Source organism: Pseudomonas sp. SDO5532_S415, from assembly GCF_054071155.1.
Window position 1 is genome coordinate 53,954 of the sequence record NZ_JBSVWS010000006.1, and the last position, 41,792, is coordinate 95,745.

The following is a 41,792-nucleotide window of genomic DNA, read 5'->3' on the forward strand; positions in this document are numbered from 1 at the left end:
ACCACTGCTCTGTTGCCCGCTGATGGCCTCGGCCAGCAACTTGCCGGCCAGATGCGTGGCATTCACGCCATGCCCGGAATAAGCCTGGGCGTAGTACACGTTCGGCTGGTCCTTGAGGCGGCCGATTTGCGGCAGGCGGTTGGCGCCGATGCCGATCATGCCGCCCCATTGATAATCGATCTTCACGTCGCCCAATTGCGGAAAAACATCCAGCATCTTTGGTCGCATATAGGCCGCGATGTCTTTCGGGTCCCGTCCCGAGTAATGGCAGGCACCGCCGAACAGCAAGCGGCGGTCCGCCGAGAGTCGATAGTAATCCAGCGCCACCCGTTGATCGCAGACCGCCATGTTCTGCGGCAGTAGCGAGTGCGCCAGTTCTTCGCTCAAAGGCTCGGTGGCGATGATGTAGCTGCCGGCGGGCAGTACCTTGCCGCTGAGTTCGGGGTTGAGTTCGTTGAGGTAGGCATTACAGCCCAGTACCAATGTCTTGGCGCGGACCGTGCCTTGGGCGGTATGCACCTTGACCTCGGAACCGTAATCGATGCGGGTGACGGCTGACTGTTCGAACAGCCTGGCGCCCAGTTGCTGTGCCGCGGCGGCTTCGCCCAGCGCCAGGTTCAGTGGATGCAAGTGCCCGGAGCCCATGTCGATCAGGCCGCCCACGTAACGGTCGGACCCCACCACGGTGTGCATTTCATGGGGTTGCAGCAGGCGGGTTTCGTAGCGATAACCCAGATTGCGCAGTTCTTCGGCGTCCTCGGCAAAACCTTCGAGGTCGCGGGGCTTGTTGGCCAGGTCGCAATAACCCCAGGTCAGGTCACAGGGGATCTGAAAATGCTCGACTCGCTGTCGGACGATTTCCACCGCTTCCAGGCCCATGAGTTTCATCTGACGCACGCCGTCGGCGCCGATAACGTTGGTGAACTGATCAAGGCCGTGGCCGACCCCGCGAATCAGCTGTCCGCCGTTGCGCCCGCTGGCGCCCCAACCGATTTTATGGGCTTCGAGCAGCGCCACGCCGAGGCCGCGTTCTGCCAGTTCCAGCGCCGTATTCAGCCCCGAAAACCCGCCGCCAACCACGCACACGTCGGCCAGCACTTCGCCTTGGAGCATCGGATAATCCGGCTGCGGCAGGCTGCTGGCGGCGTAATAGGAGGCAGTGTGCTGGGCACGGGCGTTCATGCGCGTCATCCTGATTCTTGTGTTTAGAAAACTTGACGGAGCATAAGCCGGACCTTTGCGCATGGGCAACATTGGTCGGTTGCCGCTGTCTGGATCGCGGCTTTTGCCTCAGAATTGCGCTCTATCTTGATATTTGGTCGTCGCCTCAATGAGCTGTAACAGTCAGAAAATTCGCACACTGCGCCAGCAGATCCCCTCCTTCGAGTGCGTGCCCGGCTGTCACGACTGCTGCGGCCCGGTGACCACCTCGCCGGAAGAAATGTCGCGGCTGCCGCGAAAGACCCGGGCCGAGCAGGAAGCGGCAATGGACGAACTCAACTGCGTCCATCTCGGGCCGAACGGCTGTACCGTGTATGACGAGCGGCCGTTGATCTGCCGGTTGTTCGGCACTACCCAGACCTTGCCGTGCCCCAATGGGCGGCGGCCGGTGGAGTTGATTCACCCGCGAGTGGAGAAGCAGGTATTCGAGTACATGGCGAGTAACCGGCAAGTTCTCGTTTAACAGTCAGACCGGATCGGCTGCTTTCGCGAGCAGGCTCGCTCCCGCGGTTGATCTTCAGTGGCCACAAAACCCCGGTACGACACGAACCCATTGTGGGAGCGAGCCTGCTCGCGAAGGCGACCGAACAGGCGCTGTAAAACCTCAATCCGGAATCGGCAAGCTCAAGCTCTCCTTGACCTCTTCCATCACGATGTAGCTCTTGGATTCGCGCACATGGGGCAGCTTGAGCAGGATGTCGCCCAGCAGCTTGCGGTACGAGGCCATCTCGGAAATCCGCGCTTTCACCAGATAGTCGAAATCCCCTGATACCAAGTGGCATTCCAGCACATGGGGCAGTTTCAGCACCGCACGTCGGAACTCTTCGAAGGTGTCACCGGATTTGTAGTCCAGGCTGATCTCGACGAACACCAGCAGACTCCCCTTGAGGTGCTGCGGGTTGAGCCGCGCGTTGTAGCCCATGATGATCCCTTCGCGCTCCAGGCGCCGGACCCGCTCGGTGCAGGGCGTGGTCGATAGCCCGACCTTTTCCCCAAGCTCGGTGAAAGAGATGCGCCCGTCCGCTTGCAGGATCCGCAGGATGCTGCGGTCGATCTTGTCCAGCTCACGTTTGGTTTGAGTGTTGGTACGCATAGGGGATGCGCCTCCGTGAAAAGGGTTTTTGCCGAGAATTGTCGCCAAATATAGGCGCTTATATAGTGAAAATCACTGACCAATCTTTTTTACACTGCGCACATCTAAAGCTCTGAACTACACACGTCAGCGGTCAGCCGCGATGAGGGATATGAAAATGCGCGTTATGGTCTTGGGTAGCGGCGTCATCGGTACCACCAGTGCTTATTACCTGGCGCGTGCCGGGTTTGAAGTGGTGGTAGTCGACCGGCAGCCGGCTGCTGCCATGGAGACCAGTTTCGCCAACGCCGGCCAGGTGTCGCCGGGTTATGCCTCGCCCTGGGCCGCGCCGGGTGTGCCGCTCAAAGCCATCAAGTGGCTGCTGCAGCGTCACGCGCCGCTGGCGATCAAGGCTACCGCCGATATCGATCAATACCTGTGGATGGCGCAGATGCTGCGTAATTGCACCGCCAGCCGTTACGCGGTGAACAAGGAGCGCATGGTCCGTCTGTCCGAGTACAGCCGTGACTGCCTCGACGAACTGCGCGCCGAAACCGGTATCGCCTACGAAGGCCGCAGCCTCGGTACGACCCAGCTGTTCCGCACCCAGGCTCAGCTTGATGGCGCCGCGAAAGACATCGCCGTGCTGAAGGAGTCCGGCGTGCCGTTCGAATTGCTCGACCGCGAAGGCATTGCCCGCGTCGAGCCGGCCCTGGCCAGCGTCACCGATATCCTCGCCGGTGCCCTGCGCCTGCCGAACGACCAGACCGGCGACTGCCAGATGTTCACGACCAAGCTCGCTGAAATGGCCGCGAAACTCGGTGTGCAGTTCCGTTTCGGCCAGGACATTCAGCGCCTCGACTTCGCCGGTGATCGCATCAACGGCGTGTGGATCGACGGCAAGCTGGAAACCGCTGACCGCTACGTGCTGGCACTGGGCAGCTATTCGCCACAATTGCTCAAGCCGCTGGGTATCAAGGCGCCGGTGTACCCGCTCAAGGGCTACTCCCTGACCGTGCCGATCACCAACCCGGCGATGGCCCCGACCTCGACCATTCTCGACGAGACCTTCAAGGTCGCGATCACCCGTTTCGACAACCGCATCCGCGTCGGCGGCATGGCGGAGATTGCCGGTTTTGACCTGTCGCTGAACCCGCGTCGACGCGAAACCCTGGAGATGATCGTCAACGACCTTTATCCTCAGGGCGGCGATCTGGCCCAGGCAAGTTTCTGGACCGGCCTGCGTCCGACCACTCCGGATGGCACCCCTATCGTGGGCGCCACCCCGTTCAAGAACCTGTTCCTGAACACCGGTCACGGCACGCTTGGCTGGACCATGGCCTGTGGTTCCGGTCGCTTGCTGGCTGACCTGATGGCGAAGAGAAAACCGCAGATCAGCGCCGAAGGCCTGGATATTTCCCGTTACGGCAACAAGCAACAGGAATCCGCAAAGCACGTTAATCCAGCGCCAGCTCACCAGTGAGTGCATGAGCTGTCGCGGGTAACCGCCTTGCCTTGAGCCAGTCAGAAAGATCCCTCTCCCGGTGCTGTTGGCGGTTAACGCCGCCAGCCAGCGCCGGTTTTTCTTCCAAACGACCGACCAGAAGTCTGCCGCCATGCGTCCTGCCCGTGCCCTGATCGACCTTCAAGCTCTTCGTCACAACTACCGGATTGCCCGTGAGGTCACGGGAGCCCGCGCCCTCGCGGTGATCAAGGCCGATGCTTACGGTCATGGCGCGGTGCGCTGCGCCCAGGCGCTCGAAGCCGAGGCGGATGGCTTTGCCGTGGCCTGTATCGAAGAGGCTCTGGAACTGCGCGCCGCCGGTATTCGAGCGCCGGTTTTGCTGCTGGAAGGTTTTTTCGAAACCGACGAACTGTCGCTGATCGTCGAGCATGACTTCTGGTGCGTGGTGCATTCGCTGTGGCAGCTCGAAGCGATCGAAAAAGCGCCACTGAGCAAACCGATCACGGTCTGGCTCAAGCTCGATTCGGGCATGCACCGGGTGGGGCTGCATCCGAAGGATTATCAATCGGCCTATCAACGGCTGCTGGCCAGCGGCAAAGTGGCGAAGATTGTGCTGATGAGCCACTTCGCCCGTGCCGATGAGTTGAACTGCCAGGCCAGTGCCGAGCAGGTCGCGGTGTTCGAAGCAGCGCGTCAGGGCCTGTCGGCTGAGGTCAGCCTGCGCAATTCGCCGGCGGTGCTGGGTTGGCCGCAGATTCCGAGTGATTGGGTGCGCCCGGGCATCATGCTTTACGGCGCCACGCCTTTCGAAGAAGCCAATGCCGTGGCTTCGCGCCTGCAGCCGGTGATGACCCTCGAATCGAAGGTGATCAGCGTGCGTGAACTGCCGGCCGGCGAGCCGATCGGCTATGGCGCGAAATTCATCACCCAGAAGCCGATGCGCGTTGGGGTGGTGGCGATGGGGTACGCCGATGGCTACCCGCGGCTGGCACCGACCGGTACGCCGGTCCTGGTGGCCGGGCAACGCAGCCAGTTGATCGGCCGGGTATCGATGGACATGCTGTGCGTCGATCTGACCGATATTCCCCAGGCTGGCCTCGGCTCGACGGTGGAGTTGTGGGGCAAAAACATCCTGGCCAGCGACGTGGCCATGGCCGCCGGCACGATTCCTTATCAGATCTTCTGCAACCTGCGTCGGGTGCCAATGCTCTATTCCGGGAGTTGACGGCAAGCGAGCCGGACCGAAAGTCGCCTCACTGAACAGGATTCAGGTCAAAGTGTTGTAAATACTGAACGCTGTCGCCATGATAACGCTCAATATTCCAACAATCTGAATCCCTGGAGGCGCAAGCTTTGGACGTCGGTGAACGACTGCAATCGATCCGTAAGCTCAAAGGTCTTTCCCAGCGTGAACTCGCCAAACGCGCGGGCGTCACCAACAGCACCATTTCGATGATCGAGAAGAACAGTGTCAGCCCCTCGATCAGTTCGCTGAGGAAAGTGTTGGGCGGCATTCCCATGTCCATGGTCGAGTTCTTTTCCGAAGAGATCCTGCAGGAAAAACCGACTCAGATCGTCTACAAGGCTAACGAGCTGATCGATATTTCCGATGGTGCGGTGACCATGAAGCTGGTCGGCCGGGCTCATCCGAGCCGGGCTATCGCGTTCCTCAATGAAATCTACCCGCCAGGCGCCGACACCGGCGACGAGATGCTCACCCACGAAGGTGAGGAAACCGGAATTCTGGTGGAAGGTCGGCTGGAGTTGGTGGTCGGCCTCGAAACATTTGTGCTCGAAGCCGGCGATAGCTACTACTTTGAAAGTACCAAGCCGCACCGTTTCCGTAATCCGTTCGATGCGCCGGCGCGACTAATCAGCGCAGCTACACCCGCGAATTTCTAAGAAAAGAGGCGCCCTGCCAGCATGGCCGAGGCACCCGAGCTGTTTTTCCGTTGCGCAATAAGACCCCTTCGACTTTGGGGTTGTTTCAGTGTCGCGGGCTTACCGCTATACTTGCGCCCGCCTGCGAACCGTGGCCGCAGGCGTGAATAGCCACCATTGAGGGTGAACGCGTGAACCTAATTATGAAAATGCTGGCCGCACCAGCAACCGTACTGGCCCTCTGGGCTGTCAGCGCTCAAGCTGCGACCAACGACGAGATTGCCAAACGCCTTGAGCCAGTCGGCCAGGTCTGTGTTCAGGGTAAAGAGTGCAAAGGCATGGAAGTCGCCGCTGCTGCCGGCGGTGGTGGCGGTGCCAAGGCGCCTAAAGATGTGATTGCCAAGCATTGCAATGCTTGCCACGGCACCGGCCTGTTGGGCGCGCCGAAAATCGGCGACAAGGCAGCCTGGAAAGAGCGCGCCGATCACCAGGGCGGCCTCGACGGCATCCTGGCCAAAGCCATTACCGGTGTCAACGCGATGCCGCCTAAAGGCACCTGCGCCGACTGCTCCGATGACGAGCTCAAAGGTGCCATCAAAGAGATGTCTGGCCTGTAACAAGCCTGCCTCTTTCACAAAAAAGCCGCTTATAAGCGGTTTTTTTGTGCCTGCGATTTCGTTAAACGCCACTGATCCCTGTAGGAGCGAGCTCGCGAAAAACCTTCTTGCACCTCGTTCCATCAGGTTATGCGCGTCATCGTTGACGACCATCGCGAGCGAGCTCGCTCCTACAGGAGGGGGGACTGCGGCGACGGTTTGGCATTAACAGGCTGTTCATTGCAGCAAAGACCCGGCAAGCTCGGTCCAACCCCAGTTCATGGAATGTAAGGGAGGATCGAATGGTGCAGCTGTGTTCTATCGAGCAAGCGGTCGATGAGGTGTTGGCGAGATTGCCGGCGCATATTCACATGGGTCTGCCCCTGGGCCTGGGCAAACCCAACCATTTCGTCAACGCACTGTATCGACGCGTCGCGCTATTGCCCCAACGGCAGCTGACGATCTACACCGCGCTGTGCCTGGGGCGACCTGCATTGGGCGATGGCTTGCAGAAGCGCTTTCTTGAACCGTTCATTGACCAGGTCTTCGGTGATTATCCCGAGCTGGATTTCCTCGCCGACCTGCACCGCGACAGCCTGCCGGGCAATGTTCATATCCAGCAGTTTTTCATGCAGCCCGGTAGCCTGCTCAACAGTCCTGCGGCGCAGCAGGATTATGTCAGCAGCAACTACAGCCATGCGGCCCGGGACATCAACGCTGCGGGCTTGAACCTGGTGGCGCAACTGGTGGCCAGTCATGCCGAGCATCCCGACCGCTTGAGCCTGAGCTGCAACCCGGACATCACCCTCGACCTGTTGCCGATGATCGCCAAGCGCCGAGCCGCCGGGGAGACCATCCTGATGGTCGGCCAGGTGCACAACGACTTGCCCTACATGCCCGGTGACGCCGAAGTCGGTATCGACACTTTCGATGTGCTGATCGACGAGAAAGACCACACCACGCTGTTTTCCACGCCGAACATGCCGGTGGGGTTCCAGGATCATTTCATCGGTTTGCACGCCAGTACGCTGGTGCGCGATGGCGGCACGCTACAGATCGGCATCGGCGCCATGGGTGATGCGCTGACGGCGGCGTTGCTGGCACGCCAGGCGGATAACGATGGTTACCAGGCATTGCTCGCGGACGTGGATCTGAGCCCATGGGCGCAACTGATCGAGCGTGAAGGCGGCCTCGACCCCTTTGCCAAGGGCCTGTATGGCTGCAGCGAAATGTTCGTCAACGGCCTGTTGGTACTGGCCGATGCCGGGATCGTGCGGCGCAAGGTCTATCCGGACGTGCCGACCCAACAACAGGCGAATGCCGGCACCCTCGATGAAGCGGCGCAGACCGATGGCATCTCGGTGCATGGCGGTTTCTTCCTCGGACCGCGCAGTTTCTATGAGCGCTTGCGCGAGTTGCCGCAGAACAAGCGGCTCGAATTCAACATGACCCGCATCAGCTACATCAACGAACTCTATGGCCAGGAAGAGCTCAAGCGGTTGCAGCGCCTCGATGCACGGTTCATCAACACGGCCTTCACCATGACCCTGCTTGGCGCCGGCGTGGCAGATCAGCTCGAAGACGGGCGAGTGCTCAGCGGCGTCGGCGGGCAATACAACTTTGTTGCGCAGGGGCATGCGCTGCAAGGCGCGCGCTCGGTGTTGCTGCTGCGCAGCTGGCGCGAGTCGGGCGGGGATGTCAGTTCAAACATCGTCTGGGAGTACGGCCACTGCACGATCCCACGGCATCTGCGGGACATCGTGGTCACCGAGTACGGCATCGCCGATCTTCGCGGCAAGACCGATGCAGCGGTGATCGAAGCGCTGTTGAACATCAGCGACTCACGCTTTCAGCCGGGTTTGATCGAACAGGCGCAAAAGGTCGGCAAATTGCCCGGGGATTTCCGTCTCGATCCGCGCTTCACCGACAACCGTCCGCAACGCTTGCAGGCGATCCAGGGGCAGCATGCGCAGTTGTTTGCGGAGTATCCGTTGGGTTGTGATTTCACGGAGGTGGAGCGCGATCTGCTGCGGGCGCTGAACTGGCTGAAGAGCAAGTTCAAGCTGAGCGAGATACTGGAATTGGGCAAGGCTGCGCTGGATGCGCCGCCGGCTGAGGCGTTTCCCGAGCATCTGGAGCGGATGCAGCTGAGCAAGCCTGAAGGGCTGAAAGAGGATTTGTTTCAGCGATTGCTGCTGACGGGCCTGAAAGCCACCGCGCAGTAACGGTCGACCCAAAGCCACTGTGGGAGCGAGCCTGCTCGCGAAGAGGCCATAACCTTAAACATCACTGTTGACTGTAAGGCCGCTTTCGCGAGCAGGCTCGCTCCCACAAGAGGGGGCAGGCGGTGTGGCGGATTAATCGATGAAGGTTACAACGCCATCCTTCAGCGATTGCACCCGCGCCAACGACTCTACGCGATAACCCTGCGCATCCAGCTCCGCACGGCCGCCCTGGAACGACTTCTCGATCACGATCCCCAGGCCCGCCACGGTGGCGCCGGCCTGTTTGATGATCGAGATCAGCGCCTGGGACGCCTTACCGTTGGCCAGGAAGTCATCGATGATCAGCACGCGGTCGCTGCTGGTCAGGTGACGCGGGGAGATCGCCACTGTGCTTTCGGTCTGCTTGGTGAACGAGTACACGGTCGCCGACAGCAGGTTTTCGGTCAGGGTCAGGGACTGGTGCTTGCGGGCGAAAATCACCGGCACGCCGAGGTTCAGGCCGGTCATGATCGCCGGGGCGATGCCCGAGGCTTCGATGGTGACGATCTTGGTGATGCCCGAGTCCTTGAACAGCGTGGCGAATTCGTCGCCGATCAGCTTCATCAGGGCCGGGTCGATCTGGTGGTTCAGAAAGGCGTCGACTTTCAGGACCTGATCGGAAAGCACGATGCCTTCTTCGCGGATTTTTTTGTGCAGGGCTTCCATGAAGCTGTCCTCTTTTGGCGCCTTTTGCGCCGAAGGTCTAAATAAAGTGGTCAATTCTAGCGCTTTAACATCGCGCGTATATCCGCCAATGCGTTGTTGCCGCGAACGGCTTTGACTTCGGTCGGGGTGTCGTCGTTGCCTTCCCAGGCCAGGTCGTCCGGTGGCAACTCATCGAGGAAGCGGCTTGGCGCGCAGTCGATGATCTCGCCATATTGTTTGCGCTTGGCGGCGAAGGTGAAGGCCAGGGTCTGACGCGCGCGGGTAATCCCTACGTAGGCCAGCCGGCGTTCTTCTTCGATGGTGTCGGCTTCGATGCTGGAACGGTGCGGGAGGATTTCCTCTTCCATGCCCATGATGAACACGTAGGGGAATTCCAGGCCCTTGGAGGCGTGCAGGGTCATCATTTGCACGCCTTCGGCGCCGTCTTCCTCTTCCTGTTGGCGCTCCAGCATGTCGCGCAGCACCAGTTTGCCGATGGCGTCTTCGACGGTCATTTCGCCTTCTTCGTCTTTCTCGAGCGTGTTTTTCAACGCCTCGATGAGGAACCAGACGTTACCCATGCGGTAGTCGGCGGCCTTGTCGCTGGAGCTGTTGGTGCGCAGCCAGTTCTCATAGTCGATGTCCATGACCATGCTGCGCAGGGCCGAAATCGGGTCTTCGCCAGCGCACTGTTCACGGACCTTGTCCATGAAGCGCTTGAAACGCGACAGGCGATCGGTGAAACGGCTGTCCAGATGTTCGCCCAGGCCGATTTCGTCGGTGGCGGCGTACATCGAGATTTTACGCTCGGTGGCGTAGTTGCCGAGTTTCTCCAGCGTGGTCGAGCCGATTTCCCGGCGTGGGACGTTGATCACTCGCAGGAAGGCGTTGTCGTCGTCCGGGTTCACGATCAGGCGGAAGTAGGCCATCAGGTCTTTCACTTCCTGACGTCCGAAAAAGCTGTTGCCGCCGGACAGGCGGTACGGCACCTGATGGTGCTGCAATTTCAGTTCGATCAGCTTGGCCTGGTAGTTACCGCGGTAGAGGATCGCGAAATCGCTGTACGGTCGGTCGGTGCGCAGGTGCAGGCTGAGGATTTCCATGGCCACGCGTTCGGCTTCGGCGTCTTCGTTGCGGCAACGGATCACGCGGATTTCGTCGCCGTGACCCATTTCACTCCACAACTGCTTTTCGAATTCGTGGGGATTGTTCGAGATCAGCACGTTGGCGCAGCGCAGGATGCGGCTGGTGGACCGGTAGTTCTGCTCCAGCATCACCACTTTCAAAGACGGGTAGTCTTCCTTGAGCAGCATCAGGTTTTCCGGGCGCGCGCCACGCCAGGCGTAGATCGACTGGTCGTCGTCGCCCACCACGGTGAACTGGTTACGCTTGCCGATGAGCATTTTTACCAGCAGATACTGGCTGGCGTTGGTGTCCTGGTATTCATCCACCAGCAGGTAACGCACCTTGTTCTGCCACTTTTCCAGGATGTCGGCATGCTCTTCGAACAGCTTGACCGGCAGCAGGATCAGGTCGTCGAAGTCCACTGCGTTGAACGCCTTGAGCGTGCGCTGATAGTGGGTGTAGACGATGGCGGCGGTCTGTTCCTTGGGGTTGCGCGCGTTTTCCAGGGCCTGGGCGGGCAGGATCAGGTCGTTTTTCCAGGCGCCGATCATGTTCTTGATCTCGTCGACGCCGTCGTCGCCCGAGTATTCCTTCTGCATGATGTCGGTCATCAGGGCCTTGACGTCGGTCTCGTCGAAGATCGAGAAGCCCGGTTTGTAGCCCAGCCGCACGTGTTCCTTGCGGATGATGTTCAGGCCCAGGTTGTGGAAGGTGCAGACCGTCAGGCCCCGGCCTTCACCGGCGCGCAGCAGGGTGCCGACCCGTTCCTTCATCTCGCGCGCGGCCTTGTTGGTGAAGGTCATGGCGACAATGTACTGGGCACGGATACCGCAATTCTGGATCAGGTGGGCAATCTTGCGCGTGATCACGCTGGTCTTGCCGGAGCCTGCACCGGCGAGCACCAAAAGAGGGCCGCCGACGTAGCTCACGGCTTCTTGCTGCCGGGGATTGAGTCGGGACATAGGTAAATTCAGGGGTCAGTCACGAAATGGGCCGGCATTTTAACAGGCTCAGCAATTTGTGCTGCTCTCTCCGACTTGTGACGTACAACGCGATCTCTAATTGCCGCTTTTGTTACTTTCACGCAGGATGCGCAACGGATTTGCGTCTAATGTTCGTAATTCCGGTTACAAAGGCCACGTTTGATAACCGATGTCATTGGTCATTGGTTATCGGCGCGGCATAATGCCCGTCGCCTACATCTTTGCAGAGTCTAGGGAGCTAGCTTGTCTACGCCTGTCGAACCCTTGCGTTTGCTGCTACTGGCTGAAGAGCCAGCGTGGGCAGCGTTGTTGCGCGAGTGTCTGGCTCCGATGGGGAGCTCGGCCGTGCTCATCAGCGCGCCGAGTTGGGAGTCGGTCAGCAGTCTGTTCGATGACAACCGCAGTGCGGTGTTGTTGACGATCCCGGCTCTTCAGCCGGCGCCGGGCCGTTGCTGTCTGCCGACGGTGTTGCTGCTCGAACATGAGCCGCTGACCCCGCCCGACGGTGTAAGCGATTGGTTGGTACGCGATCATCTCGATACCGGCATGTTGCGCCGTTGCCTGCGTCATGTGCGTGAGCGTGGCGTGCTGGAAACCACGCTGCAGCGCTTGGCCGAGCAAGATCCGCTGACCGGCATCGCCAACCGCCAGGGCTTCCAGACACTGCTGACGGCGCGTCTGGCAGAAAACGAAGGCCGTGGCCTGGCGCTGGGGCACCTCGATCTCGATAACTTCCGTCACGCCAACGATGCCCTCGGCCACCAGGCCGGAGATCGCCTGATCCTGCAAGTTGTGGCGCGGCTCAAAAGCCAGCTGGAGGCCGGCGATCAGCTGGCACGGCTGGGCAGTGACGAATTCGCTTTGCTGATCGACACCCGCCGCGCCCCGCAGCGCGCCGAATGGATGGCCGAGCGCATCACCGAAGCCTTGGCCGAACCTTATTGGGTCGATGGCGAAAGCCTGTTGATCGGCTCCAGTCTCGGCATTGCCCACGCCCGTGCCCAGGCCGGTGCCGACCCGTTGATGTGGCACGCACACATCGCCATGCAGCAAGCCAAGAGCACGCAGGGCTGCACCTTTCACATTTTCAACGAACGCATCAACCGCAATGCCCGCAGCATCGCCGACCTGGAAACCGAGCTGCGCCGCGCATTGCGCCGCGATGAGCTGGAACTGCATTACCAGCCACGGCTGAATCTCGAGGACGGGCAAATCGTCGGCCTCGAAGCCCTGGTTCGCTGGCGCCATGCCGAGCGTGGCTTGCTGCCCCCCAGTGAGTTCGTGCCACTGGCCGAGCAGAGCGGTTTGATCGTGCCGCTCGGTTACTGGGTGATTTCCCGGGCCCTGCGCGACATGCAGGCCTTGCGCGAACGCGGTTTGCCGCCGCTGCACATGGCAATCAACCTGTCGTTCCGCCAGTTCCAGGACAGCCAATTGCTGTCGACGCTGAGCCGGCTGATTGCCGAGCGCGGCGTCGAGGCGCAATGGCTGGAGTTCGAACTGACTGAAACTGCAGTCATGCGCCGCAGCGATCTGGTCAAGCAGACCATGGACGCCCTCGGGCGTCTGGGCGTGCGCTTCTCCCTCGATGATTTCGGCACCGGGTTTTCGTCCTTCGTGCACCTCAACAGTCTGCCGATCACCTTGTTGAAGATCGACAAGAGCTTTGTCGGGGGCATGGAGCAACGGGAAGAGAACCGCAAGCTGGTGCACGCGATGATCAACCTGGCGCACAACCTCAACCTGGAAGTCGTCGCCGAAGGCGTGGAAACACCGGAGCAACTGGATTTGTTGCGCGGGTTTGATTGCGATCAGGTGCAGGGGTATCTGATCAGCAAGCCGTTGGCGCTGGCCGAGCTGGTGGAGTATCTGACTTTCGATGGCAGCCAACAGGCGATGATGGAAATCGTGAATTAATCACGAACCCATGTGGGAGCGAGCCTGCTCGCGAAAGCGGTTTGTCAGTCACATCTATGTTGGATGTGCCGCCTCTTTCGCGAGCAGGCTCGCTCCCACAGTGGATTTCAATAAGGCTGGGAGACCGAGAAGCTATCTTCTGACGCCGGCTCGCGCTTGATCATCCGCTTCATCTTCCACTCAAACGCCAGCGTCAAACCCACCGCCGCGAACGCCAGTCCCAGCGCCAGGCCCCACCAGACGCCCGTTGGCCCCCAGTTCAAGTGGAACGCCATCCACCATGCGGCGGGCGCGCCAATCAGCCAATAGCAACCCAGGCCTACCAGGAACGTGGTCTTGGCGTCCTTGAGGCCACGAATGCAGCCCATGGCGATGGTCTGCGTGCCGTCGAACAACTCGAACCACGCCGCGACCGCCAGCAGGCTCACCGCCAGATTGATAACCTCGCGGAAGGCCGGGTCGTTGTGATCGAGAAACAGACCGATCAACTGATTCGGCAGCAGCCAGAACACCATCGCAAAGCACAGCATCGCCGCTGCGCCGAAGGCGAGGCCGACCCGTCCAGCCAGTCGTGCATCCAGCAGTTGCCCGGCGCCGTAATGCTGGCCGATGCGCATGGTGATCGCATAGGAAATCCCCGCCGGCACCATGAACGCCACCGAAACGATTTGCAGGGCGATCTGGTGCGCCGCCAGTTGCGTACTGCCCATGGTGCCCATGCACAGCGCCGCGAATGCAAACAACCCGACTTCCACGGCGTAGGTGCCGCCAATCGGCAGGCCAAGTCGCCACAGCTCCTTCAGGTATTGCCGGTTGAGCCGCAGCAACCCCTGACGCAGCGGATAGGCGTCGTAAGCCGGATGCCGATGGATGTGCCACGCCAGCGCCAGGGCCATGAGGTTGGCCACGATCGCGGTGACCAGACCGATGCCCATCAAGCCCAGTTTCGGCAGGCCGAACATGCCGGTAATCAACGCGTAGTTGAGCAGGAAGTTAGCCACCGTTCCGCCCAGGCTGATGACCATCACCGGCGTCGCGCGGCCGATGGCGCTGGTGAAGCCACGCAAGGCCATGAAACTCAGGTAGCCGGGCAGGGCAAAAGGCAAAAACACCAGGAACTGCCCGGCCGCCTGCACGTTGCTTTCGGTCTGGCCGAAGAGCAGCAAAACCGGTTTGAGGTTCCACAGCAATAGCCCGGCACCCAGCGCCATCAGCCACGCCAGCCACAACCCGGCCTGGACCAGTCGGGCAGCCCCGAGGGTATCGCCCGCGCCCTGACGGATCGACACCAGAGTGCCGACCGCCGCAATCACACCGATGCAGAAGAACGCCACGAACGAATAGCTCGCCGCGCCCAGACTGCCGCCGGCCAGTGCCTCGGGACTCAGGCGCGCCATCATCAAAGTGTCGGTGAGGACCATCAGCATGTGCGCCAACTGCGAGGCGATCAACGGCCCCGCCAGCCGCAGGATGGCCCAGAGTTCAATACGCGCTGGATGCTGCATGATCATCACGCTCGATTGTCAAAGTGAACAGGAAAGCGTCGATTCTCGGCGCTCTGCGGGGTTTGCACAAAGGGATAAAAAGGATGGATGGCATGATTCAAACTCATGCTGGAGAGTTTCTGCTAGGGTGATCGAATCCCGATGTAGGAGCTTTCCCAATGTCACGTCGTCTTCCTCCCTTGTATGCCCTGCGCGCATTCGAAGCGGCGGCGCGACACAGTTCGTTCACCCGAGCCGCTGAAGAGCTGTCGATCACGCAAAGTGCAGTCAGCCGGCATATTCGTACGCTCGAAGAGCATTTTGCCTGCCGCTTGTTTCACCGCAGTGGTCGCCACCTGCAGCTGACCGAATCGGCCCGCTTGTTGTTGCCGGGGATCCGCGAAGGCTTCACTGCTCTGGAACGGGCTTGCAATACCTTGCGCGCCGAAGACGACATCCTGCGCATGAAAGCCCCGTCGACGCTGACCATGCGCTGGTTGCTGGCGCGCCTGAGTCGCTTCCGCCATCTGCAGCCGGGCAACGAGGTGCAATTGACCAGCGCCTGGATGGATGTCGATTCGGTAGACTTCAACGATGAGCCGTTCGATTGCGCGGTGTTGCTGAGCAACGGGCATTTCCCGCCGGACTGGGAGGCGAGTTACCTGTTCCCGGAGGAATTGATCCCGGTGGGCGCGCCCAACCTGCCGAGCGATCAGCCTTGGGACGTCACGCGTCTGGCCAATACTGAGCTGTTGCACCCGACACCGGACCGCCGCGACTGGCGCAATTGGCTGGAGCGCATGGGGCTGGCCGACCAGGTGTCACTCAAGGGCGGGCAGGTGTTCGACACGCTGGAGCTGGGCATGATCGCGGCAGCCCGAGGCTACGGCGTGTCCATGGGTGATTTGCTGATGGTGGCGGAGGATGTGGCGCAAGGGCGATTGAGCCTGCCGTGGCCGACGGCCGTTGCCAGCGGTGAGAAATACTACCTGGTCTGGCCGAAAACCCGTCCGGGCGGTGAGCGCATGCGCCGGCTCAGCGACTTTCTGCAAAGTGAAGTCAGGGCCATGGAATTGCCGGATGTCGAGCACCTGAGCTGAAACGATGGAGCGGCCGGCGTAGCGGCCTTGAGCCATATCCCCACTAATCGCTCAAGTATTTCCGTTCGCCGCCGAAAATCTGCTCGTGGGACCTTCGTGCAGGTTCGACGCTACCCCCTAAATATTAGAAATTTTGCTGAGTGTGCGCCGCGATCACGATGATCCAGGCACTTGGCCAGGAGCTGTCATGTCTCAACCTCGTGCCCGGATAGCCTCACAGCTTGGTCTTGCGCTCGCCGTGATTCTGGCGATCGTCATCACCGGCAGTACCTTGTTCGCCCTGCGTTCGCTGGACACCGCCAACCTCGCCACCCGCGAAGAGCACCTGGCCAGTGAGGCCCGGTTGCTGGCCGATCAGCTGAGCACCTTTCACGGCACGTTGCGTGAAAGTACCCAGCGCCTGGCCGGACTGTTCGAGAAGCGCTTCAGTGGAGGGCTGAGCGTGCACCCGGATGAACCGGTGGCCGTGGCGGGTATCCAGACACCGGGCTTGCACCTGGGCAATGAAGTGCTTAACAACAACTTCAAGGAAGTGGACGAGTTCAAGCAGATGACCGCGGGCGTGGCGACGGTGTTCGTGCGCAGCGGCGAAGACTTCATTCGCGTCAGTACAAATGTCAGCAAACAAGACGGCAACCGTGCCATTGGCACTGTTCTGGATCACGCGAATCCGGCATACGCCCGTTTGATGGCGGGGCAGAGCTACGTGGGTCGATCCTTGCTGTTTGAACGCTTCTACATGTCGCAGTACACCCCCGTGCGCGACAGCAGCGGTAAGGTCATTGCCGTGTTGTATGTAGGATTCGATTACACCGACGCGCAGAAGGCGCAGTTCGAAAACCTCAAACGCTTCCGCATCGGCCAGACCGGCTCCCTGGCGCTTTTGGATGAGCAAAACAAATGGCTTGTGCCGATCGCAGGTGTGCAGGCGCTGGACCAAGCGGTGCCAGCAATTGTCGAACTGGCGAAAACGCCGGGCAAGGGCGATTTCTGGAGCGACAAGTCCGAAGAATTTTATAGCGTGGCCGTACCGTTCGAAGGCGGGCCGTGGTCGGTGGTGGCGAGCATGCCGAAAACCGAAATCAGCGCCGTGACCTGGAGTGTCGGTATCCAGCTGGCCATCGGCAGTTTGCTGGCGATGTTGCTGGCGGTGGGTTCGGCGGTCTGGCTGTTGCGCAGCAAACTCGCGCCGCTGGCGGATCTGGTGCGCCAGGCCGAAGCCTTGGGTGCCGGTGACCTGAGCGTGCGTCTGAGTGTGTCGAGCAACGACGAGATCGGTCAGCTGGCCCGCGCCTTCAACCAGATGAGCCAGGCGTTGTCGACCATGGTCGAGCACATCCGCAATGCTTCGATGGAGGTCAACCGCCGCGCTCAGGCCCTGTCCGGTTTGTCCGGTGGCGCCTACGAAGGGATGGAACAGCAGTCGGGCGAAATCACCAGCATGGCCGGGGCCGTGGAAGAATTCAGCGCGACCTCGTTGAACATTGCCGACAACATGGGCAGCACCCAGCGTCTGGCCCAGGAAAACGCCCAGCAAACGCAGATTGGGCGCACGTCGATGGACGAAGCGTCCTCGTCGCTGGAGCAAATCGCCGGGGCATTGAACAGCACCGCAACGGTGATCAATACGCTGGGTCAGCGTTCCCAGGAAATCGGTGGCATCGTCGGTGTGATTACGTCGATCGCTGATCAGACCAACCTGCTGGCGCTCAACGCCGCGATCGAAGCGGCCCGTGCCGGCGAGCAGGGTCGTGGTTTTGCCGTGGTGGCCGATGAAGTGCGCAACCTTGCCTCTCGCACCCGTGAAGCCACCGATGAAATTTCCGGGATGATCCAGAGCATCCAGCAAGAGACCGGCAACGCCATCAGCACCATGGAACAGGGCAATGTGTTGATGCAGGAAGGCTTGTCACGCAACGCCAACGTCGCCGCGGCACTGGCGCGGATCGATGAGCAAAGCCGCTCGGCCGGACAGCAGTTCGCCGCCATCACCACCGCCACTCAGGAACAGAGCAGCACTGCGACCTTGCTCAGCAGCAACCTGCAGAGCATCGCCCTGGCCAACAGCGAGCAGCGTGAAGTGGTGTCCAACCTGGCCGTCACCGCCAGGGAACTGGAGAAGCTGGCGGCGGATTTGCGGTCCGAAGTTGACCGGTTTCGTTGAGGTGCTTTGAACTAGTTATCGCGGGCAAGCTCGCTCCCATAGGGTACCTGCGTCGTCGAATAACCGTGTAGACGACACAAATTCTGTGCGAGCCTGCTCGCGAATGAGGTCACCTCAATTCAGCATCTTTGCCCCGCTAATCGCACTTGGCATTGCTGGAGACTTCCTTGCTTGCCTGTTTCAACAGGTTACCCAACTCAGCCGCATTGGTGCTGTTGTAAACCCGGCCACCGGTGTTCTCAGCGATGCAGCGTGACGGGCCGCCAGCACCGATTTTCACCACGTTGACCCGCAGGCGTGGTTGTTCCCTGGCGATTCGACGGGATACCGCGCAAACGTCCTGCCCGCAACCGTCTTCTCCGTCGACAAACATCACGATAACCGCATCGTTATTGCGCCCGTCGACGGTACTCGCCGCATGGGCCAGGCTGTCGGCCAGCGGTGTGCCGTCGTCGGGAGCCAGACCTCGAATCCCGTTGATCAGCCGCGGACGGTCGCCGAACTTGAACACACCCCGGTCCGGTGTTCTTTCGCAACCGGCGAAGGTGATCAGGCGTGTGTCGATCTTCGGGTCCAGCCCGTTGATCATGCCGGCCAGCGAATCCTTGGCGACGTCCATGCGGCTGGGTTTGGCGGTGAGCCGCATGGTGCGGTTCGGGTCCAGGAGCTTGTTGATGTCAGGACCGAAGAACCAGTCCTCGTCGGCTTTCACTGACTTGATGTTCAAGTTCATCGAACCCGAGGTGTCGAGCACCACTACGAACTGTGGGATCTCTGCCTTAGGCGCATTTTTACGGCATGCGAAGTTGTCCAGCGTCGGGGCTGGTGGCGGGGCCGCTACTTCCGGTTTTGGTGGTGGAACCGGTTTGGGTGGCGGGGTCGGCTTGGGTTCCGGTACGGGTGCGGGTGCCGGTTTGGGTGGCGGGACCGGCTTGGGTTCCGGTACCGGTACCGGTTCTGGCGTGGGTTCTGGTGCCGGAACAGGTTTCGGTTCCGGTTCCACGACAGGTGCGGGAACAGGCTCAATCGGCTTCTCAACCGGCTTCTCAACTGGCGTAACCACCGGCGCTACAGGCGGAACCACGACAACCGGCTCACGGTGCAGGAACCACCAGAGCCAGAGCGCCAGAAGCAGCAACAACAGCGCGAGCAAGGCCGCCGCGAGCCACCAGCCCCGCCGCGACGGCGATACGACCGGCGCCACCGGAATCACCGGCGGCACGATCGGTTTGGGCGGACGCTGGTTCCAGCGCACCACCAATGGCTCACCATTGAGGCTGTAGAGCTTATCCAGCTCAGGCGTGCCGAGCAGGCTGCGCAGGTCATCCGCTTCCGTCGGTTGACCGCGTTTTTGCAGTTCATCCGCCAGCTGTCCGAGGGACGTCTGACGTACCTCGTAGGTTTCCAGCAAACGTCGTTGCGCGTCCTCGTTGAGATCGGCATAAGGCGTAGGTTGGCCGCCCAGTTCGGTCCACCATTCCAGCACGTCGCCGCTGCCCATCCGCGGGATGGCAAACAGACTGGCGACGGTCGGTGGAAAGTGTTTCTGGATGAGGGCGACTTTGGCTTGCAGCGCACTCATCTCCTCCGATCTGGCTTGCGCATCCCTGATGACCCGCTGCATGACGACGATTCCTGAAAAAGTGCAGGCATCCATCGGGACGCTTGCGGGGTGAAAAGTTACTCTTCGTAGCCGAGGCTGAATTGCAGCTGATTGACCTTCTTCTGCAACGTTTTCAGCTCTTGCTGCTTGGCCGCCAGTGTCGCGGGTGTTGATTTGGCCGTTGGCGCCGCTTGCGAAGCCTTGAGCTGCTTCTCGAGGTCGGCAATCTGCTTCTGCACCTGGGCCTCATTGCCACGCCGAGCCTTGAGCGAGGTCAGCAGTTGCGCCAGCGACTGATTCAGCGCCGCCTGGGATTTCTGCTGGCTGGCCAGATCGGTCTTGGTGCTGAGCTGCTGGGCCTGAATGTTCTCGTACACCTGACGGAACATTGCGTTTTGCTGTCGGGACTCGCTCAGGGCCAGTTCCTTCTGCTTGACCTGATCGCTGTAACCACCGGAGTAGTCGCAGTTCATCTTGGTCAGCAGGCTGCTGTCGCGATTGGTTGCATCGCATTCGCCGGGCTGGGTCGCGCAACCGCTCAGGGCCAGGACGGCAGTGATGACCATCAGTTGTCGTAGCGTCATGTGCTTAACCCAGGGTGATTGCGGAGCGTTGGCTGTACAGGGCGTCGACTTCCTTCTGCAGGCTGACGACTTTCTGGTTCATTCTCTGAATGTTCATGTCCACCTGTCGGATCTCGGCGCTGGTGCCTTGTGAACGCTCGGCGTCTGCCACTTTGCGGTACTCGGTGACCTTGGTACGCATGTTGGCAAGGTCTTTGCGCAGGCGTGCGATGTCCGAGTCAATCCCGGCGATTTGCGCCTGAGCCCTGCTCTTGTCGACTTTCTTGTTGGCGATGTCCTTTTTGATCTGGGCAATTTGCGCATGGTCATCATTGATCACTTGCTGAGCGGTCGCAGTCCGGGCGATCACGTTCTGCGTGTCTTGTTCGACGTCGCTGTTCATCTTCGCCAAGCGGGTGGCGGTGTCGGCGTATTCGGCGCGACGTTGGTCCAGGTAATAGTTCGCGCCCATGGCCACGCCACACGCGGTAATACCGGCGGCGATGACGCACACGGTTTTGTTGCTGCTGTTGGACAGCGCGCAAGCGAGGATGCCGACACCGGCACCGACGGCGCAGGCCTGGTATCCGGACTTGCTGAAGAACTCTGCGTCATTGCCCTGGGTCAGGCGCGGGTCGGCACCGTCGCCTTCGCCCTCGCCGAGCATGGAGCTGCCGGTGTTGGCGCAACCGGTCATTAGCAGGCTGCTGGCGACTACGAATGCGATCTGTAGCTTGAAGCGAGTCCAAAGGCTGCGCGACATGGTGAAACTCCTACGTAACGGTGTTGACGCGTTGTTATTGAGTGACGGTTTTGCAGCTGGTCAGCCAGGCTACAGTGTCGATTTTCTGCTTTTGCAGGAACGCTTTCTGATTGGCCCAGTGAGTGCGCAGGTAAGGTTTGAGGTCTTGCAGCTGTTTGTTGCGGGTGATGATTTCTTCCATCACCGGGACTTGCGTTTCAAGCAGTGGCTGGCCGTACAAGGTAGCCGATTCCACCAGGCTGCTGGCGTAGTAACGGCTGAGTTTGTGCAGGCGATCCTTTTGCTCGTCGAGCTTGCCTTTACGCATGTCGCAACTGGCATCTTTGTCTGCGCTTTCACAGTTGAGCTTGTAGTTTTTTTGCAGGAAGTCCACGTACTGGCCGTCGTCGAGCATCTTGGTGCACAGGAACGCACCCAGGTTGAGGCTGGCGCGGATCGCCTGGTCGCGGGTTTCTTCCTGCTGCTGGTTGCTGGCGCGCAGTTGGTTCTCCAGAGTCTGGAGCTTTTCCTTGAGTACTTTGTCTTCGACGCCCGAGGCGAGGCTGTTCAGCGATTGCACGGTGCCTTTGTCGGCGGATTCGGTTTCCTTGCTGCCGGTACCGAGTTTCTTCCAGCTGCTTTCGATGCTGGCGACTCGTTCGCGAGAGGTGAGGGTCGGGGAGACCAGCACCAGTCGCAGGCCGGTGGTCTTGTTTTTCACCTGGCCTTCGGCATTGTAATACGGTTCCTCCTTACGTAAGGCAGTACGAAGGTCGGCCTGCGCGGTCAGGTAGTTTCCGCCACGAACGACGTAGCCACCGGCCTGACCGTGCTGGCGGTCGAGTTTGTTCAGGCGAAACGGCTCGAACATCATTTCGTCGACGTTACCGAGCATGTCATGCAGGCCCAGCGGGTTGGGCTTTTGCAGACCGGTCAATTGCACTTTGCCGTTGGACGATTGCGCCCCGGCGAACCACTCGTAGGCGTTGATGCCTTCTGGCATCGGGTAGTGCGTGTCGCGGAATTCAGCAGCACCGACTTCCAGCCCGCCGCGCGCGGCGAACTCCCACTCGACCTCGGTCGGCAGGCGCAGGAAACCCAAGGCGCCGTCTTCCCTGGGCAGCTTGCCGGCGGCGTTTTTGCGCAGCCACAGGTTGTACTTGTCGGCGGCCTCGATGGCTTGCACCCAGCTCACCGCCGTTTGCGGCAAGCGCATCTTGGTGGCGGCGGTGGGGCAGGTTGCTTCGGTCAGCGCGGCGTATTGCAGTTGACTCATCTCGTACTTGGCCATCAGGTAGTAACGGGATTTGTCGTTCTTGGCCCCGGTGAAACTGCCGGCGATAAAGGTCGGGCGGGTCTGTTCGACATAGCCGTATTCCGCGCCGTCCTGACCGATGTTGATGGGGTAGTCATCCAGCGGACCGGCGACCGGAATGAATACCTTGCGAAATACCATCGAACCTTCGCAGGGCATCGGCAGCACGACGTCGCCAGCCTCGGGCATCGGGTTGTAATACTTCTCTTCCCAGCCCGCCGCCGAGGCGTCGAGCAAGTAGCCGAGGCTCAGGGGCAACAGCAAGCCAAAACGTTTATAGCTCACGCAGACTCTCCGCAGGTTGGATTTTGATGGCTCTCAGGGCGCCGATCATGGCCACCAGTGCAGCGACCAAGAAGGTCAGGAGCAGGGCGGCCAGGCCATGCCAAACAGTGATGTGGCAAGCGAAGGTGCCGGTGGTTTTGCTGCTGCCGAGCAGGTAGTCGAACAAATGACTGCCCACGGCATAAAATCCCAGCCCGCCAATGTAGCCGGCCAGGCTCAGCACCAGCGCTTGCAGGACCACGAAACCGCCAACGGACCTGCGTTTGAAACCCAGCAGACGCAGGACTGCCAGGCTTTTGCGTTTACGATCGATGTTGGCCAGGAATGCGCCGACCATTGATGCCACGCAGCCGATCAGTGCCGCCGCGGCGATCACACCGAAGATCAACCCCAACACATGGTTGATGGCTTTGACGTTGTCGATATCGGCCAGTCGACTCGACGTTTCGATGTGTTGTTCGTTGAGCCAGTGCTCCAGCGATGCGACCTGATCGATGTCGCGTGCATATACGCGGGCGCGGGCATACAGCGGTTGTAAATTACCCTGAGGTTTACCGGTGGTCACACCGAACTCACTGACCTGATAACCGTCGCGAAAACGCTCCAGATCCAGCAGCAGCGGCGGGGCGACAAACCCGGCAGCGCGACCAAAGCGGGCACCGTCGAGCACGGTCAGTACCGTCAGCGTCATCTCGCCGCGTTCATTGACACCTTCCAGACGGCGCAACGCCCGCAGCTGCACGCTGTCGCCTGCCTTGGCCTGCAAGCGTTGCGCTGCGCTGGCGCTGAGGATCACTTGATTGCCGACGGGGTTGAGTGACGCCAGGTTCAGTTGGGGATCGCCGGGCTCAGTGGCGATGATTTCCGCGCCTTCGACAAACCGTTGCATGCCGATCAGCAGATCAGCCTGGGTATTGAGCGAGCGGGTCTGTCCGAGGGCAAAACCGGTCTCGGGGCGCTGGCGCAAACGCTCGATCCAGGCAGTGTCGTAGTTGCCGTTGCTGAGCATCTTCACTTCAAGATTGCGCGGATCGCGCAGCAGTTCGTCCTGCAACTGGCTGACCACCCCGTGTTTGAGCCCGAACAGCAACAACAACGGCGCGATCACCGCCACCAGGGAGGCGGCGATGCACAGCGAGACCTTGCGATCGTGCCAGAGGTCTTGCAACGCCAGTGAGCCCAGCAGGCGCAAGCGATCAGTCCATCGGTTCAAACAGAGTCTCCCCCTGATGGCTGGTAGCGCCGAGTCGCGGCAAGCCGAAATCCTTCAACAAAGCCCAGTCATGGGATACAACGAGCGCACTCAGGCCCATGCTCGACACCAGGCTCAGGAGCAACTCGAACAAACGCCGGGCACCGTGAGGGTCGAGTGCGGCGGTCGGCTCGTCGGCCAACAGCAGCAGCGGTTCATGGGCAATTGCCCGAACGCAGGCAACACGTTGGCGTTCGCCGATCGACAACGCCTGAGGTTGTTTGTCCAGCAACCCTTGCAGGCGCAACACGTCAACGGCGTGGTCGATGTGATCGCTTTTTGCGGGCATCCCGAGCAAACGGCGCGGCAGGCTGATGTTGTCCCGCACGCTCAGGAACGGCAGCAAGCCGCCACTCTGCAAAATGAATCCCAAATGCCGCGAACGCACCGCTGCAAGAGCAGGCTGGTTGTCAGTGGCCAGCAGTTGGGCGATATCCTGAGCGTGTGTCGGGCCCAGCCGAAAGTACTCGAGCTCCACCGGCGCGAGCAACAGGCCGATGGCTTCGAGCAACGTGCTTTTGCCACTGCCGCTCTCGCCGGTGATGGCGAGGATCTCCCCGGCGCCGACCTGCAAGTGCGGTAGTCGCACGTGATGGGCGTGTGCGCCTTCACCACGGCGCACCAGCAGGTTCTTGATATCGAGCATCGGCGTCTCTTTAAGGCATCATTTCCAGTGGCACGGGGTAGACGTTGTCCCGCGCATCGCTGTCTTTGGCCAAAGCTACCCAGCGATCTACATCGGCGTTGTAACGCTGGTAATGCCGCAGTTTGGTGTTCAGCGTGCGGATGAATTTTTCTTGCGCCAGACCATCCCAGCTCTTCCAGGTCTCTTCATCCAGGTTCAGCACTTCACTCTGATAGGGCAGGTCTTCGAGGTATTCACCGAGGACGCCCATGTCCGCCAGTTTGGCGTTGCTGTTCTGTTTGAGCTGATTGGGATCGGCGCCCATGGTCGCCGCCACCGAGCGCAGGCGGTTGAACATGTCCGTCGGCGAAATCAGGCCTTCGTTGGCGGCATCGAGAATCTGCTTCATCACGTCGCTCAAATCGCTGAGCTGTGACTTGGTCAGCAGCACCCGTACGTCGGTGGTCGGGATGTTTTGCTTGATCAGGTCGCGGTCGGTGATCCATGCCTTGAACACGGGCGGGGCTTTGCTGTTGGTCTTCTCGCCCAGATAGGCGAGTTGCATGGCGTGGCCGATCAGCGCCGCGTCTTCGAGCATCTTTTTCTCGGCCGGGTCCTGCTTGGCGTTCGCCGCACTGCCAATGGCGTCTTCTCCCATGTAGGCAGCTTTGACCTGTGTAGTAATCGCCCCGGCCAGTGCGTCGACCTTGCGCCCGAATTCCTGAACATCGCCAGCGTTCACCGGGTAGTACAGCGAAGTGTTGGTGCCCGGGTAGGTCGACAGGTCCTTGTACTGCGCCTCGGCCTTGGCGTGGTCCTTGGTTCCGGCCGGGGTTTTCAGGTGCAGGGTGTAAATCGCCACGCCCGGGTTGGCGGCTTCGATACGCACCTGCGCGGCGTTCAAACCGGTCTTCGACAGCTTGTCGTCGCCTTCGATGGCGCCCGCATCGGTGATCAGCACCACGTAGCGTGCGCCGAACTGGTTCCAGTCGACTTTGTCGATGCTCTCCATGACGCCGGCAAACGAGTCCTCATCGAAGCTGCTGCTCGACACGGTGGCCTGTTTGAGGTCTTTGATCCTGGCGAAAAAGTCGGCGCTGTCTTTCACCTGCGTCGGGTCGGCGTACATCTTGGTGGTGTATTCCAGCCCCGGTACCGCCTGGGTGTTGGAGCGGAAAGCCACCAGGCCGAACTTGACCTGCTTGCCGAGATTCTGAGCTTCGATCTTCTGGTAAACCTTGCGGATCGCCTCGCGGGTGCGGTCGATGTAGGGGTCCATCGAGATCGTCGAGTCGATGACAAATACCACGGCCGCGCTGAATTCCTTCAGCTGGTTGGCCTTCTTCTCTTCGGCTTCCTTGGCGCTGGCCGCGCTGTTTGCAGCACCACCCTTCACGTTCTTGTCATCCGACTTGCTGACGGAGGCGACATTGAGCAGGCGCGTGCGGAAACCGCTTTCGGTCATGACTTCTTCGCCGCTGAGCACCGGCAGCAGGTAGAACTGCTTTTGCAGGTCGACGAAGTATTCAGGTTCTTCAGCCAGTACGCCCGGTGCTTGCTGGCCCTTTTTCAGCGTGGCCCGCAGCGGCGCGACTTTGCTGACCGGGTCCGGTGCATCAAGAATGCCCTCGACGGTGGCACGGTCCTTGAAAAACAGCAGTCGGTCGCGGTTGGCCGGGTTGGTGAAGGCCAGCGTCAGCTGCATCTTCCAGTCGGTGGTGCAGCTGGCAGGCAGCCAGCCAATGGTTTTGCCGTAGCTGTCGGGGCCGACTTTCAGCCACTCGGCGTTATTCACTTGGGCGCGCTCGTACACATAAAAGCGGCTGAAGACTGGTTGTGCGTCGCCTGCCGCACCGCCCGCCGTCGGGCTGACTTTGCAGCCCGGCGTGGTCAGCACGCGTTGGAACAGGGTCTTTTTACCGGCCTGGATCAGCGGTTTGTCATCGGCCTGGGACAGCGGGCTGATGCACAGCGCGAGTAATGCGGCACCGCTCAGCAGGAATCGACTCAGGGGCGAACGCATCACTTCTGCAACTCCTCGAAGCGCTGCTTGGCTTCGGCGTTGTTCGGGTCCTGGGTGAGGATGGTTTCATACCAGTAGGCGGCGGTGGCGTTGTCCGCGGCCGGGAAGCACTCGCTGGCCTTCAGGTATTTCGGGTCGTATTCGCGGGCATAGGCGTTGGCGATCAGCGCGTCACCGGCCTGGGCACGGTTGGCGTACAGGCGCTGGGCGACGCCGCAGTGCTTGCTGGCTTTGGCCTGGTTGATGATCTCCAGCAATTTGGCACTGTCGGGTGCCGCCTTGATGCAGGTCTGGACGAAGGTCAGTTCGGGCAGGCTGTTCATGCTGTCGAGGGTGCAGGCCTGAGCGTCGGCGCCGGCGGGTGCGACGGGAGTGGCTGCAACTGTAGGGGCCGGGGTGCGTTTGTAGAACCAGAATCCGGCGCCAGCCGCCAGCAGCAACACCACAATCAACAGACCGATCAGGCCTTTTTTGCTTTTTTTCACCGGTGCCGGAGGCGGCGCGTAGGCGGGCTCGGTGAGCACCGACTCCAACTCCACTTCTGGTTCGGCGGTGGACAGGGTCAGTTCAGGCAGATCCGGGATCTCCACGATCTCCGGTGCCGGTGTGCTCGGCGCCGTCAGTTCGGCACCGCCGTAAGTCGAGCGTGTCTGGCCGCCGGCCGTGGACGGTAGCAAACCAACGCCTGGGCGAACCACGCCTTTATCGGCATGACCGTGGCTCTGTTCGCGCAGTTCGATCTGGAATTGCGAATTGGCGACGCCTTCCAGTAGCGGGTCGACCACGTCCGGGCCGACCTGCGTTTCCAAAGCTTCACCGTCGGCCGTGAGGTTGAAACGCGAGACCTTGAACCAGAATGGATGGTTGCTCCAGGCCTTGTGGTCCTGAAGGTAAAAACCGTCCTGGTTGCGCTGAATGGAAAACTCCAACTGTTGCTCGCCACCCTGCCATTTCTTCAAAGTGAGGCGGGCCTGGCCAGGCAGATTGGGCTCTAACGCGAGCAGGTCGACACGAATTGGCATTGCTTATCTCGCTGCGAAGGCTGTGAGCACTTGGCCCAGCCGTTCGTTCTGTTCAGGGGTGATTTCACGTCCGGCACCATGGCCGGCATTGTCCTGCGTGATGTAGGCCAGGCCCGAGAGCCAGTCGCCCAGGTACCGTTGCGCCTGATTCGATGGTTGCGCCGGCAGTACGGGCACTTGGCCCGGGCCAATGTCGGTGTAGAACGAAAACAAAGGCGCCTTGGTTCCGGTGCGGCTGTTCGGACGCTCGTTCACCGGCTTCTGGAGGTAGCCGAACCAGGACACGAAATCGCGCAGCACACGTTGCACTTCCAGTACCTGGCGCTCGACCAGTTGATCGCGCCGCGCGCCACTTTGTGCTCGCTTGAGGACGGCGCGGCTCAGTTGCCCCGGCAAGTCCTGGCGATAGCCGGCGGTGATCAATTCATCGACCACCGCTTCCAGCAAGGCCTTTTCCAGCCCCAGCAGGTTGAGCAGGCTTTGCCGGGTGGTCAGTTCCCGCAGGTGCGCGATCCAGGCCTTGAAGGCCGCTTTGGCGAAGCGATGCTCATTGCTTTGCAGTTCGGGCGCCGGGGTGCCGGTTTTGTTGCTCGCTGGCGTGCTGTCGGGGCTCTGGTCGTCACCGAAATCGAAATCGAAACCGGCGTCGTTGCCGTAAAGGCTCTGGCTCGGTGTCGGGGCGATCGGTTCGTCGTTCACGGCCGGCTCGTCATCGGTCTCGTACACGCCGCTGAGGTACAGGTCGCGCACCTCTTCACTCGGCATGTCGAGTTGATCGATCAGTTCGCCAAGTACCGCCGGCCGACGACCCAGGCCCGTCAGAATCATTTGCGCCTTGGCTTTCTTGGCGGCTGCGGCGCTGTCGTCGTCAGCGTGGTACCAGGTGCTCAGGCCGTGAGTGGTCAGGCCTTCGAGGCACTCGCTCAATTGCTCGCGGATGCGCTGCAATTTGAATTCGATATTGGCCACGCCTTTGAAACTGCCGCTGAAGTGGCTGATGCCACCGTCATCGTGGCGCAGCATTTCTGTCCAGGCGTTGACCGGGTTCTTGATGTGTTTGCACACCAGAGCGTTGCTGGCGAAGCTGGTGCCCAGCGCGTTGACACGTTCCTGATAAATGGCATTGAGGCCGGTTTCCGCACCGGTCGCGTCCTGCCCGATAAATGCCGCGTCCATACGCGGTTTGCGTACCAGGTAGGTGTTCTGGAATGGTGTGCCGGCCCAGTCGTTCATCCAGCTCAGGCTGCCGAAACGCTCCAGCATGGTCAGCTTGACCATGCCGTTCCAGCTCTCGTCGTACTGATCAGGTGTCAGGCTCAGGGAGTTGGTAATGCGCAGGTCAAGCATGGTCAGCGCCCAGATCAGGCCGGTGTCGCGCTTGCTGCGAGCAGCCGAGTCGGCACCCTGGGTTTTTTCGATCCATCGGGTCAGCACCGGCCCCACGTCGTTGACGTCGCTCTGCTTGGTTGAGCTTGTGCAGACCACCAGTGCGTTCATTTCCTGGTTGTCGGTGTAGCGTTCAAACAGGTAGGCGACCTTGCCGCGCAGAATCAGCTGGGAAACGGAGTTGTCCTTGGTGGTGGATTGCGGGTCGTTGGAGTCGGCGATCTCGTGCAGTTTCTGGCGGCCGCGATAACCGGGGAAGTCCAGTAGGTCGACCTGATTGACGATGTCATCCACTGGCGCTTCGACCAGGCGGAACGTCATTTCGGCGGTCAGTGCCGCCAGTTGCGCGACCGCAATCGCCTGACTGTTTTGCAGGCGATCGCCAACCAGCGGTCGAACATCGATCGGCAAGTCCAGCGGGCTGCCGAAGCGTTCGAGGATATCGACGTTCATGATGCTGTCGCGCTGGCTGTAGGTGTCGTTTTCGAAACTCACCAAGGCCTTCAACGGTGCGAACACGGTCTCTGGCAGACCCAGCTTGTGCAACGCGCCGGCCAATTGCTGGTACACGCGCGTCAACTCGCGTTGCTCACCCCAGAGAATCGAAAACAGCTCGGCCCGTTCCTGGAAATTCAGGCGTGGCGCCAGTTGCAACGCTCTGGGCCAGTACAGGTGCTCAAGCTTCTTCACCGAGTTGCGGAAATTGTCGCGCAGGTAATCCCACAGCGACACCAGATCGTCAGCATTGACCCCTGTTTGCAGCGGGCCGGTTTCGCGGCCTTCGAACGGTTTGAGCACGCGCTGGATGCGCTCTTCATCGATCTCGTAGGAAATCCGTTCAAGGTCGAAATCCTTGAACCAGGCGTTGGCGAGAATCTTCGCCAGCTCGATTTCCTTGAACAGCGAGAGTTCTACCGGGAAGTCATTGTCCTGACTTATCGCCGCCCGACGGCTGAAGCGCGTTACCAGGCCGGTGGCCTCCTTGCCGCCACCCACCGGGTTGATGTGCTTGATGAAGTCCAGGCGCTGGTCGCCGAACTCGGTTTCCAGCTTGCCGTTCTGACCGGCGGCGAGGGCCGAAATCAGGTAGGACTTGCCGGCCTGGGACAGGCCGAAAAAGCCAATGGTCATCGGCGTGCAGGCCACACGACCGAGGCTTTGAGCCAGGTTGCGGGCGCGGTGCAGGCGGATGTTCAGGTTGTCGGCTTCGCTGTCCAGGCGCGGTGCATTGCCGCGTGTCTGGCCAATCCAGTCCAGCGCCTGACCGGCGCCTTCATAAACAGCGGCCCAACTGGCAGAGAGCTGAGTTTGATCGGGGGTCAGGTCATTCATTTGCGTTTCACACTTCCACTGTCGAGCCAGTACTTGGTCTCGCTCAGGCCGGCGTCGAGCATGGTGTTGAGCTCCAGCTCGAGGTCGCTGCGCGGGTTGAAGTTGACGTTGTTACTGTTGGATTCGATGTCACGAACCGAGAGGCGGTCGCTGACCAGATCCTGCTTGCGGGTGTATTTGTCCGCCGGTTTGACCTCAAACCGCACCTTGAGCAGCGGGGCGCTGCCGTTTTCACCGATTGCCCGGGAAAACTTCTCCCGACCCGCCTTGGTGAACCGCAAGGTATACAACGGCGAAGCGGCCCAGCGTTCAGCGGCCAACTGGCGGAAACCCAGGCGCAGGTCGCCGCGCATTTCCAGCTGTGGCGTGTCGGCGGCGTCGCCAACGCCAATTTCCGGTAGCTTGATTTTGTAGTCTTCGGACTGGATATCGCGGTACAGCACGTCGGCATCCTTGATCACGTTGTTCAGATCGATGACGCCGATGTGCTTGACCGTCGAGTACGGCTTGAGCGCAGATGCCCGGAAGTAGAAGTTCGGCACGCTGTGGTTGGCGCACAACAGGCAGAGCATGGCGCCGACCGAGGCGGTGCTTTTCGGGTCGTCGATCCGGCCGTTCTTGTGAAACGGATACCAACCGCCGGTGCGGTAATTTTGGAGCGCCAGAATGCGCCCGGGTGGCAGCGGCAACACCTTGCGAATGAACGCCTGGATGCCGGGCAGGCGCGAGGGGCGGCCGGTCAGCAGCAAGACATCACACGGGTAATGCGCGGCCACTTCACACAGCGCTCCGAGGATCTTGGTGATGTTGATCTGGTCGTTGAGGAACGCGGCGTGGAGCTTTTGCAGGTCGAAGCTGATCGGCGCGGCATACAGGTCGAAACCGCTCTGGCCGCCGACATCGCGACGCACGGCAGCATTGACGTAGTCGAGCACGGTCTGGCTGATGGCGTTGTCACCGAGCAAATGGCGGTAGCTTTGCGGGATGACTTCTTGCGGAACCTGCGGATCGTAATGCTCGTACGCCTTGAGCAGCGCCAGGCCCAGCGGGGCGAACACCTGGAGGTTCAATTGCTGACGCAGGATCATGTCCTGGGCACTGACCGATTCATCGCCACACAGCCGCGACATCAGTGAGTTCGGGGCCTTCACGCCGGCGTTCTGCAAGGCTTTTTCGAAACTCGGCAGGATGAAGTCCTGAATCACATCCAGCAGGATGTCGTCGCCAGCCACTTTGAAACCATCGCGAAAACGCTGTTCGGGCACGATGTGTACGTTGCTGCCGCTGCCGGTATTGCCCGCGCGGTCGAGACGATAGTCGGTGATCACCAGGTCGGTGGTGCCACCGCCGATGTCGATGGTCGCGAGGGTGATGCGTTGGCGGTCAGCCTTGTCCGGCCGGGCGATGGTGTCAAAAAACTCTTCCGGGTGACCGGCGAAGTTCTCGTTGACTTCGGTGTACAGGTACACCAGCTGGCCGCAGGACGCTTCGTCCCATTCCACGCGGATACTCGGGATCGGGGTGCGCGGGCTGACGGCCTGATCCTGATGTGGATCTTCCTCGCCGGCGTGCCAGCCGAGGCTTTTCCACACCAGGCCGATGGCTTGCAGCATGCGTTCGTTGAGGATGCTGCGCTCGGCCTGCGGCATGCCCGGCGGCACGGTCAGGGTAATGCTGTTGAGCTGGCGCGGCACGCGGGTGTGACCCTGGCGGGAGCGCTGGGCCGGGCTGTTGATTTGCGACAGCGCCTGGGCCAGTACTTCGGCGAGCATGAAGGTCATTAGCGAGCTGCGGGAATAACGCGGCATGAACACCGGCAGACGATCGTCTTCTTCGAGGCTGTATAGCGCCTCGCCGGTTTCGTTGATCAGATGCGAGAATGGCGAGGCGGTAGCGTACGGTTCGTTGTCGGTCTTGATGTACGAGCAGTTGAAGCGCCAGCCGTGGCCATAGGCGTTTTCGTCCCACAGATAACGTTTCGGGCTGGACAGGCCAGTGGAGCCTTCGGTGCCGCGACGACGACTGGCCAGACGACCGGCCTCATTGCCGACACGGGCAATCGTCGCCCATTGGAACGCATCGTGACGACCGCTCTTGACCGAACAGTGGTCCTTGCCGAAATACGCTTGGGCGAATTCCACGCGGCTTTCGAAAGGCTGGTTATAGGTGTGTTCGGGGGTGATCAGGTCGCGCAGTTCCAGCACGTAGTTCTGCTTCAGTCCGGAGCCGGCCTGACCGTGGTTTTCGATCAGGATGCCACAGGTGCGCGAGTTGCCGACGTCCAGCACCAGGTCCACAGGTATCGGTTTGACCAGGCCATTACTGTCGTTGGCGACCACTTTCAGCTCGGGAATTTCAACTTTCGCCCCGACCTTCGACTGCTGGGCGGCTGACGGTTTGCTCAACAGGCTGAGCAAGTTGAGGTAGTGCGCCAAGTGATGATTGGCGCGGATATCGATGTCCAGCTCTGCGCGCGAACGGTGGGCATTGCCCTCATTGAACACTTCCAGCAACCATTCGTTGACCCACGGCTGCGCCAGAAACCAGCGGGTTTCGCTAGCTTTAGTCGCCAGTTTGAAAGACACGCCGGAGCTGATGTCTTCTTCGTTTGGCGCCAGATAGGCAGTGCCGTCACGCTTTGGCATCACACGGCTGTCGAACGCCATCGTCAGGCGGTGGGTGTTGCCGTCGATGTCGGGAGTCGCCAGTTTTACCAGGCGCATGCGCGACCAGTTGCTCGGACCTTCGTCGAAGCGATGCGGCGGCATGAAGCGGAAAAACGGGATCGGCAGCCAGATGCCGTCGAGCAAATCGAGGCTGCTTTTCATGTCGACGCTGAACGCAGGTTTGGCTTTTTCGACCTTTTCCGGTTCGGGTTCGTAGAAAAAGAAGTCTTTCTCTTCGTTGTACGCCAGGCGGCAGATCAGCCCGCTGATCATCGGTGCGAATTCACCCGCCGGTTCCTTGCGGGGATCCAGGCGCAGGGCGAAATCCATGAACTGGATGCCGGTGTCGCTGACCAGCGTGACGGTGTCTTCGAATTGAGTGACTTCAGGCAACATGTCGGGTTATTCCGTTTTATTCGGCCACTTGCCGCATGGACATGGGGAATTGTTCTTTTCCGTAACCGCCGGTGCAGTCCGCGATCGTGGTCGCCCCTTTGCGGCAGTTGACCTTGGGCATCTCGTAAGTGCTGCCATCGGCGCAAACGGCCTGGCCCTGGCTGTCGATGGCCAGGCTGCCACCCTTCATAGTAGCGCTCACCGGCCCGCTGCATTTCGAGCCGTCGGCCTGGTGCACGGTGACTTGGCCCTTACCGTCCTTGAGCTGGTATTCCAGACGCAGCGGTTTGCCGGTTCGGCGGTCCTGAATCCCGGCGCCTGCGCTGTACTGACCATCGAGAAACCTGGCGGCACCGTCGGCGGCGTCTGGCGGGATGCTCAGGGGAGGGCCGGGTTTTGCGGCGGCGGATTTTTCTGCTTCGGGCGATGTGACATCCGGCGGCGCGGTTTTGTTTTCGGGTGGCTCAGTTTTGGTTTCCGGTGGCGCAGTTTTGTTTTCCGCTGCCGGGTCAATGGCCGGATCTTTGGTCAAGTCGGCGGGTGCCATGTCAGCCTCGTTACCCTCGACGGCCGACGTTTCCACACCATGCGTTCCGGTCACGGCGGTGCCGGTTCCAGTGGTTGAGCCTATAACGGTGCCTGTCACCGGAACGCTGTTGAGTGTCGTGACATTGCCGGTCACTGGCGGCTCTTCCAGTTGTTTTTCCACCGGTACAACGCCCTTAGGCAGCAAATCTACCGCCACCAACGGAATCGGGACGCACCCTCGCAGGCCGAGCAACAGCCACAAAAGCAGCAGCAGGAGCGGCAGCAGTAACAGCCACCACCAACGACGCCACCACGGACGAGCAACCACCGGCATAGGGGGGGCAACAACAGGCGCTTCGGCCACGGGTGGCAGCGTGAACGCGGGCGGGACCTGATAGAGGCAGTGCAGGGGATCGCCATTGCCGGTACCGGCATGTTCGAAACCCCAGAAGGTCAGCACCGGTTTGCCTTGCACCAGGTAGACGAAATTCTCGTCGGGGAAATGAATCACGCGCTTGAGTAGCTTGCCGAACACGGCTTTGTCGCCTTGCTGCGGTTCGGCGGAGTCAGTGCCCAGGAAACGCTGGCTCAATTCTTCGAGCGCGGTTTTCAGGGCTTCCAGCTGGCGGCGGGCAGGGGCGCGTTCTTCTTCGGTCGCGCTGCTCCACGGAATCACATCGCCGTCGAGGGCGCTGTACCAATCGATCTGGTTGCCCAGTTCATCGCTTTGAGGGATGGCCAGATGATCGACCAAATCGGGGTTCTTGCGGCGAATGGCTTCGCGCAATTGCAGGGCTGCCCGGTAGACCGGTTGTCCTGTTTCGCCGAGGGCAGTGAATGACCCGCTCTTACCGCTGCGTAATAGTGCCCCGCGCATTCAAACTCCATACGATCCGTTGCGCAAAAATGACAGACATATATATCTGTGCTTGCTCCTGCAATTAGCGGGCGACCTTAATGTCATTATGACATCGCCGTCAATCTGCAGAAGGTTCAAACCTCATGAGACTAACGTAAGCGTGCGGAGGTTGCATAAGGTCAATTTTAATTAGCTTGGGAAGGTTCGGGCGTAAGCTTTTTCAAGCTTATTGAATCGTTTCATCAGGGCTAAAAAAAGCGCTATAAAAAAGGCACGACGCCAAGAGTGGCTTTCTCCCTATCCCCGCTCAACGGTCGTGGCGGCCTGGGCGGACTAGAAGGCTTGGGTTGGAGCCAGGAACGAGTTTTTCCTATAACCGCCTGTTTTGGTCCCGATTATTGGAGTTAAAGCAGAGGTAGTTACTGATCAAGTACAGCTTGCTGGCGGATTAGGAGGCTGTGGATAAGGCGTTACATCGGGTGAGCGAGATTCAGTGCGCTCGGGAAACCGAGGTGCGATAAACGCCGTTCGTTGATTTCGCCAAGGCGTCATTCTGGTCAGTTTGTGCTCGGTCGATACTGCAGCGCCTCAGCCAGATGATCGCGGGTGATGCCATCAACTTGCTCAAGGTCCGCCAGGGTGCGTGAGACTTTAAGCAGCCGATGGGCCGCTCGCAGTGACAAGGTCAATCGCTCACACGCCGTTTCCAGCCAGGCTTCGTCGGTTGTGGATAACTTGCAGTGTTCGCGCAAGCCCGGCAGATCAAGGAAAGCGTTCGCGCAGCCCTGGCGTTTTTGTTGTCGCTCTCGGGCGTCGGCAACCAGCACTGCGGCGGTAGCGGTGTCGTCACCGGGTTTCAGTGCAGGGTTCAATGCCGTGGCTTCCCGAGCGACGGTCAGGTGCAGGTCGATTCGATCCAGTAGCGGCCCTGACAGCTTGTTGCGGTAACGCTGGACCATGTCCGGTGTACAACTGCATTTGCCGCTGGGTTCGCCAAGATATCCACAGGGGCACGGGTTCATCGCGGCGACCAATTGGAAGCGGGCCGGGAAGCGGACGCGGTCCTTGGCGCGGGAGATTACGATGTGACCGGATTCAAGCGGCTCCCTTAACACCTCCAATACCTTGCGATCGAATTCCGGAAGTTCGTCGAGAAATAGAACGCCATGATGGGCGAGGGTTATTTCGCCGGGCTGTGGTTTCGAGCCTCCGCCCACCAGCGCCGGCCCGGACGCCGAGTGGTGCGGCTGACGAAACGGGCGCTGCGGCCAATGACTCAACGGCAAGCAACTGACGACAGATTGAATGGCTGCCACCTCCAAGGCCTCACTTTCGGCCAGCGGTGGCAACAGCCCCGGCAGGCGACTCGCCAATAGTGTTTTCCCCGTCCCCGGTGGCCCGCTGAACAGCAGGTTGTGAGCGCCTGCGGCAGCAATCAGCAGCGCGCGCTTGGCCGCGAGTTGCCCCTGTACTTCATTCAAGTCGGGATAAGGTTTGCTGGCGTAGAGCAAACCATTGGAAACATAAGGCTCAATCGGTGTATGCCCATTGAAATGCGCCACGGCCTCCAGCAAATGATCCACCGCAATCACTTTCAGCCCCGAGGCCAGGCACGCTTCCTCGGCATTCGCCCGCGGCACCATCAGCCAACGCCCGGCCTTGCGCGCCGCCAGCGCCGCCGGCAACACCCCTCGAACCGCCCGCACTGCCCCTGACAGTGCCAATTCTCCCAAGCACTCCACGTCATCCAGCGTCAACGTCGGCACCTGCACACTGGCTGACAGAATCCCCAAGGCAATGGCCAGATCGAACCGCCCGCCGTCCTTGGGCAAATCCGCCGGCGCCAGATTCAAGGTGATGCGTCGTGCAGGAAATTGCAGCCCCGAATTGATAATCGCACTGCGCACCCGATCCTTGCTCTCCTTCACCGCCGCTTCGGGCAGGCCGACCATGGTCAGCGACGGCAAGCCATTGGCGAGGTGGACTTCAACGGTAACAGCGGGGGCATCCACACCAATCTGGGCGCGGCTGTGGACGATGGAGAGGGACATGGTCGTTCCTTGAGGTGAAGGGGGCCGCTTCCTGCGGTGTTTGAAGGGTAGTCAGGAGACGAGGATTTCGCGTGATGGGAGGGGGAGCGAATTTTCGCAAGATGTTGCGAGTCATCGTCGGGCGGACAGGCAAAAAAACCGCCATTCAGGCGGTTCTTTGGTAGGCAGTTTCAGGCTCTTTTGCCGGCAAGCAGGCCCGGAGGTTCAAGGTCTTTGCCGTGAGTGGCAGCGACATCAAGGAATCGTTGTTGATTGGCTGAAATATGGCCAGCTAGCCGAAACGCTTCAGCATGATATTGAACGATGAGTAGCAGCTTGGCTCTTCGCTTTTTGTGAATCATGGACACCTCCTGTGCATGGGAGTGAGATCGAACACGGCCAAAAGCGTAAGGAAAAGGGAGAGGACTGATAAATCAGGCCCGAGAACTGCTTTTTGTAGGACCATGCCGAGATAGTTGAAGGACACCAGTGAAACCGTGCGGGCGGAGCGAGTCTCGCCAATGCCATCCGTAGGAGCGAGCTTGCTCGCAAAAAATTCGAATACACCGCTTGGCATCTGGGTTTACGCGCTATCGTTCACGACCATTGTTGGCAAGCCAGCTCCCACAGTGAATTATCTCGCTCACCCGATTCGCGAAGCTCGCTTCCACCAAGGCGTATTGATCGCACGTCTTGGTTCCTCTCGATCAGGCAATACGTGCGGTACGTCCTGCAATCGAATCCACGGCTGATTATTCCAGTGCAACAAACTCAACGACATTTGCGGCCAATTGAGCAGGCTCAGTTGTGGGCGTTCGGTTTTGACGGGGTATTGGGTGTCTCGCAGGGCGGGGACGACTTCGTGGGTGAGCCATTCGCGCAGGGCTCGGTATTCGGGGCAGTAGTGGTAGACGAGGAGGGCGTAGACGCCGGATTCGCTGATCAGCAGGGTGTTTTCGATGTGGCCGTGGATGAGGGTTTTGGCGGTTTGGTATTGGTCGGGATCGAGTTTTCGGAGTTGGCGGTCGTTGAGGTGGAGGCGTAGTAGGCGGCCCAGGTCGCGGGCGCTGAACCAGGGCTGGTTTTGGATGAGTAGGGCGTGGAGGTGGAGTTTGTGGCGGGTGAAGACGTGAGGGATTAGATAGTTTTCGTCCATGCTGCAGTTCTCGGGATCATATGAAGAAAACTGCCTCTGATCGTCGCCAAACGAAAAGGGTGGCAGCTGTGCGCGGGTTGGCGAACCGGTGCATCCCGAAACCGGCAGACCCAAAGGTCTCCCACGCACGGCCGCCATAACTCGAGATGGGAATAACTCCCTCGTTCGAATGTGGTCGCGGTGCGTCGGGATTTTCCAGGTCGCCAAACCCAGTGCTGAACATTCAGCTGAGGGTGAGCTTAGGAACCGGAGCATTGCGACGCAATCGGACGGCGGATGAGAACTTTGTAGGACGTTGCCGGGATTTTTGCGGGGCTTGGGATCGAAAGATCGCAGCCTGCGGCAGCGCCTACAGATGAATCTGTAGGTCGTTCCGACCTATTCGCGAGCAGGCTCGCTCCCACAGTGGATTGGTTTCAAAGTGGGCTATGCGGTGTTACTCGGTGGGTGGGTTCAGCTTCGCTTCCATTTCCGCCACCTTCGTCTCCAGTGCCTCCAGGCGGGCGCGGGTGCGGGCGAGAACGACCATCTGACTATCGAATTCTTCCCGGCTCACCAGGTCCAGTTTGCTGAAGGCGCTTTGCAGCAGGGCCTTGAACTGGCTTTCGATTTCGGCTTTCGGCAGTGGGGTGTCGCCGCTGAAGAGGCGGGAGGCGGTGCCGGTCAGGGCGTCGAGGAAGTCTTTGGGCGCGAGCATGGGGAAAGGTCCTGGTAACAATGGCGGGCAGTGTATCACGCAGTGTCTATAGTCAATTTCGCGGGCAAGGGATGCACGCTTTTCGCGCATGCGGATGGACGGCGTCGCACCGTTGTTGTGCGTAACGTGCCGGGTGTTGTGGCGAAGTGGCGGCCATCAACCGGTAAAGGCTTGAAAACAGTGAGTTTTGTGGAGATGGCAAGCTTTCTGCTTAGACGGTAGTGACCCATGCACTGATGCAGTCACCGTGACGAATGCAGTGCGCCGAGCGAAACGCGGGGAGCGTTTGGCAAGGAGCGGTTAGCTGGCGTCGGACGGGCGGGTAAGGCCGACGATGCGTTACAAAGCCAGGCACTGCGCTTAGACTTGAGACGGGTTTGTTTTCCTGGGGCAAGTCCACCAATTCGGGAGAGAGTTTTCATGAAGCTAGTCACTGCCATCATCAAGCCGTTCAAGTTGGACGACGTGCGCGAGTCGTTGTCCGAGATCGGCGTGCAGGGCATTACCGTCACTGAAGTCAAAGGCTTCGGTCGGCAGAAGGGTCACACCGAGCTGTATCGCGGCGCGGAGTACGTGGTCGATTTCCTGCCAAAGGTGAAGATTGATGTCGCCATTGACGACAAGGATCTCGACCGGGTTATCGAGGCGATAACCAAGGCCGCCAACACCGGCAAGATCGGTGACGGCAAGATCTTCGTGGTCAATCTGGAACAGGCGATTCGCATCCGTACCGGCGAAACCGATACCGACGCAATCTAAGCCGCCACAAACCCAACGCCCCAGGAGAAAACAATATGACTCTGCGTAAAATCGCAGGGCTAGGAGCCCTGTTGTCCCTCGTAATGCCCGGCCTGGCCATGGCGGCAGACGAAGTGGCGGCCCCAGTCCTCAACTCCGGCGATACCGCCTGGATGTTGACCTCGACAGCTCTCGTGCTGTTCATGACCATTCCCGGCCTCGCGCTGTTCTACGGCGGCATGGTTCGGTCGAAAAACATTCTTTCCGTGATGATGCAGTGCTTCGCCATTACCGGTCTGATCAGCGTCCTGTGGGTCATTTATGGCTACAGCATCGCGTTCGACACCACCGGCATGGAGCAGGGCGTCGTCAACTTCAACTCCTTCTTCGGTGGCATGGGCAAGGCATTCCTGGCCGGTGTCACGCCATCGAGCCTGACCGGACCGGCGGCGCTGTTCCCTGAAGCGGTGTTCATCACCTTCCAGATGACCTTTGCCATCATCACCCCGGCGCTGATCGTCGGCGCCTTCGCCGAGCGCATGAAGTTCTCCGCGATGCTGGTGTTCATGGGCATCTGGTTCACCCTGGTTTATGCGCCGATTGCGCACATGGTCTGGTCCGGCAACGGCGGCCTGATGTGGGACTGGGGCGTGCTGGACTTCGCCGGTGGCACCGTGGTGCACATCAACGCCGGTGTGGCCGGTCTGATCGCCTGCCTGGTACTGGGCAAGCGTAAAGGTTTCCCGACCACCCCAATGGCTCCACACAATCTTGGTTACACCCTGATGGGCGCCGCCATGCTGTGGATCGGCTGGTTCGGCTTCAACGCCGGCTCCGCCGCGGCCGCCAACGGCACTGCCGGCATGGCGATGCTGGTGACTCAGATCGCGACCGCCGCCGCTGCACTGGGCTGGATGTTCGCCGAGTGGATCACTCACGGTAAGCCAAGCGCACTGGGCATCGCCTCGGGTGTGGTTGCCGGCCTGGTCGCCATCACGCCAGCCGCTGGCACCGTAGGCCCGATGGGCGCTCTGGTGATCGGCCTGGCCGCAGGCGTGGTGTGCTTCTTCTGCGCCACCACCCTGAAACGCAAAATGGGTTATGACGACTCCCTCGACGCCTTCGGCGTGCATGGCATCGGCGGTATCCTCGGCGCGATCCTGACCGGTGTATTCGCTGCACCATCCCTGGGTGGCTTCGGCACCGTGACCGACATCGCCGCACAAGTCTGGATTCAGTGCAAAGGCGTAGGCTTCACGGTGATCTACACCGCGATCATCACCTACATCATCCTCAAGGTCCTGGATGCGGTCATGGGCCTGCGCATCACCGAAGAAGAAGAATCGGTCGGCATCGATCTGGCACTTCACAACGAACGCGGCTACAACTTGTAGGCACGCGCATGAAAAAATTTGCCCGGCTTGCCGGGCATTTTTTTGTCCGCGATTTATCATTGAAAGGACGGCTGAAAGGTTTTTTCTGACAGCTTTGTGAACGTTTACGACGCGTGTTTTTGTGCCGCCGAAGGCTTACACGATTGAAGGATGATCAGGGCCTTTGTTTTTTCCCAGAGCGCGCTAGAATGCGCCCCGAACGTGCGGAGAACTGTATGTGGCAACAGACTCTGATAACCCTGCGGGCGAGGCCCCGGGGCTTTCATCTGGTAACGGACGAGTTACTCGCCGGCCTGCCTGAACTCAAGGCATGCCGGGTTGGTCTGTTGCATTTGTGGCTGCAGCATACCTCGGCGTCGTTGACCATCAACGAGAACGCCGATCCGGCGGTACGTCGCGACTTCGAACGATTTTTCAATCGTCTGATCCCACAAGGAACAGACGGCTATGAGCATAACGACGAAGGCCTGGACGACCTCCCGGCGCACTTCAAGGCCAGCGTGCTTGGCTGTCAGCTCAGTTTGCCGATTTCGGCGGGCAGACTGGCGTTAGGGACCTGGCAAGGCGTTTACCTGGGCGAGCACCGTGATTTTGGCGGTGCCCGTAAAGTCCTCGCCACCGTGCACGGTGAAGAGGCATGAACCGCTGGTCACCAGCGGTTATTGAATTTTTCCGGCAGCCTTCGACAGAGGGCAAAGCTGGGCTATAACTAATCTGCTTTTCGCAAGTCATGAGGTAGAACATGAGCGACGATGATCTGGAAAACGACGACCTCGAAGTAGGCGACGACGACGAAACCGAAGAAGGTCTGGAAGCAGCGGCCGAAGACGTCGCTGAAGACGACGGCGGTGATGCCCCCGTTCCGACCGCCAAAGGCAAGGCCAAGGCTGCGGTATCGGTCGATGAGCTGCCGAGTGTCGAAGCCAAGAACAAGGAACGTGACGCCCTGGCCAAGGCCATGGAAGAGTTCCTGGCTCGTGGCGGCAAGGTGCAGGAAGTGGAGGCCAACGTAGTCGCCGATCCGCCCAAGAAGCCTGACAACAAGTACGGCAGCCGGCCTATCTGAGCCTGCTTCGCGCTTGCTGAAAAAGCCCGCCGTCGCTGCGGGCTTTTTCATGCCCGGAACAAAATGCCGGGATCTTCTGCGACCCCTGTGGGAGCGGGCTTGTGTGGCGAGGGAGCTTGCTCCCGCTGGGTCGCGAAGCGGCCCCAAAACCTTTGCGTCTGCTTCGCAGCCGAGCGGGAGCAAGCTCCCTCGCCACA

The 41,792-nt window shown here is 60.3% G+C and carries 33 protein-coding genes (1 of these 33 cut by a window edge); 13 read left to right on the forward strand and 20 right to left on the reverse strand.

What is annotated here, in order from left to right:
- Nucleotides 1-1,182 carry the 5' portion of an NAD(P)/FAD-dependent oxidoreductase gene (locus ACW9HW_RS03950; RefSeq protein ID WP_457398490.1) on the reverse strand. It extends 111 nt beyond the left edge of the window, so 1,182 of the gene's 1,293 nt are visible here — the first part of the coding sequence; its start codon is at nucleotides 1,180-1,182; the stop codon falls past the left edge of the window.
- 148 nt (nucleotides 1,183-1,330) lie between these two features.
- Here ACW9HW_RS03950 and ACW9HW_RS03955 point away from each other — a divergent pair, with 148 nt between their 5' ends.
- Nucleotides 1,331-1,684, forward strand: a complete 354-nt coding sequence (locus ACW9HW_RS03955) for a YkgJ family cysteine cluster protein (RefSeq protein ID WP_095194411.1) — start codon at nucleotides 1,331-1,333, stop codon at nucleotides 1,682-1,684.
- A gap of 141 nt (nucleotides 1,685-1,825) precedes the next feature.
- Here ACW9HW_RS03955 and ACW9HW_RS03960 read toward each other — a convergent pair whose 3' ends face one another.
- On the reverse strand, nucleotides 1,826-2,314 hold the full coding sequence (locus ACW9HW_RS03960) for an Lrp/AsnC ligand binding domain-containing protein (protein WP_095194410.1): 489 nt from the start codon (nucleotides 2,312-2,314) through the stop codon (nucleotides 1,826-1,828).
- Nucleotides 2,315-2,471: 157 nt separating this feature from the next.
- Here ACW9HW_RS03960 and dadA point away from each other — a divergent pair, with 157 nt between their 5' ends.
- From dadA to ACW9HW_RS03985, 5 genes are all read left to right on the forward strand, one after another.
- Nucleotides 2,472-3,776, forward strand: coding sequence for a D-amino acid dehydrogenase (gene dadA / locus ACW9HW_RS03965; RefSeq protein WP_095194648.1), 1,305 nt, complete (start codon nucleotides 2,472-2,474; stop codon nucleotides 3,774-3,776).
- Between the two features lie 133 nt (nucleotides 3,777-3,909).
- Nucleotides 3,910-4,983, forward strand: a complete 1,074-nt coding sequence (alr, locus tag ACW9HW_RS03970; protein WP_457398494.1) for an alanine racemase — start codon at nucleotides 3,910-3,912, stop codon at nucleotides 4,981-4,983.
- Between the two features lie 128 nt (nucleotides 4,984-5,111).
- Nucleotides 5,112-5,660 (forward strand): cupin domain-containing protein, encoded by a 549-nt coding sequence (locus ACW9HW_RS03975; RefSeq protein ID WP_007947433.1) that lies wholly within the window; start codon nucleotides 5,112-5,114, stop codon nucleotides 5,658-5,660.
- Between the two features lie 182 nt (nucleotides 5,661-5,842).
- Nucleotides 5,843-6,256, forward strand: coding sequence for a c-type cytochrome (locus ACW9HW_RS03980; protein ID WP_095194409.1), 414 nt, complete (start codon nucleotides 5,843-5,845; stop codon nucleotides 6,254-6,256).
- Nucleotides 6,257-6,537: 281 nt separating this feature from the next.
- Nucleotides 6,538-8,460: an acetyl-CoA hydrolase/transferase C-terminal domain-containing protein gene (locus tag ACW9HW_RS03985; protein ID WP_457398497.1), complete on the forward strand. Its 1,923-nt coding sequence runs from the start codon at nucleotides 6,538-6,540 to the stop codon at nucleotides 8,458-8,460.
- A gap of 132 nt (nucleotides 8,461-8,592) precedes the next feature.
- On the opposite strand, the gene ACW9HW_RS03990 is transcribed toward ACW9HW_RS03985, so the two are convergent.
- Together ACW9HW_RS03990 and rep are read right to left on the reverse strand one after the other, a co-directional pair.
- Nucleotides 8,593-9,165 (reverse strand): xanthine phosphoribosyltransferase, encoded by a 573-nt coding sequence (locus ACW9HW_RS03990; protein ID WP_095052388.1) that lies wholly within the window; start codon nucleotides 9,163-9,165, stop codon nucleotides 8,593-8,595.
- Nucleotides 9,166-9,221: 56 nt separating this feature from the next.
- Nucleotides 9,222-11,231 carry a DNA helicase Rep gene (gene rep, locus ACW9HW_RS03995; RefSeq protein ID WP_095194407.1) on the reverse strand — a complete coding sequence of 670 codons (2,010 nt, stop codon included), beginning with the start codon at nucleotides 11,229-11,231 and terminating at the stop codon, nucleotides 9,222-9,224.
- A gap of 264 nt (nucleotides 11,232-11,495) precedes the next feature.
- Between rep and ACW9HW_RS04000 the strand changes: the two genes are divergently transcribed.
- Nucleotides 11,496-13,169 (forward strand): putative bifunctional diguanylate cyclase/phosphodiesterase, encoded by a 1,674-nt coding sequence (locus ACW9HW_RS04000; RefSeq protein ID WP_095194406.1) that lies wholly within the window; start codon nucleotides 11,496-11,498, stop codon nucleotides 13,167-13,169.
- Nucleotides 13,170-13,276: 107 nt separating this feature from the next.
- On the opposite strand, the gene ACW9HW_RS04005 is transcribed toward ACW9HW_RS04000, so the two are convergent.
- On the reverse strand, nucleotides 13,277-14,674 hold the full coding sequence (locus ACW9HW_RS04005; protein ID WP_095194405.1) for a NorM family multidrug efflux MATE transporter: 1,398 nt from the start codon (nucleotides 14,672-14,674) through the stop codon (nucleotides 13,277-13,279).
- A 158-nt stretch (nucleotides 14,675-14,832) separates the two neighbouring features.
- Between ACW9HW_RS04005 and ACW9HW_RS04010 the strand changes: the two genes are divergently transcribed.
- Nucleotides 14,833-15,753, forward strand: a complete 921-nt coding sequence (locus ACW9HW_RS04010; protein WP_095194404.1) for a LysR substrate-binding domain-containing protein — start codon at nucleotides 14,833-14,835, stop codon at nucleotides 15,751-15,753.
- Between the two features lie 187 nt (nucleotides 15,754-15,940).
- The gene (locus ACW9HW_RS04015) at nucleotides 15,941-17,917 is read left to right on the forward strand and encodes a methyl-accepting chemotaxis protein (RefSeq protein ID WP_457398502.1); all 1,977 of its coding nucleotides are present in this window, start codon (nucleotides 15,941-15,943) and stop codon (nucleotides 17,915-17,917) included.
- 136 nt (nucleotides 17,918-18,053) lie between these two features.
- Here ACW9HW_RS04015 and ACW9HW_RS04020 read toward each other — a convergent pair whose 3' ends face one another.
- From ACW9HW_RS04020 to ACW9HW_RS04090, 15 genes are all read right to left on the reverse strand, one after another.
- Nucleotides 18,054-19,541: a vWA domain-containing protein gene (locus tag ACW9HW_RS04020; RefSeq protein ID WP_457398505.1), complete on the reverse strand. Its 1,488-nt coding sequence runs from the start codon at nucleotides 19,539-19,541 to the stop codon at nucleotides 18,054-18,056.
- 56 nt (nucleotides 19,542-19,597) lie between these two features.
- Nucleotides 19,598-20,104, reverse strand: coding sequence for a hypothetical protein (locus ACW9HW_RS04025; protein ID WP_057712764.1), 507 nt, complete (start codon nucleotides 20,102-20,104; stop codon nucleotides 19,598-19,600).
- Between the two features lie 4 nt (nucleotides 20,105-20,108).
- The gene (locus ACW9HW_RS04030; RefSeq protein ID WP_095194401.1) at nucleotides 20,109-20,846 is read right to left on the reverse strand and encodes a hypothetical protein; all 738 of its coding nucleotides are present in this window, start codon (nucleotides 20,844-20,846) and stop codon (nucleotides 20,109-20,111) included.
- A gap of 34 nt (nucleotides 20,847-20,880) precedes the next feature.
- Nucleotides 20,881-22,425, reverse strand: coding sequence for an SUMF1/EgtB/PvdO family nonheme iron enzyme (locus ACW9HW_RS04035; RefSeq protein WP_457398509.1), 1,545 nt, complete (start codon nucleotides 22,423-22,425; stop codon nucleotides 20,881-20,883).
- Nucleotides 22,415-23,638, reverse strand: a complete 1,224-nt coding sequence (locus ACW9HW_RS04040; protein WP_095194399.1) for an ABC transporter permease — start codon at nucleotides 23,636-23,638, stop codon at nucleotides 22,415-22,417. Before ACW9HW_RS04040 ends, ACW9HW_RS04035 begins: the two co-directional genes overlap by 11 nt.
- Entirely contained in the window at nucleotides 23,622-24,323 is a 702-nt protein-coding gene (locus ACW9HW_RS04045) for an ABC transporter ATP-binding protein (RefSeq protein ID WP_095194398.1), read from the reverse strand. The genes ACW9HW_RS04040 and ACW9HW_RS04045 overlap by 17 nt, the downstream gene beginning before the upstream one ends.
- A 10-nt stretch (nucleotides 24,324-24,333) precedes the next feature.
- A complete protein-coding gene (locus ACW9HW_RS04050; RefSeq protein WP_457398513.1) occupies nucleotides 24,334-26,325 on the reverse strand; it encodes a vWA domain-containing protein in 1,992 nt (663 codons plus the stop codon).
- A complete protein-coding gene (locus ACW9HW_RS04055; RefSeq protein ID WP_457398516.1) occupies nucleotides 26,325-27,347 on the reverse strand; it encodes a hypothetical protein in 1,023 nt (340 codons plus the stop codon). Before ACW9HW_RS04055 ends, ACW9HW_RS04050 begins: the two co-directional genes overlap by 1 nt.
- Before the next feature lie 3 nt (nucleotides 27,348-27,350).
- Nucleotides 27,351-30,065 (reverse strand): putative virulence factor, encoded by a 2,715-nt coding sequence (locus ACW9HW_RS04060; RefSeq protein ID WP_457398518.1) that lies wholly within the window; start codon nucleotides 30,063-30,065, stop codon nucleotides 27,351-27,353.
- A complete protein-coding gene (locus ACW9HW_RS04065) occupies nucleotides 30,062-33,127 on the reverse strand; it encodes a virulence factor SrfB (protein WP_457398521.1) in 3,066 nt (1,021 codons plus the stop codon). The genes ACW9HW_RS04060 and ACW9HW_RS04065 overlap by 4 nt, the downstream gene beginning before the upstream one ends.
- Before the next feature lie 16 nt (nucleotides 33,128-33,143).
- Complete coding sequence (locus tag ACW9HW_RS04070) at nucleotides 33,144-34,532, reverse strand: SrfA family protein (RefSeq protein WP_457398524.1); 1,389 nt, start codon at nucleotides 34,530-34,532, stop codon at nucleotides 33,144-33,146.
- 539 nt (nucleotides 34,533-35,071) lie between these two features.
- Nucleotides 35,072-36,565: a YifB family Mg chelatase-like AAA ATPase gene (locus tag ACW9HW_RS04075; RefSeq protein WP_457398527.1), complete on the reverse strand. Its 1,494-nt coding sequence runs from the start codon at nucleotides 36,563-36,565 to the stop codon at nucleotides 35,072-35,074.
- A gap of 170 nt (nucleotides 36,566-36,735) precedes the next feature.
- Nucleotides 36,736-36,906 carry a hypothetical protein gene (locus ACW9HW_RS04080; protein ID WP_457398529.1) on the reverse strand — a complete coding sequence of 57 codons (171 nt, stop codon included), beginning with the start codon at nucleotides 36,904-36,906 and terminating at the stop codon, nucleotides 36,736-36,738.
- A 281-nt stretch (nucleotides 36,907-37,187) separates the two neighbouring features.
- The gene (locus ACW9HW_RS04085; RefSeq protein WP_457398532.1) at nucleotides 37,188-37,700 is read right to left on the reverse strand and encodes a BRO-N domain-containing protein; all 513 of its coding nucleotides are present in this window, start codon (nucleotides 37,698-37,700) and stop codon (nucleotides 37,188-37,190) included.
- Nucleotides 37,701-38,136: 436 nt separating this feature from the next.
- Nucleotides 38,137-38,397, reverse strand: coding sequence for an accessory factor UbiK family protein (locus tag ACW9HW_RS04090; protein WP_095196219.1), 261 nt, complete (start codon nucleotides 38,395-38,397; stop codon nucleotides 38,137-38,139).
- Between the two features lie 420 nt (nucleotides 38,398-38,817).
- On the opposite strand from ACW9HW_RS04090, the gene glnK reads away from it, so the two are divergent.
- From glnK to sutA, 4 genes are all read left to right on the forward strand, one after another.
- On the forward strand, nucleotides 38,818-39,156 hold the full coding sequence (gene glnK / locus ACW9HW_RS04095) for a P-II family nitrogen regulator (RefSeq protein WP_002555808.1): 339 nt from the start codon (nucleotides 38,818-38,820) through the stop codon (nucleotides 39,154-39,156).
- A 35-nt stretch (nucleotides 39,157-39,191) separates the two neighbouring features.
- Nucleotides 39,192-40,529: an ammonium transporter gene (locus tag ACW9HW_RS04100; RefSeq protein WP_207267719.1), complete on the forward strand. Its 1,338-nt coding sequence runs from the start codon at nucleotides 39,192-39,194 to the stop codon at nucleotides 40,527-40,529.
- A 215-nt stretch (nucleotides 40,530-40,744) separates the two neighbouring features.
- Nucleotides 40,745-41,170 carry a secondary thiamine-phosphate synthase enzyme YjbQ gene (locus tag ACW9HW_RS04105; RefSeq protein ID WP_008030499.1) on the forward strand — a complete coding sequence of 142 codons (426 nt, stop codon included), beginning with the start codon at nucleotides 40,745-40,747 and terminating at the stop codon, nucleotides 41,168-41,170.
- Nucleotides 41,171-41,271: 101 nt separating this feature from the next.
- On the forward strand, nucleotides 41,272-41,595 hold the full coding sequence (sutA, locus tag ACW9HW_RS04110) for a transcriptional regulator SutA (RefSeq protein ID WP_007980816.1): 324 nt from the start codon (nucleotides 41,272-41,274) through the stop codon (nucleotides 41,593-41,595).
- Nucleotides 41,596-41,792: the final 197 nt, after the last annotated feature.

What these genes read in the sequence shown, in the direction of transcription:
- ACW9HW_RS04045 (WP_095194398.1), bottom strand. Translation starts at nt 24,323, where the DNA reads ATGCTCGATATCAAGAACCTGCTGGTGCGCCGTGGTGAAGGCGCACAC.
- ACW9HW_RS03955 (WP_095194411.1), top strand. Translation starts at nt 1,331, where the DNA reads ATGAGCTGTAACAGTCAGAAAATTCGCACACTGCGCCAGCAGATCCCC.
- rep (WP_095194407.1), bottom strand. Translation starts at nt 11,231, where the DNA reads ATGTCCCGACTCAATCCCCGGCAGCAAGAAGCCGTGAGCTACGTCGGC.
- ACW9HW_RS04010 (WP_095194404.1), top strand. Translation starts at nt 14,833, where the DNA reads ATGTCACGTCGTCTTCCTCCCTTGTATGCCCTGCGCGCATTCGAAGCG.
- ACW9HW_RS04105 (WP_008030499.1), top strand. Translation starts at nt 40,745, where the DNA reads ATGTGGCAACAGACTCTGATAACCCTGCGGGCGAGGCCCCGGGGCTTT.
- sutA (WP_007980816.1), top strand. Translation starts at nt 41,272, where the DNA reads ATGAGCGACGATGATCTGGAAAACGACGACCTCGAAGTAGGCGACGAC.
- ACW9HW_RS04055 (WP_457398516.1), bottom strand. Translation starts at nt 27,347, where the DNA reads ATGCCAATTCGTGTCGACCTGCTCGCGTTAGAGCCCAATCTGCCTGGC.
- ACW9HW_RS04075 (WP_457398527.1), bottom strand. Translation starts at nt 36,565, where the DNA reads ATGTCCCTCTCCATCGTCCACAGCCGCGCCCAGATTGGTGTGGATGCC.
- ACW9HW_RS03990 (WP_095052388.1), bottom strand. Translation starts at nt 9,165, where the DNA reads ATGGAAGCCCTGCACAAAAAAATCCGCGAAGAAGGCATCGTGCTTTCC.
- ACW9HW_RS03960 (WP_095194410.1), bottom strand. Translation starts at nt 2,314, where the DNA reads ATGCGTACCAACACTCAAACCAAACGTGAGCTGGACAAGATCGACCGC.
- alr (WP_457398494.1), top strand. Translation starts at nt 3,910, where the DNA reads ATGCGTCCTGCCCGTGCCCTGATCGACCTTCAAGCTCTTCGTCACAAC.
- ACW9HW_RS04015 (WP_457398502.1), top strand. Translation starts at nt 15,941, where the DNA reads ATGTCTCAACCTCGTGCCCGGATAGCCTCACAGCTTGGTCTTGCGCTC.
- glnK (WP_002555808.1), top strand. Translation starts at nt 38,818, where the DNA reads ATGAAGCTAGTCACTGCCATCATCAAGCCGTTCAAGTTGGACGACGTG.
- ACW9HW_RS04025 (WP_057712764.1), bottom strand. Translation starts at nt 20,104, where the DNA reads ATGACGCTACGACAACTGATGGTCATCACTGCCGTCCTGGCCCTGAGC.
- ACW9HW_RS04020 (WP_457398505.1), bottom strand. Translation starts at nt 19,541, where the DNA reads ATGCAGCGGGTCATCAGGGATGCGCAAGCCAGATCGGAGGAGATGAGT.
- ACW9HW_RS04085 (WP_457398532.1), bottom strand. Translation starts at nt 37,700, where the DNA reads ATGGACGAAAACTATCTAATCCCTCACGTCTTCACCCGCCACAAACTC.
- ACW9HW_RS04080 (WP_457398529.1), bottom strand. Translation starts at nt 36,906, where the DNA reads ATGATTCACAAAAAGCGAAGAGCCAAGCTGCTACTCATCGTTCAATAT.
- ACW9HW_RS03980 (WP_095194409.1), top strand. Translation starts at nt 5,843, where the DNA reads ATGAAAATGCTGGCCGCACCAGCAACCGTACTGGCCCTCTGGGCTGTC.
- ACW9HW_RS04050 (WP_457398513.1), bottom strand. Translation starts at nt 26,325, where the DNA reads ATGCGTTCGCCCCTGAGTCGATTCCTGCTGAGCGGTGCCGCATTACTC.
- ACW9HW_RS04060 (WP_457398518.1), bottom strand. Translation starts at nt 30,065, where the DNA reads ATGAATGACCTGACCCCCGATCAAACTCAGCTCTCTGCCAGTTGGGCC.
- ACW9HW_RS04005 (WP_095194405.1), bottom strand. Translation starts at nt 14,674, where the DNA reads ATGCAGCATCCAGCGCGTATTGAACTCTGGGCCATCCTGCGGCTGGCG.
- ACW9HW_RS04070 (WP_457398524.1), bottom strand. Translation starts at nt 34,532, where the DNA reads ATGCGCGGGGCACTATTACGCAGCGGTAAGAGCGGGTCATTCACTGCC.
- ACW9HW_RS04065 (WP_457398521.1), bottom strand. Translation starts at nt 33,127, where the DNA reads ATGTTGCCTGAAGTCACTCAATTCGAAGACACCGTCACGCTGGTCAGC.
- ACW9HW_RS04030 (WP_095194401.1), bottom strand. Translation starts at nt 20,846, where the DNA reads ATGTCGCGCAGCCTTTGGACTCGCTTCAAGCTACAGATCGCATTCGTA.
- ACW9HW_RS03985 (WP_457398497.1), top strand. Translation starts at nt 6,538, where the DNA reads ATGGTGCAGCTGTGTTCTATCGAGCAAGCGGTCGATGAGGTGTTGGCG.
- ACW9HW_RS04090 (WP_095196219.1), bottom strand. Translation starts at nt 38,397, where the DNA reads ATGCTCGCGCCCAAAGACTTCCTCGACGCCCTGACCGGCACCGCCTCC.
- dadA (WP_095194648.1), top strand. Translation starts at nt 2,472, where the DNA reads ATGCGCGTTATGGTCTTGGGTAGCGGCGTCATCGGTACCACCAGTGCT.
- ACW9HW_RS04100 (WP_207267719.1), top strand. Translation starts at nt 39,192, where the DNA reads ATGACTCTGCGTAAAATCGCAGGGCTAGGAGCCCTGTTGTCCCTCGTA.